The following is a 57671-nucleotide window of genomic DNA, read 5'->3' on the forward strand; positions in this document are numbered from 1 at the left end:
CAAAGTTAAGGCATTAATGATTACTGGAAATGGTAAAGCTTTTTGCGCTGGTGCGGATATTAACCGATTGGCAGAATGTACTGCACAAACAGGTTATGAGTTTGCTTGTCGCGGACAGGAGGTATTTCGACTTTTGGAAACTTTAGGCAAGCCATCATTAGCTGCTGTGAACGGGTTTGCATTTGGCGGGGGGTGCGAATTAGCTATTTCTGCAACATTAAGAATCGCTTCAACCAAAGCACAATTTGGTCAGCCTGAAGTGAAACTAGGTGTTATCCCTGGTTATGGTGGCACCCAACGGTTAGCTCGTTTAATTGGCAAAGGACGTGCTTTAGATCTCTGCTTGACTGGACGATTTATCAACGCAGAAACTGCGTTACATTGGGGTTTAGTGAGTGAAGTCGTTGAACCAGAAATGATGTTAGAGCAGGGGAAAAGTTTATTGCAGGGAATTTTAAGTATGGCTCCACTTGCTGTAGCGGGGGTTATGGAAGTTATTGATCATGGTTATGATTTGTCTTTGACTGATGCCCTGCATCTGGAAGCCATTCACTTCGCTAAGGTCTGTGCTTCTGAAGACAAACAAGAGGGTGTTAGAGCATTTCTAGATAAACGAATGGCTCAGTTCAAAGGAAAATAATTATGACTGACGAAGTACTTTTTAACCAAGAAGGTTCATTGGGTGTCATCACATTGAATAGGCCCAAGGCTTTGAATGCACTGACTTTAAATATGATTCTGAATATGCAAAGACAATTAAGTCTTTGGAAAGAGGATGAGTCGATTCATGCGGTGATCGTGCGGGCAGCTCCTGGGAATGCTTTTTGTGCTGGAGGGGATATACGTTCGTTATATTTTTCTGGCCAAGTCAATGATGCAGAACAAATGCAATTTTTTTGGCACGAATATCGGTTAAATCATTTTATTCATCATTTTGGCAAACCCTATATTTCTCTAATCGATGGGATTGTTATGGGGGGCGGCGTGGGAATTTCCATGCATGGCAGTCACCCAATATCCAGTGAGCGTTTTGTATTTGCTATGCCTGAGACAGGCATCGGTTTCTTTCCTGATATTGGCGCCAGCTATTTATTAGCACGATGCCCAGGTTATTTAGGTATTTATTTGGGTTTGACAGGTAATCGTTTAGGTGCTCATGATGCTGTAAAAACCGGACTGGTTAAAAAAATAGTATCATCAGAACAAATGCCTGCTTTATTTGACGCATTGATGAATGAAGATTTATCGGCGGATGCATTTGAGCAGGTCAATCAATGTTTACAGCGTTTTTCTTTTGTGGCCTCTACAGAAGAGATCAGCCAAATTAAACCTTTGATTGATGTTTGTTTTGCGCATCCCACAATTGAAATGATTCGAGGATCGTTACAAAGTGCTAATACAGTATGGGCTGAGGCGGTTGATAATACTTTGGCTCAAAAATCTCCTTTGAGTCTTAAAGTGACTTTGGCTCAATTACAAAAGGCAAAAGGGTTATCTTTAGCGCAATGCTTACAAATGGACTATGACATGGTGAGTCATTTTATGCATGATCATGATTTTTATGAAGGGGTTAGGGCTTTATTGATTGATAAAGATAAAAATCCTCAATGGCATCCAGCACGTTTGGATTTGGTTTCAGACGCAATGGTTCAAAAATACTTTGAGCGTTCTCATCCTGGTCTGGAATGGGTATAAAGGTTGTTTGAGTTTTTCATTAAATTTTTTGGAGTGGTGTTGGTCAATTGAATTTGACTACACCATCCCTCAATTATATTTAAATTCCGATTTTCATCTCAGATTGATGTGAATTATCTCGGTGATCAGACTCAGGTTGATTCCTTGGCTGATTTCTAAGATTCTCCTGTTGCGGCTTAAATTGCTCATTAATATAATTTCCAGCACGATAAAAACCGGTACCTAATGCTGCTGCACCAACAGAATAAAGAGTCGTTTCAAAAACGGCTTTGGCAGGTTTAGCAAAAAATCCAAGAAAATTGCGTGACATCATATTTCATCCTTTAATAAGTAAATATTGCAATGTGTGATTCAAAATTGCACATTGCAATACTATCATACACTATTTTCTTGCAGAACAAACCATTTTATAAAAATAAAATGGTTTGTTCAGTGGATTTGTTACTTAATTTTTTGTTGAATTACCCGGACCAGACCCTGGAGTTTGTGTCTTTGTCTGCTCATCAGTATCCTCATGAAGCTCTTCAATTCGAGGAGTTGTTTCAGTCTTAGTAGCAAACAGGGCATGTCTGGATCTTCCTGGCGATGATGATGGTTGATATTCCTCTGGAACCACTTTCTTTAAGGGTTCTTGACCCATAGCCTCACCAACACCAGCAACTAGAGCAAATATGACGCCGGTTAAGCCCATTCGTATTGGAACTTGTTTTAGAGCCATTTCTCCGAAAGATTTCGCTGAAGCTCCGGGACTACTTATAAAGGCAAAAAATAAATCTTTTGTTAATTTAAGCGAGCTTGCACTTTTTAGATTTCCCTCTGCTGTCACCGTAGATCTTACCAAGGTGTAATCTTTAAATACGGTAAATGGATAAGCAAAAAATGCAGCAGACATACCGCTCAACATCCCAGCGGTAAAATGCTTCCCTTTATGGTCTGGTAAATTTTTCGCTATGACCTCTTCAAGAACACATAACGCACCAAAATTAACCATTCCTGAAACATACCTTGGGGCAAAGCCACCCATCATCAAGTTCCATGCATTGGGAACAGTCTTCCATTTAAAATTTTTAGGAAGAATTCCTGCTTTTTGCAACGTAGACAATGATTCAGATATTTGCGTTGCCCCAATATCACCTAGTGCCATTGCCATGACATACCCTAAACCCGCAGTAGCGTATTTTTTACCTTCTTCTTTACCGGCCTCATCTTTAAGAATCGCTTCTTCTACAGGTTTGCTGCCGCCTTTAGCACCAGTAACATAACCTGTTCTTATTAAAGAACCTGAAAGAGAAGCTGAAGTTCCAGCATACAGTGCTCTAATCATACCCAATTTCCCAGCTTGACATGCAGATGGGGGTAAAATGGTTTTGTCCTTAGTTAAATTAACTAATACAGTTTTTATCGGACTTTGAATGGATACAATAGCACCGCTTGTGAACAGTGCAACGGTTGAGAAATTTAATCCACTCCATAAACCTTGGTGTACTTGCTCTAAAGAAGGGATCCATGCAGGAAAGGAACCGCCCTTTTTCCCTGGTGGTGGCGTAACCGAAACTGGTTTTGGAGCTGGTGCTACTGGTTTTGTTACCGGTACTACTGGTGAATCGAATTTCGGTGTTTGTAATTTTTGTTTTACTACCTGCATTGGCGGAAACCAAGGAGTACTTGCGGTTTTACTTGCTACATCCCACATGCTTTGTATCATTGAGGTAAATACAGGACTTTGCATGATTGCTGGATTGTAAATTCCTTTCATCATTGATGTAAACATAGGATTCTGCCAAAAGGAGGGAGTATAAGTCCCATTTTTGGCCATCTTGGCTTTAACAAGATCCATTGGTGCTACCCATGGCATATTTTGCAAGTTTGGAAAAGCCAATAATTTTCTTGGTGTAACTACCGGTGCAGTTACAGTTGGTTGCCCACTTTTTACATTAGGAGTTTCTGTTTTAGTCTGCATAGCTATATCTTATCTTAGTTGTTAAATTTAATCTCCATTATACGGCTCAAAAATTAACTCAACCTTAACAAATATGAATAAATCGAACAAAATTAGATCTCTGGGTTTTTTTTATGGGCATATAAGTGTTTGAGGTGAGTAAAAAATACCCATAACCCAAGGGTTAATTTGAGGTTTAAATTAAAAAAATATTTTATTTATAATGACTTACAATGAAATTTTTCTGATAGGTAATGAACTATAATCAGGAGGTTGGAAGAGTATTTATTTTAAGTCCAATCATAAAAAAATGGTGTAGCAGGCAAACTATTTCAACCAATCATTGAGAATATCGATAATTTTTTGTGCTTGTTCCGCACTGGAAATGTTAAATTTAGATTTTTGCCAGTATTGATTATTACGTTTTTGATAACGGCGAATTGAAAATTTAACTGGACCAAAATCATTTTGCGCGTTATCCCAATCCTGGTATTTAAACATAATAGTAGTCCAGGCTCCTTTGCTTAATACTTTCTTATCCAGCTCTTTAACTGTTTCTGTCCCATTTTCATTATATGCAATAGTGATTTCATCTATGCTTGCAGTCATGTCGAGTCTTACCTCATAAATATCAAAGAAAAAAAGGTACATCGAGAATGATGTATCTCTACGCCAAAATCTTGAGAGTGTATCTTATTTTTTTAACTTACCATAGTATTGAACTGTGATTTGTTAAAAATAGAATTATTGAATGGATTGCAGTTTCCCATTAACAAAAGTCATGGTTACGGAAGGTTGATACTCCCCAGGTTGATAGATCCAGATTTGGGGTTTTTCTGCTGTGGGTACCACTTCATTGATAAATGAATTATTTACTATAGAAGGAGAACCGCACGCATAATATACTTTTTGGACAGGATCGCCGGCTTGAATGTTTGCTCCTTGACAGACCGAAACGGAATTACTATCTGAACCATTCATTTTAATGGAGCGTACTTTTTGGTTCACAATATCAACTTCAAGCTGAACCCCGCCGCTACCTGTGGGTATATTCCATACTCCATAAAAAGCAGTACTCGTTCCCATGTTATTGTAAATGAGTTGTTGCACGGGAATTTTTTGGAGTACCGGCTGATTTGATTCTTGTTGGCTCACTGGTTGACCACAGGCTGCAATGACTTCATCAGGTGTCATACCGATATTAATGTATCCGTGGTTCTGGGGACAATAATAGGATTGGGTATCAGCAAATAAACTAAAAGGTAAGATGATTAATGCAAAGCCAGTACTACTGAGGTACGTCAATTTCATAATTTAATCCTGATAATCCTCTGCATAAAAATAAGTATAGTTGCTTTTATAATAATCTCCAGGGTAGGTTTGCCCTAATAAACAGGGTGATAATTTTCAATAAGACTATAATGATGAAAGGAGAAAAATCAAAACCGGAAATGTCAGGAACAATCTTTCTACCAAGTTTTAACAAAGGTTCTGTTAACAAGCGTAAGAGGTCTGCAATTGGACCTTGCCAATTGGGATTGACAAAACTCATGATGACGCGAATGAGTATGGCAAAAAATAAAATGTCGCAAGGCTGAAGGATCAAGTCAGCAATGATATAAAGCAGTATAAATCCAATCGGGATTAACCCCTGTAAGGCAAGAAGGCTAATGCAGATGATTTTTAATAATTCAACCAAAAATAAGGTAATAAACGCTGGGACATCATATTTTTGGCCTGGCTTATAGGGTTGTTTTGATAGAAGTTGTATTGGATTGACTATGGGATTTGTCATTTTAAAAATGAGTTGGTTTACTGGATGAAGTGCGCTAACACGCAAATACCGCAAGGCAATACGAATCCATAAACTGAAGATAACCAGTGAAAAAAATAAAGAAACAACAAAAAGTGTCACTGCGATAAGACCCGACATATTTTTCCCCTGAAGCAACTGATTTTGCAAGATTATATCGTGTTGCCTTATTTTTGTCGCTCACCAAATAATGCTTGGCCAACTCGGACTATGGTGGCACCTGCTTTAATTGCAGGGACAAAATCATGACTCATTCCCATGGATAAAGTATCCATGTCCAGACCAAGTTCTTGATTGAGGGAATGCATGAGTTGATTGAGCTGAATAAATAAATCATATTGTGCTTGCATCTCTTTGTGCGGTGGAGGAATAGTCATCAAGCCTCTTAGCTTGAGATGCGGAAGTTGACTTACTGCCAAAGCGAGTTCAGCAGCATGTTCCGGAGGAATTCCAGATTTAGTTTCTTCATCTACCAGATTAATTTGTAAACAAATATTGAGTGGGTCTAAATTGCTAGGGCGATATTCATTGAGATAGTTCGCAATTTTAAGTCGGCTGATACTGTGGACCCAGTCAAACAAAGTGGCGATGCCTTTGGTTTTATTACTTTGAATAGGGCCAATAAAATGCCAGCATATGGGTAAATTTTTTAAAGCATTGATTTTTGATTGGGCTTCTTGAAAATAACTTTCTCCAAAATGAGTGATCCCAAGCTGAAATAATTCGCGAATCGCCTCGATACTTTGTTGTTTACTCACAGCGAGCACTAAAACACTTCCTGGTTTTCTTCCACATTCCAGTTCGGTTTGTGTGATTAATTGTTTTATTTGATTTAGACTGTGTTGAAGACTCATGATCATTTAAATACATTTGGAAAACCTCAACAATAGCAAAAGAAACAATGTTTGCCGAGTGTTACTTGGTTTGCTGGGAGATTCATCCCAAGCAAAGCGGGTAATCTCTAAACATGGCTCTTATTAAAAATTTAGAAATTGACTTGTTGAATTATTTAATTAAGATCAATGAGTGATTTGACGATCAATGCACTATGCCCCAATCTGTTATTGTTAAATAATCAGGATGAACCAAACAATGGATATAGCAGAATTATTAGCGTTTTCAGTAAAAAATAAATCTTCGGACTTACATATCTCTGCGGGATTGCCTCCCTTAATTCGTGTGGATGGGGATTTACGTAAAATTAATTTGCCGGCCATGGAACACAAGGAAGTAATAAAAATCATCTATGATGTGATGAATGATAGGCAAAGGAAAGAGTTTGAAGAGAGTTTGGAAACCGATTTTTCCTTTGAAATAACCAATTTGGCTCGCTTTAGGGTGAACGTATTTCATCAATTACGTGGTGCAGCCGCTGTTTTTCGTACTATTCCTTCTGAAATTTTAAGTATGAGCGATTTGGGATTACCCTCTATTTTCGAGGAAATGTCCAGTTACCCTAAAGGATTAGTGCTTATTACTGGTCCAACAGGGTCAGGAAAAAGTACTACTTTGGCCGCCATGATCGATTACATTAATTCCAGTCGCTACGATCATATTTTAACTGTTGAGGATCCAATAGAATTTGTACATCAAAGTAAAAAGTGCTTACTCAATCAGCGCGAGGTTCATCGAGATACACTGAGTTTTAATGCTGCTTTGCGTTCTGCACTGCGTGAAGATCCTGATGTGATTCTGGTGGGGGAATTGCGTGATTTGGAAACGATCCGTTTAGCCATGACTGCTGCTGAGACAGGACACTTGGTGTTTGGGACCTTGCATACTAATTCGGCAACTAAAACCATTAACCGGATTATCGATGTGTTTCCCGCCGAAGAAAAATCCATGGTACGTTCCATGTTGTCTGAGTCATTGCAAGCTGTAGTTGCACAAACGCTATTGAAAAAAAATGGAGGTGGGCGAGTTGCTGCTTTGGAAATCATGATTTGCACTGGCGCAATACGAAACTTAATTCGCGAAGATAAAGTGGCTCAAATGTATTCTTCCATTCAAACAGGCCAGGGTAAAGGAATGCAAACTTTGGATCAGCATTTAACAGAGCTGGTGAAAAAAAATATTATTTCCACTCATACGGCACGTGAGGTGGCTATTGATAAAAACATATTTTAAAGGTTTTCTTGAAAGGTCATGATTTACGACCGTCATCCTGAGGAGTTATGGCGAAGGATCTCCTGGTTGCAGCATCGCACTTAATCATCATGCTCTGCGACACACTGGAGATCACTACGTTCAGGATGACGTATTCCTAGAGAGTGGCTAAGTAACTAAGCATTTTTCTGTAATTCAATTAATTGCGGTATACCCTGCTCAGCAAGTGCAAGCATCGTGTTTAATTCATCGCGGTTAAAATGTCTGTCTTCCGCAGTTCCTTGAACTTCAATGAAATGTCCAGCTTCGTTCATCACAATATTCATATCGGTTTCAGCCAGGACATCTTCTGCATAATCCAAGTCGAGTACAGCTTGGCCTCGATAAAGTCCCACAGAAACCGCAGCAATATAATGAAATGCAGGCATTTTACGTATTTTTTCTCGCTCAACCATCCAATTGATTGCATCTCTCATTGCTACACAAGCGCCAGTAATGGCTGCTGTCCTTGTACCTCCATCTGCTTGAATCACATCGCAATCTAGGGTTATTGTATTTTCACCTAAAAATTTTAAATCAACACAAGCTCTCAAAGAGCGACCAATAAGGCGCTGGATTTCCATAGTTCTACCACCTTGTTTTCCTTTGCTTGCTTCGCGTTCTGTACGACTGTGTGTCGCACGCGGAAGCATGCCATATTCAGCGGTAACCCAACCTTGGTTTTTTCCTTTAATAAAACGGGGAACTCCATCAATTACAGAGGCATTACACAATACTTTGGTTTGCCCAAATTCAACAAGGACAGAGCCCTCAGCGTGATTGGTATAATTTCTGGTTAATTTAACAGGGCGTAGTTGATTGGCTTCACGGTTACTTGGGCGCATTGGATAATCCTCGCAAAATTGAGAATTATAGCGCTTAACTTCCTGAGTTGCATCCTAAAGTAGCGTGATATAAATAAAGAAGTGATTATTGATTTATTATCAAGATGTTTCATTTTTTCTGAAAATAAACAATAAAAGCTAAAACGGAGGGTAAATTTATAAACACATAGTGGTGCTTTACTACAAAAAAATTCTTTAAATACATCTTGAATAACAATGATTCATCGTGCTATGTTCAAGATCCAATTTTAAAATAAAAATTCATTATGAACTATCGTAGTCATGAAATCAGTGTTGCACGTTTTGCAGATTTATCTGCGAGCACGCTGTTTGTCTGCGATTTAGTTGCCTCTCAAAATATTATTTCTTCTTTAGTGATTTTCTTGCCTTCCTTTCCCTAGGGCGGTCTTTCATTATCCGCGCCTCTCTAGGGAGGTGGGACAAGCGGGTAATGAATTTATTTGAATCAACTATTGGAGAATATTATGACCCAAGCTAAATTTGAGTCCTATAAAGAAGACATGCCCCCTAAAGAAAAGAAAAAAAATCTCAGTGTGTTCCAAAGCATCTTCTCAGGAAGCGTTACAGGTGCTTTTGAAGTGTTGGTCGATCACCCGTTGTGGTCGATAAAAACGCGAATGCAAAGAGGAGAGCCTTTCACGCTAAATCCACAAGTCTTGTATCGAGGTATTTTGCCAAATGCGGCCAGCATGATCCCTATAACCAGTGTGCAAGTAAGTTTGAATCGTTTTTTTCAGAATTGGTTTTTCGGCAATAAATATGAGTTGTCTGATCGTCAAAGATTGGTTAGCGCTTTTGCTGCCGGGGTAGGTTCTGCGCTGATCAGTTGTCCTACAGAAATGGTGATGACGCATCAAAAAAATAGTTTCTTCTCGGCAGGAACTGATTTGGTGAGGCAAGGTGGCTGGTCTCGTCTTTATACAGGAATGATGGCAACGATGCTGAGAGAAGGAATGTTTTCTACATTTTTTCTGGCGGTGACCCCTGCATTGAAAAACAAAATAAAAGAGCATTATCCAAATGATTACTTTGCATCGCTGCTCGCAGGGATAGTGGCAGGAGTGGGTGCAACATTGGCCTCACAACAATTTGATGTGGTGAAAACAGCCCAACAGTCCTCCGTCGCTACAAACCCAGCTGGATTTTTCAAGACCACCCAAAGACTCTATGAAACACATGGTGCTTCTATATTTTTCAAAGGGGGGGTGCCGCGAGGTCTGCGCGTGATGTCTGCGGTGACGCTTATGAGTTGGATGAATGAAAAAATGAGTGAGTTGTTGTCTCAAAATCAGCCATCTGAAGCAGTCACATCACCATCATCAAGTAAATAATTTTTAGTCCCGAGTTCAATTCGTTAACTCGGGTACTTACTTTGGGTTATTTGTTGATATTCACAGGTTATTGCAAGGGAGTCATAAGTATTATTACTGCTAATAATTGAATGAAAAGCACAAGCACATATCGCTAAGATATTGTTTCAATTCATCTCACTCTCCTAAAAATTCTCTTTATGGCCGACATGGTGAATGCCACAAGGCGGGGAGCATTAACACATTTTGAGGTTCAGAGTGAAGCAAAGTGGCACGAACAACTTAAAACAGCTCAGGAATTGAACTTATATTTTTGAATTAGGTAGAAATTTTATTCGATTTTGTTAAATTGCTATCCTTTAAGGAGTATGTTTTATTTTCCAATTGCTTGAAATTGGGGTATATTCGCGCAAGGTTTATTCATTGGTATTTACAATGCTTCAAAGTATGACGGCTTTCTCACGAGTGCAAAAGCAGATTGAAGAGGGTCATTTTTGTTGGGAAATCAAGTCAGTTAATCATCGTTATCTTGATGTTTCATTTCGTTTGCCTGAATCGTTCCGATTTATAGAACCACAATTACGCTCTTTATTGCGAGATAAGATAAATCGAGGGAAATTGGAGTGCCAGCTGAAATATCAAGATACAAGTTCCAATAATCAGTCTATGCTTATAAATATAGGCATGGTAAATGCATTAGTGAATTTAGGGGAGAAACTTTCCATATCACACCATTTGCCGAACGATTTAGGGGTTAGTCGTGTTCTTTCTTGGCCTGGTGTAGTCCAAGCCAGTGTACCTGATGTGGAGGCTTTAGCAGAAAGCGCGCTGTCCTTATTTAACGAAGCGATTGAGCAATTAAGGCAGATGCGGTCTACTGAGGGTGCTGCATTAAAAGCGCACGTGGAGACACGGTTAAGTGAATTGGGTCGAGAAATTAAGCATGCTCGCTCTATAGTATCAACACAAGCAGAGCAAGTTAAAGATAAGTTATTGACCCGGCTGCACTCAGTGAAGATGGAGGTTCAGGATTCACGAGTAGAACAGGAAATTGCTTTAATTTTGACTCGTATTGATGTGAGTGAGGAACTCGATAGATTAACGACTCATCTTGATGAAGTGAGTCGGACGTTAAATTGCGATAAAATAGCAGGCAGACGTCTTGATTTTTTGATGCAAGAATTAAATAGGGAGGCGAATACGCTAAGTTCAAAGTCTGACTCTGTGGATTTAACTCAGAGTGCGGTGCAAATGAAAGTTTTAATTGAACAAATGCGTGAGCAAATTCAAAACATTGAGTGAGTATTATTGTGGGTGATTATTCGGGTAATTTATTTATTGTTGCAGCACCTTCTGGGGGAGGCAAAACAAGTTTAGTAAAAAAGTTAGTGGAGTCCCTTGAGGATATCGAGGTATCCATTTCGCATACGACGCGAGCCATGCGACCTGGTGAACAGCATGGGGTGAATTACTTTTTTATTGATGAAAATGAATTTATACGTATGATTGATGAGAGTGCTTTTTTAGAGCACGCCTGTGTCTTTAATCATTTGTATGGCACATCGATGAAGCAAATTACCGAGCGTTTGCAAAAAGGTATCGATGTGGTGTTGGATATAGACTGGCAAGGAGCGGAACAGATTAGACGTTCCTTTCCAAATGCGGTGAGTATTTTTATTGTACCGCCATCTTTAGATGTTTTAAAACAACGATTATTAGATCGTCGGCAAGATAAGGATGAAGTGATTAGTGATCGGATGAGAAAAGCGCAAGATGAATTGAGCCATTATCCCGAGTTTGATTACTTAATCGTTAATGATAATTTTGAAAAGGCGGCGATGGAATTGGAGGCGATTGTTATTGCAAACCGCTTACGTATTGAGCGGCAGATAAATAAACAATCAAAATTGCTTTCTTTCCTGATGTCATCGCAGTAAAATGCGATGTTTTGCTACTGGAGAATGAATTATGGCGCGAGTTACCGTTGAAGATTGTTTAAAAAATGTTGCGAATCGATTTGAACTGGTTATGGTGGCTACTAAGCGTGCGCGCCAAATTGCAGTTCGAGGCGATCAACCTATGGTTGAATGGGAAAATGATAAACCTACCGTTGTGGCTTTGCGTGAAATAGCTGAAGGTTTGATTACCCCTGAAATTTTGGATAAAGAATAATTTTTAGATAACAAAATCATTTGGCTTGGGTGAAGTGAAACGGAACCCAGGCTTTTAGTTGACTAAAATGTTCCGGGTTCCGTTTCACTTCTCCTATGTAATGAATCATGAAGGATCATGATTTATTCGAGGCGTCTTAAATGGTGTGAATTTAGGGGTAAAGGGGTACGGTCATGTTAGATACTAGGGAGTACTGCGTGAGCTACTTTAAGGAGCTCGATGAAGAGCTGAAATGCTATCTTGAGCAGTCGCAAATAGAAAAATGTTATCAAGCCTACTTGGTCGCTGAAAAAGCACACCATGGTCAGATGCGTCGTTCCGGCGAGCCCTATATTACTCATCCTGTCGCAGCAGCCCTAATTCTTGCCCGAATGCGCCTGGATTATCAAACAATCATGGCGACTTTACTCCACGATGTTGTTGAAGATACTTCCGTGAGTAAAGAAGATTTAACACGCCAGTTCGGCGAAGAGATTACCTCTCTTGTTGATGGTGTTACCAAGCTGACCAAAATAAAATTCGAATCAAAAGCTGAGGCTCAGGCCGAAAATTTTCGTAAGATGGTCTTGGCTATGGTCAAAGACATCCGCGTAATTATTGTTAAACTGGCTGATCGTTTGCATAATATGAAAACTCTTGGTGCAATGCCTTATGCAAAACGTCGGCGAATTGCCATTGAAACACTCGAAATTTACGCGCCCATCGCGAACCGTTTGGGAATGCACTCGATTTATGTTGGTCTTGAGGATTTGGGATTTCAAGCTTTATATCCTATGCGTTATCGAGCGATTAAATCTGCAGTGGAAAAATCTCGTGGTAATCGGCGTGAATTAACCCAGACGATTGAACGTGATTTGCAATTGGCTTTAGCGCAATTAAATATTCCTTATGAACAAGTATTCGGTAGACAAAAGCATTTATACAGCATTTATAAAAAAATGCGCCAGAAGAAAGCCTCATTTACTGAGATTACCGATGTTTTTGCTTTCCGTGTAATTACTGAAGATATTGATTCCTGTTACCGCATTTTAGGTGCTTTACATTGTACCTATAAACCTGTTCCACAACGGTTCAAAGACTATATCGGTATTCCTAAAGCAAATGGGTACCAATCCTTGCATACCACTCTATTTGGGCCTTTTGGAGTTCCTCTGGAAGTGCAAATTCGCACGCGTGATATGGATAAAGTTGCTGATAATGGGGTGGCTGCGCATTGGATTTACAAATCATCTGGCCTTGAAGTCAATGAAGCGCAACTGCGAGCAAGAGAATGGGTACAAAGCCTCTTGGAAATGCAACGCAGCACAGGTAGTTCATTGGAGTTTATTGAAAACGTCAAAATTGATTTATTCCCGGATGAGGTATACGTTTTTACCCCGAAAGGCCATATTATGGAATTACCTAAAGGGGCGACACCTGTTGATTTTGCTTATTCAGTTCACTCTGGGGTAGGTAATAGTTGCGTGGCAGCGAAAGTCAACAGAAAATTAGTTCCCCTTAGCATTCCTTTATCCAATGGTCAGACCGTTGAGATTGTGACTGCCGCCGGTGCACATCCTAACCCGGCATGGTTAAATTTTGTAGTTACCGGTAAAGCGCGCTCTAATATCCGCCATTTTCTGAAAAGCCAACAAAACACCGAATCAATTAGTTTAGGAAAACGTTTACTTGAGCAATCCTTAAATGAACTATCCAGCGATTACGCCAAAATACCACCAGAATCATTGCAAGCGCTATTGAGTGACTTGCATTATAAAACAATCGATGATTTGCTCTATGCGATTGGTATAGGCAACCAAATGGCGATGGTAATTGCCAAAAGATTGGTAGTCAGCCAAGACTCTAATGAGTTAGACAAAGGGATTAAAACACGACCCTTGGCAATTAAAGGCACTGAGGGAATGGTGGTTCATTTTGGCGAATGCTGTCAACCTATTCCTGGTGATAACATTGTTGGAAAATTCCAACAAGGCCGAGGAATTATTGTTCATAGCAGTGATTGCACCACTTTAAAAAATTCTCGAACCAGTCCGGAGCAATTTGTTGCCTTACGTTGGGATGAACAAGTTGAAGGAGAATATTGGGTTGATATTACTGTTGATGTGATCAATGAGCGTGGGGTTTTAGCTGCGCTGGCAACTGCTATTGCTGAGTCAGGATCGAATATAGGTAATATCAATGTAGATCCACGTGATGGTCGGCATAATGCAGTTACCTTCTCAATTAGTGTTGTTGATAGAACGCATCTGGCCCGGGTAATGCGAAGGTTGCGAGCAAATAAAGTGGTGATGCGTCTTTATAGAAAAAAACAAGGGGATAATTAATGCGACCTATAAATACAAAATTGGCTCCCGAAGCGATTGGAACCTATTCACAAGCCATTCAATGTGGTGATACAGTTTATCTATCAGGACAAATACCACTTGATCCTGTAACCATGCAACTTTGCAGTGAAGACATTAAACTGCAAATTACTCAAGTTTTAGAAAATTTGTCGGCGGTTTGTGAAGCTGCTGGTGGTAGTTTGGCACATATAGCGAAATTGAATGTTTACCTTACCGATTTACGCCATTTTCCTTTAATTAATGAAGCAATGAGCCGTTACTTTGCAGCACCTTATCCCGCTAGAGCGGCAATAGGCGTCTCTGCATTACCCCGTGGTGCTCAGGTCGAGATGGACGGTATAATGGTTTTATCTTCAAAGTAAATTCATTTAAAAAGTAGTCTAATATTAGTATTGTAGTCTGGGTGAAGCGAAAGCAAAAACCTCGTCATCCAATGACAGCAAAAGGCTCGGTTTTCGCTTTGCTTTATTCAGGTTGTAACTTTATAGTCAGAGTTCGAGTATGAGTATTATTTCCCTTCATGGAGTGTCCCTCAATATTGCGGGAAATCAGTTATTAGATAATGCCGATTGGCAGATCCAACCCCACGATTGCATCGCATTAGTTGGGCGAAACGGAGCGGGTAAATCCACGCTTCTAAAACTTTTGCAAGGTGAATTGACTCCAGATAGTGGTCAAATTAATCAACTTTCTGGTTTGCGCGTTGCTGGTTTGACCCAGGAAGTTCCAATTACCGGAGAAGAGTCTGTCTATCATTTTCTAGTGAAAAGTCTTGGTGAAGTAGGCGAGGTTTTATCACGATTTAATGAACTTTCCCAATTGGGTGACATGGAAAAATTGGCCGCATGTCAGCAACAGATGGATAATTTACATGCTTGGGACAAGTTGCCCCAAATCGAAACTATGGCCAGTCGTTTAGGCATTGCCACCCACGAACGGATGAATAATCTATCAGGTGGTATGAAACGTCGTGTCTTATTGGGGGCTGCATTAATCGCAACGCCAGATTTATTACTTTTAGATGAACCGACAAACCATTTGGATATTGAAGCAATCGAATGGTTAGAGTCTTACTTGAAAAATTTCAAGGGTGCTGTGTTGTTGGTCACCCATGATAGAGAGTTTTTAAGCCAAGTATCCAATCGAATTGTGGAAATCGATAGAGGAAAGCTCTATCAGCATGATTGTGATTATGAAACCTATCTCGATAGAAGAGAATCGATTCGTCTGAGTGAACAAAAGCAAAATGATTTATTTGATAAAAAATTGGCTGAGGAAGAGGCCTGGATTCGTACAGGTATTAAAGCGCGACGAACACGTAATGAAGGTCGTGTTCGCGCATTAAAGGCTTTACGAGAAGAATATAAGGCGCGACGTAATCAATTAGGTAAGGTTAAGTCATTTTCACTTGATGTAACTCGCTCCGGCTCGGTAGTGATCGAAGCCAATCAGGTGAATTATACACTAGGCGATAAAACAATATTACGTGATTTCTCCTTATTACTGACTCGTGGGGATAAGTTTGGAATAATTGGCCCTAATGGATGTGGTAAAACGACTTTAGTACGCCTATTGCTTGGAGAATTACAGCCTGATTCCGGGCAGATAAAGTTGGGTACTTCTTTAAGTGTTGCCTACTTTGATCAACTGCGTCGGCACTTGCGTGAAGATCAAACCGTCATGTTTAATGTGGGGGATGGTGCAGATTATGTAACCATAAATGGCAAACAAAAACATGTTGCCAGCTATTTGCGCGAATTTTTATTTTCACCCGAACGATTTAATCAGCCGGTTTCTGTGCTTTCAGGTGGAGAAAGAAACAGATTATTGTTAGCCAAGCTGTTTGCTAAACCCGTCAATTTGTTGGTGATGGATGAACCTACAAATGATTTGGATATTGAAACTTTGGAGCTTCTTGAGGATATGTTAGTTGATTATCCGGGAACTTTAATATTGATTAGTCATGATAGGGCATTTATCAATGAGGTGGTGACCAGTGTCTTAGTGTATGAAGAAGCAGGGCAGTTCAATGAATTTGTTGGTGGTTACGATGAATATAAAATGCATAAGAAACAGGAACAGCGCGAACAAGGAGTCAAAGCACCCATTGTGAAACGCAATGTAGCAACCAATAAATTAAGTTTTAATGAGCAACGTGAGCTAGCTCAGTTGCCACAGAAAATTGAGCAATTGGAAGAAAAAATAGCTGAATTGCAGTTGCAAATGGCTGATCCCAAATTTTACCAACAAGAAGCTCAGGTCATAGCAAAGATAAATCAGGGCTTGGCTGAAGATGAAGCTTTATTAACCCAATTTTATGCACGTTGGGAAGCACTGGAAGATGTTGAGAAAAGGAGCTAATAAATGTTATTGACGCTCACTCTACTTGTTCTTTTTGGTTCGATTTTGGTGTTTTTTTCAGAAGAATTCATCAAAACGATTAAGAAAATTTTTGCCATAAAAGGGGCTAAGTTAATAATACCTCTCTTTGTTGCTTCCTGGTTAATCTTTTCTTTTGATTTATGGGTTTTATGGGCGATCTATTATCTGCGGGAAATGCTGCATGATATTCTGAATTATTTAGTACAAATTATGCCTTTTCAGAATTGGGCACTGCAAGTGGTACTTGTGTTCATGTTGACTTTTCTTTCCGTAGTTCCAGTACTTATTCTTGATTTTCTTTCGCGAAGAAAAACCTTTAAGAGCTACCAGCATCCTTATGTAGCATCCAGCATCATTTGGGTGTTGTCTGTCTTTTTGTTAATCATTCTCTGATCTTTTGTAAAGAAATGTAAATAATTTGTAAAGAAAGCTGCATTTTCTTAATAAAACCTTAAGTTTTCTTTTTTATACTTGCCACCGGTAGTTCGGATTTTAATAATAATAAAGGAGACTAAAGTGCACAGTAAACATCATGGTCATGATCAATATACTGGTTATCGCGGTGTAGGTTCTCAAGTTACTGTAGATTCGCATCATCATCATCAACATAATCCCTCTCCCTCTAATCCCACAGTTCACGTTCATACACCTGTTTATCCACCTATTTCTCCGGTTCGAGTAATTCCCCAAACAACAGTTGAAATATTTCCCCGCAGAAGAGGTTACAGCTATCCTCAGAGTTATTCCACAGGTCCAGGCTGGGGATCGGGAGCATTTCTCATCCTTGCTTTTGTCGTTGCGCCAATTTTCGTCCTTGCTTTAATTCTCAAACTTACTCTAGGTGCGGTTGGATTAGCTGCCACATCACTGACAGCTGCTGGAGTTACTGGAGCAAGTGCTGCAGGTGCAATGGCCTTGAGTGTCGGCACTCTTGGGACTCTTGGCATTGGTGCACTGGCTTTTTATGCAATTTTGGGATTTGCTTATTTAAGTTCCAGCGCTAAAGAATGCTATAACAGCGATAAAAACGTATTCGAGATGATTAAATCGCGTGTTGTGAATGAAGATGGACTGAGTTTTATGGGAGTCATAAAATCTATAGGTGCTGTGCTTTGGTCTCCATTTTTACTCATTGGCGGTTTGGCTGGTCAGGGTAGTAAATTTGCTGCAAAGCTGTTCCCTTCAAAATCTTCGACTGCAACAGAAAGTGAACCATGGGAACTCAAAGCATCTCCCTATTCAATGTTAACCAGCGACGAGCCTGCTAATCAATCCAGACCTCGTTCGGAGAATCAGAGAGAACCAGGTAACTTTGGTCAGGTGTTTTCCGGGGCATCAACTTTTACTGATGAAGAATCTCTGTTTAAATCTGCTACATCTTTCCCTTCATCTACATATCCTTGAAATTTATATCCTCCTGGTCGCTAGGAACTATTTAATTCAAAGTGGGGGGGCGGTTTTTGGGTTCGATGTTGCTGAACCCAAAAACCAAATTAAGAGATAGGCCATTTAATTCGTATCCTGTGAATTAAATTATACGTACCTTCAAACGTGATTGCAGTGTGTCAGCAGTCTTTTTCCCCATAAATAGCCTATAATTTAAACAAAGGTGCTTTATTGGAGTATCAAAGTGATTTCTAAGAATTCGGTCCTTTCTGCAACAGAAGCCGCCACTCCAATATGGCAAAATTTAAGCCTTACAGATCAAAAAAATATTTCAGACCGAATGGAGCAATGGTTTGCAGAGATAGAAAAACAAAATCAACCTAATAATACTGAAACAAATTCTTATTTAGCAACTCAATTTTTGTCACATTTTGGATTAAAAAATGCCTCAGAGGTATTTGATTTTCTGAAAACGACTGGCGGTAATGTGACATTAACCATGATAGCTCGAGAAATAATGAAAGAAGAGGCACGAATTGATTCGATCAGGGAACGTAATACAGAAGAAATGCTCAGCCAACAGCGACACTTGATTTTTCTTCTTATGGGAATTATTGCAGAGCGAGAAGAACTGGCTAAAAATGTAGATCAGCTTATTCGACTTGAAATCGACAAACATCTTCTAAAGGATAAACAGGAACAGAGTAAAGAAACAACCTCAGATCGCTCTCCAATTCAAATTATAGAAGATATGATTGCTCATTACGTTGAGACCATTAAAGTTTTAGATGAAAAACTGGATGAATTGGAACACCAATTAGAGCAGGTTGAAGAAGAATTACTGGCTCTCGAAGAGGAAGGGCAACGTATGGAAGCTTACCATGAGGCACTTCATACCCATATCGATATACTGGATGCGTATTTGCAACTGCCTATTTTCAAGCATCCGCAAGGAAATCCGGCCGCTTTTTCTGCACAAAGAATATCGGTTTTGGTGGACGATCTAAAACGGTATAAAGCGCAGGAAGAACTCTATAAAAGCACAGCTTCTGATGATCCCCAGGTTCATGAAGTTGAAAAAAGACGTCTCAGTAGACACATTACAACGATTGAACATGAACTGAGTGTTCATAAAGTTCATCTGAGCCAAACAACAACGAACTATGAAGAATTATTTCGCTTCGCTTTGGAACAAACCCGAGCCAAAATAAGAGAGCATCAGAGTATTCCTGGACAATTGGACCCTGAAATCGAAGGCTTAAAATTACGTGAACGAGGATTGGTTTCCGCGTTGAAAGTAATGAACAACAAAAAAATACTTCTTAATGATAAATTAGAACAAGTGTTTGATTATTCCCAAGCCCGTTTTAGTATCAAACATGAGGATGCAAAATTTCTTGTGCAAACAGATGATGGTTCTTATGCTCTGCTTCCTAAAGATAAGGATCCTAATCAATTGACTGAGGAGGACTGGTTACAAGCTAAGCGTGATTTTGAGCAAGCGAAAGAACGAATTCAAACCCCTCGCTATAATTGTCTTGAAAAAATACAAGAAAATTTGCAGAAGCATGTGCATCGCTACGAACAACATCTAAATTTAAGAGAAGTATTAAAAAACCAAAAATCAGAAATGCAACGAGCCAGAAATGAAATGGGAGAAACATTAAGGGAAACTCGTGCCCAAAAAGTATTATTAAGTAGAAATCCCGGTTTGTCACTTACTCCAAAAACAGATCCTCAGGCAAGTTATTCACAAATGATCGAGAAATTTGAATCTTTGGTATTAAAAGCACCTAAAAAAGACGATATAGAAAAAGCACGGAATATTGTCGAGAGTTCAACCATATCCCCTAAAAGCAAAGGAGAGCTTAATAAATTAATCGAACAAGTTTCGCCAGAGAAAATTATGGAATCACAGCAAAGGCTTCAATGGCTCTATAGTGCCAGACGATTAATAAAAGATACATCACCCACCCCTAATGTCGATCCGACATTGCAAAAAAAAGATTAGGCAAAACAAAACTTTTGGATTCACATGGAATTTTGTTAGGAATTGCATTCAGCAGGGATGATGAATGAGGGTATTTCGTGTATAATGCCGGCAATTTATTTTTCAGGTTGCTTTATGAATAAACAGGATTTTTACTTCGATTTACCTCCAGAATTAATAGCTCAGTATCCTTTACCAAATCGTAGTGATTCGCGTCTTTTAATATATGATCGTCAAAAAGGTGACTACGGTCATTACCAATTTCGTGAAATCGCTGATTTTTTAAACCCTGGTGATTTATTGGTAATGAATGACTCCAAAGTTATCCCAGCCCGACTTCATGGCCAAAAAACTACTGGAGGGAAGGTTGAGTTATTAGTCGAGCGAATTACGGGTGAGTTCACTTTTCTAGCTCATATTAAAGCCAGCAAGTCATTAAAATCGGGTTCAATTATTAAGCTGGAGCAAAATAAAGAAATTGAAGTTCTTGATAGGCAGGATGATTTATTCACTTGCAAAGCGGATATGGATGTCTTGACATTATTAAATGGGATAGGACACATTCCCTTACCTCCTTACATTACCCGAAATGATGAACATCTGGATCAAGACCGTTATCAAACAGTGTATGCAAAACATGAAGGATCTGTAGCGGCACCAACCGCGGGTTTGCATTTTGATGAATCGGTATTATCCAGCTTACATTCACGAGGTGTTGCAGTAGCTTATCTTACTTTGCATGTTGGGGCTGGGACATTTAGACCTGTTCGTTGCGATAACATCAAAGATCATAAAATGCATAGCGAGCGATTTACAATAAGTCCTGAACTATGTGCTGCGGTACATGCTACAAAGGCTGCAGGAAATAGGGTAATCGCAGTCGGTACAACTGCTATGCGAAGTCTTGAGAGTGCGGTCCAAAATGGAACACTTACTCCATGCAGTAGGGATACAGACATCTTTATTTACCCAGGATATGAGTTTAAGATTTGTGATGGATTAATGACCAATTTTCACTTACCTGAATCGACTTTATTAATGCTGGTTTCCGCTTTTATTGGTCATAAACAGGCAATGATGCTTTATCAAGAAGCAATTGAAAAAAAATACAGATTTTTTAGTTATGGTGACACCAGTTTATTGCTATAAATCAGGTGACTGTCTACCAAAAAGCCTCAGTGCAGCTGCTCGTCATCCCGAAGAAAGCGAGGGATTTCCATGCCGTAGCGCAGTGTCACAATGGGGGAGAGCCCGCGCTGCACTCAGGATGACGATAGTTAGCTAAATCAGGAGATTAGGAATGTTGGCTGCAGTACAGAATTTTTTACCCGTTTTAACTTCGGAAGCAGGTTTGTGCCTTACAACGGCAAATTGGCAAGAAGCAAAAGTAACCGCAGCATCTTTTTCTCTAGAACGTTTGTTGTATAAACCTGGTCAAGATGTGCTTAAAAAAATATCTGATTTGTCAGATTATCTCGTTTGGCCTGATTTTATCGTGCTGAATGCAGCATCACTCGTGGCAAATAAAGAAGGAATCTATACGCTAAAATCTCCTTATGATGGTTCTAGAATAAAATTTAATTTGGGAGATTTGATCTCTCTGATTCAGCACTTAAAACCCAATGCAGTCATTTTACCCCAACACATCACCCAAGATTTTCCACAAATTTGGGATAATTGGAATGATGCGATAGTTCCATTTATACATGTAGATGATCTCAAGAAACATACGTTGGTTAAGACGCATGGCGTTTATTTTAATGTGATGACCGAGTTGGATTGGGAACAATTAAATCGTTGGGCGCATGTACCACGTTATATCATGGGCAGTTTTGACTCCGAATTAATATGGTGCTTGCACAATAAGGGTATAGAGTTTATTGAGACCGATGAACCAGCCCAAGCAGCATTGCAAGGAAAAGTTTACAGTCGAGTAGGGGATGTCGATTTAACGGATCCAAAAACACAAATGAAATTTGAACTCATTGATGCCGATTGCGTTTGCCCTACTTGTTCCCAACAATTTACCTGCGCCTATCTGCATCACTTATTGCAACATACCCCTTTATTATGTCAGCGATTATTGATTCAACATAATGTGTTTTATGTGCAGAATCATAAATAAATTTTGCCCTTCTCCCCACAAGGGGTGAAGGTGTCCGCAGGGCAGATGAGGGCGTTATTACATCTTAATTTTTTATAATGTTTGACAGTTTTTTCCATAACAGCTAGCATTACCAACAATTGATGGCGCGGGGTGTCGTGATAAACGTCTGAGAAATACCCGTTGAACTTGATCTGGTTCATACCAGCGTAAGAACGCCTTAAAACTGAATTTCATTTTAGAACAGTTGAGCTTTTGAATGTCCTGTCATGGTGTATTAGCTCCCTTTTAGCGAGTGATTACCAACAGTGCTAATGAAGGTTAACTTCTTCAATTTAGTCTTTACGCGATATCTTTAGCCATCCTTTATTTTATCAATTAATACAAGGAGCTATGGCATGAGCGCATTATCTACAAGAACAACTTTATTACTCAATTGGTATGCAAACCCATACCATACCCCAATTTTTGTTGCTCATTCTTTAGGTTATTACCAACAGGAAGGCATAAAACTTGCAATTTTGGAGCCTAGTGATCCCAGTGATGTGACTGAAATTGTAGGTATGGGGCATGTTGATTTTGGTGTTAAAGCCATGATTCATACTTTGGCCGCTCGTGCAAAAGGTTATCCTGTGACATCAATTGGAACGCTATTGGATGAACCTCCGACCGGGCTCATCGCACTGAAGTCCAGTGGCATTAATTCATTCCAAGATATTGTCGGTAAAAGGGTAGGGTATATTGGTGAGTTCGGCAAAATCATTATTGATAATTTGGCACAATTAGCTGGTATTGATTCGGCCAGTTATGAAACAGTGCGTATTGGCATGAATGTGACTGATGCAATTTGTCGTGACCTAATTGATACCGGCATTGGTTTTATTAATTTTCAAAAAGTTGAATTGGAGCATCTGCGGGGTGAAACAGTATTTTTACGCCTGGATCAGCTAGCCGGTCTAGGTTGCTGCTGTTTTTGCTCCATTCAGTTTATTGTGCCTGAAAGGATGCTGAAAAATCCTGAAACTATTAAAGGTTTTCTCAAAGCCACACAACGCGGAGCAGCGTTTACTACCGAAAATCCAGATGAAGCTTATGAACTCTTATGTAAAACAAAGCCTCAGTTACGAACTCCCATGTATCATACGATTTTCATTCGAAGCTTGCCCTTTTTCTCGCGCACGCTTTTGAATGTAGAACGTGATTGGAATAAGGTAGGGCGTTTTGGCAAGCATTTAGGAGTAATTGATGACTCTTTCTCAGTGCATTCGTGTTATACCAATGAGCTACTGCCTAAGATGCCTCATTCTGATTTAGAGCCTATTGCATGTTGTGTGGGGGAATAATTGTGGGTTGGGCCATGGCCCAACTTTAGAGAATTTAAGCAGTATTTGCTATTCATCTTATAGTTACTTGTTGGGGCAAGGCTTAACCGACGGGATTTTATTTTTGAGTGATTTTGATTAAATGAAAAATGTTGCTGTTGTTGGTGCTGGCATCATGGGGTGTTTGCTGGCTTTGCGGTTACACAATGAGGGATGGCAGGTAACCCTATTTGAGGCAGAGAGCGCGTTCAATAATTGCAGCTACGCCGCTGCAGGTTTATTGGCACCCTGGTCTGAGCTTGATAAAGCGGAGCATGTAATTTTCAAGTTGGGCATGGAGTCAGTTGATACATTATGGAAGTCTATTTTGCATCAATTAACGGAACCGGTATATTTTCGTCAAAAAGGTTCTCTTGTGGTGCACCACCCTCAAGATAAAGCAGAATGGCAGCAGTTCAGTACACGGATTGTGAATAAATTAAGTGACTCATGTTATCAAGTGCTCACTCAAGACTCTCTGGAGCAGCTTGAACCGGAGCTGAATCATTTCCATGCAGGGTATTATTTCCCCAAAGAAGCGCAACTTGATAATCAGAGTTTATTGCTGGCACTCAAAAAACATCTTTGCCAACAAGGAGTCATTTGGCGGGACCAAACTTATGTTTCTTACATCCATTCAGGTAAAGTAGAAACAGGAAATACATCTTATTTATTTGATTTTGTTTTTGATTGCAGAGGCATTGGAGCAAAAAGCACTTTTGCAAATTTACGCGGGCTTCGTGGAGAACTGATTTGGCTTCATGCACCAGACGTGCAATTACAAAGGCCAATACGCTTCTTGCATCCAAGATATACCATTTATATTGCTCCTCGCCCGAACTCTTATTACCTTATCGGTGCCAGCGAATTGGAGACAGAAGACTCCAGTCCAATTTCGGTACGAACGACGCTTGAACTATTAACAGCTGCTTACTATGTACACCGAGGTTTTGCTGAAGCACGAATCATTAAAACGGTGACGCACTGTCGTCCCACCTTAGTGCATCATCAGCCGCGCATAAAATATGCAAAGCAACTGATTGCGGTAAATGGACTTTATCGTCATGGATTTTTAATCGCGCCTGCATTGGTAGAGGAAATTCTACGTGGACTAAAGAGCAATCAAAAAGACATTTATTATCCTGAGCTCTGGGAGGCTTATTGATGATTATTTACATAAATGATAAACCACTAACTGTAGATGCATCCAGTACGCTGCAGGCAATACTTGAACGGAAGAACGGTATTGCCGCACACGCGGCAATCGCAATTAATAATCAGTTTATCCCCAAATCAATGTTGGCGGAGACGACCTTGTGCGAGGGAGACCGTATTGATCTCATCGTGCCAATGCAAGGAGGGTAATCATGTGGCATTTAGCAGATAAGCTTTTAACAAGTCGGTTGCTTTTGGGGACTGCGGGTTATCCATCACTTGAGGTAATGACCGATGCGGTAAGGGCCTCCAAAACAGAGGTAATTACCGTTTCTCTGAAAAGACAAATGGCCAGTGGTACAGGTAGCGATTTATTTTGGCAAACCATTCAGTCTTTGAATTGTTGTTTACTGCCCAATACTGCGGGTTGTCGTGATGCACAGACTGCGATTACTACTGCTGAAATGGCGCGTGAACTTTTTAATACCTCATGGATTAAATTGGAAGTGATTGGTGATGACTTGAGTCTGCAGCCGGATCCCTTTGAGTTATTGCGTGCAGCGAATGAATTAGTAAAACGAGGATTTGAGGTCTTTCCATATTGTACTGATGACTTAGTTTTATGCCAACGTCTCATGGATTGTGGTTGTAGGATTTTGATGCCGTGGGCGGCACCTATTGGTTCAGGAAAAGGATTACTCAATCCTTTTGCGTTGGAGACATTACGTCATCGATTAACGGATGTAACCTTGATTGTCGATGCGGGGATTGGTAAGCCATCGCATGCGACACGGATTTTGGAGTTAGGTTTTGATGGGGTGTTACTGAATAGTGCGGTTGCTTCTGCGATTCATCCGGTAGCCATGGCGGAAGCTTTTTCACATGCAGTTATTGCTGGACGAAGTGCTTTCGAGGCAGGTCTTATGCCGGAGCGGATTACCGCTCAATCATGTACCCCTTTAATCGATACACCTTTTTGGCATCAGGAGGTTCTATGATGAACACGGTGTGGTGCAATACTGGTAGTGAAATCGATCGGCAAACAGTGCGTGGATTGGGTCTTGAAATGCAACAACAGCTATTCAATGGATCCAATCATCCCAAGGCAATTAAAATAAGCGAATCCATTTCTCGCAAAGACTTACAAATCCTAAACAATTATTCTGGGCCTGTAGTTTTAGATTTTACTTTACCTTTTCAACATATTGATAATAATGCGGATGATTTAACTGCAGGGTTTTCTTTTGCGGATGTTTTGGTCTTGAATACACTTGAGGCCGAATTGATTTTAAACCGCAAGATCATGACCCATCAAGCCATGCAGGAAGCGGCTCATGAATTATTAACCCTGGGGGCTAAAAGTATTTTTCTATTGGGGCGGCATCTGCAAGAAACTTCATGGGAACATGATTATTGGACAAATGGGCTTACTTCATTTTGGCTGACGAAAAATCGCTTCTCTGATGCAAAATATCCGGAACTTCGATCAGTTTTATCCGCGGCAATTACTGGGGCATTAGCTTTGGAGTACTCACTCGAAGATGCACTAATCATCGCAAAAATGTATGCACACCAAGCAGTCCGTCTGGCAGGAACCAGTTTATGTTATGGTGGTTTCCCAGAGAATGAAATGGACCTGCCTTATCTTTCATCCAAACCCCTGAATGAGGCGCCCCAACCATTTAAACCATGTCATCGATTAGGTCTTTATCCTGTGGTTGATTGCTTCTCCTGGGTCGAAATGCTTTTGAAGCTTGGGGTAAAAACCATTCAATTGCGAATTAAAGAAAAAAGTAAGAGCCTGGAAGAGGAGATGAAGCAAAGTATTGCTTTGGCTAAAAAGTATGGTGCTACTTTATTTATTAATGACTACTGGGAAATGGCATTAAAGTTGAATGCAGAAGCAGTCCATTTAGGACAATCAGATTTAGATACTGCAGATCTTGACGCGATTAGAAATCAGGGAGTGTTTCTCGGAGTGAGTACTCATTGTTATTATGAGGTGGCACGAGCCCATGCGATTTGTCCTTCATACATTGCAATCGGTCCTATTTATCCAACGACCAGCAAGGAAATGCCTTTTTTAGCACAAGGTATTGAACGCTTACATCGCTGGCAACGCACTTTAAATTATCCTTTGGTTGCAATAGGGGGGATCAATATTGAGCGTATGCCAGATGTGGTTGCTACAGGAGTTCAAGGTATCGCCCTGATTTCTGCAATTACTCAAGCGGATGATCCCCAAAGAGCGACGGAGCAACTTTTGAGTTTTGTTGGCTGATAGCATTATGGCTAAGCATGTTGAGGCAAAAAACCAGGTTAAGGGACCCAATATGACTGTTTTATCTGAGTTAGAACGCTATTCTCAGCAAATTAAATTAGAAGAAATTGGCTTTCAGGGACAAAAAAAGCTGCAAGCGGCAAGGGTATTATGTCTTGGGGCAGGAGGCATTGGGGCTACACTTCTTCCTTATCTAGCTGGTGCAGGAGTGGGAACGATAGGGATAATCGATGGTGATTTCATCGACGAAAGTAATCTACATCGGCAAATTCTTTACCAAGAAAAAGATGTTGGCCAGGCAAAAGCTGTTGTAGCAAAGATGAGGTTAAATACGCTCAATTCAACGATCAAGGTTCAAGCGTATGATTTTCGTTTAACGGCTCATAATGTAGAAGAAATCATCGCTCAATATGATCTTGTGGCGGATTGTTCCGATAACTTTTATACGCGTTATCTTGTGCACGATATGTGTTATCGTTTAGAAAAGCCCTATGTGTATGCCAGTGCTTACCAATTCCAGGGACATTGTTCTTTATTTTATGGACAAAAAAATCCATGTTTGCATTGTTTGTTTCCAGTCATTCCTGATACCACCGCCAATTGTCAAAATGGTGGAGTTATCGGTACGTTGCCTGGATTGTTAGGGATCGTGCAAGCGACTGAAATAATTAAATGGATTACCGGTAGCGGTACTTCATTATTAAATCGATTGCTTTGCATCAACTTACTGACAATGGAAATAAAAAATATCCATCTGAGCAAAAATAAAGAATGTCCCTTTTGTGTCTACGGCCATACCCTAGACGAAAACGCTTTTGGATTGTGTCTGTCTTCAGAAGAGATACACGCGATCGCGATTTCTTGTAAAAATTTGCCCAAATTTTTACAAGAAAATCCGAAGGTATTTTTGTTGGATGTAAGAACTGCTGAGGAACACCATCTTAAAAATTTAGGTGGAAAATTAATTCCCTTGGCTGAGCTGTCTGTGCGCCTTGATGAGCTCGATCCCTTAGGTCCTATACTTATTTATTGCCAGTCAGGTCAAAGAAGCCAAAGGGCTGTACTGTTATTAGAGCAGGCAGGATTTCGCTCGATTTATTATCTTGATCAGGGCATCAATTCATTGAATGAGGCTTCTTGCGGAACAGCCCCAAAAGAATAGGAGTCTTGATTTATGTTATCGAGGATAAAACTCAGACGTCATAAAACCAAGGTCTAGATAATACTCATGCTACTATAAGGTTTATGTTTATTAGTTTAACTAGGGCAACATATATAAATTAAGCATATCAAATAACGGATTTAAGCCAAATCAATTCTCTGTTGATGAAAATTAAGGTAGATTTAAATAGTTACGAAAAAAGAATTTTATAAGGGCAGGGATGTATTATTTTTTAAGATTAATCACAGCAGTCTTAATTCCATTCGTTTTTAATGGAGTACAGGCTGCTACCCCACTTACTTTTAAGCAGGCACTGGCCATAGCTTATCGTAATAATCCCGAACTGCAGGCAGAAATAGATAAAGCGCAAGCCATGAGAGGTGCTTTCATACAAAGTGGATTGTACCCGAATCCCCAACTGACTTTAACGGGTGAAAACTTTGGTGGTTCTGGCAGTTATTCAGGTTATGAAGCTGCAGAAACCACTGCTTCAATAACGCAACCTATCCCTCTAGGTGGTCGTCTTAAGTATTTAAAAACCGCAACCTATGCCGACTATTTAGCCTCTTTAGCACAGATTAATGTTCAGAAAGCAATGCTTTACATGACAGTTGGAGTGACTTACGTTGATGCTCTTTATGCCGGGCAATGGTATCAGGTTACTAAAAAATTGACTCGCTTAAATCAAAATATTGTTTCAGCGATTCAGCGAAGAGTTAAAGCCGGCGCTGGCGCGGAACTGGATTTACGGCTAGCGCAAGTCCGATTAGGGGATGCAAAAATTCAGGAACGAAAAGCAGAGCGAGATGCTCTAGCTCAACGAGCAAAACTTGCTCGTTTATTAGGTGACGGTCTAAGAGTGGACCGCCCTTTGATTGATAAAGGTTTGCCAGGACTAACGTTGAGATGGTCTGATTTATTAAAAAAACTACCACAAAGCCCGCAGCTGATACAAATGCAACTCCAATTACAGGCCAAACGAGCAACAATCACCGCGACTAAAAAATCGGTGTGGCCCGATTTAAATATTCAATTGGGGGGACGTCATTTTTCTGATGATGGTAGTAATGCTATAGTGGCGTCTGCATTTGCAGAGGTTCCCGTTTATAACCGCAATCAAGGGAAAATCATGGCAGCAGAGGCGCAATACACGCAGACTGCTCACGAACTCCAAGGGGCTCGTCTTGATGTGCGTCAAAATATCTATACTGTTTTTTTACAAGCGAAACAAAGTAATTATGAGGCCAATTTAGTTACGGATTCTTTATTGCCTTTGGCGAAAAAATCCATCAAATTAGCCCAAGATGGTTATCAGATGGGGCGTTACAGCTATATTGAATTATCCACAGCACTCAATACGTTGTATGAAGAAGAGCGGCACTACCAACAGGCCCATGCCGATTATCATAAATCCTTAATTCAACTCACCGCGCTATTAGGATTACATCCTTCCAAGGAGAGCAAATGAGAGCACTAAAATCAGTTTTCTCTACAATATCACTGATTATTTTTCTATTAGGATTAAATTGCTTTTCTCTCTGGGCTTCAGAGGAATCCTCTGTTACAGAAAAAGAGGGGCATCTGGAAGAGATTGCTAAAGGCCCTCAGGGTGGTCGATTGTTTAAAGAAAGCAGCATTGCTCTAGAGCTTTTAATTTTTGAAAGAGCAATGCCACCCCATTTTCGAGCTTTTCTTTACAAGGATGGTGCGCTTATTACGCCTGAGGCGGCACAACTAACAGTTCAACTGACTCGATTTAATGGAAAAAAGGAAGAAATTACCTTTAAGCACATTGAGGATTTTTTGCAAAGCAATCAAATTGTTCAAGAACCTCATTCTTTTGATGTGAGCATTCAATTGGCGTTTGAAGGTAAGCAATATCAATGGCATTACGCAACTTATGAGGGTCGCATAAAAATTGTGCCAGATATTCTGAAGTCGGCTGATATTCAAGTGGCAACAGCACAAAGCCAGACCATAAAAACTCAATTAAAAGTGGTTGGGAAAATCGTCCCTAATCGTGATACTTTGGCACCCATCTATGCTCGGTATTCGGGCATTATCAAGTCATTAACTAAAAACCTTGGTGAAGAAGTCACGAAAGGAGAGGTATTAGCTATCATTGAAAGTAATGAAAGTCTGCAAAACTATACCATCACAGCCCCGATCACCGGAACCATTATACAAAAATATGCGACCAATGGAGAGCTTGCGCAAAATACCAAACCCATTTATGAGGTGGCTAACTTGGCTACTGTCTGGGCTGATTTCACCCTATATCGCAAAGAAGCGCCTCTGGTCAAACAGGGAATGGAAGTCATTGTGACTGGAGATGGGGGAACGCCTGAATCAACGGCTACTATTTCTTATATAGCGCCTTTAGGAATAGAGGACAGTCAAACTACTTTGGCTCGAGCCGTTTTATCGAATGACAATCATATCTGGCTGCCCGGTATGTATGTGAATGGTGCTGTAATTATCAAAGAAAAAAAAGCGCCGGTGGCGGTATTAATTTCTGCCCTACAAAGGCTTAATAATGTGGATGTAGTCTTTGTTCAAGAAGGGGATTATTTTGAAGCAACCCCGGTTATTTTAGGAGAAAAAGATGACCAATGGGTCGAGGTGATCTCAGGGCTTGATGCAGGACAGCGTTATGTGAGTAAAAACAGCTTTTTTATGAAAGCAGAGCTTGGTAAAGAAGGCGCAATCCATGAGGACTAAGGAATAGAAATGCTGGAACACATTATTCGCTTTTCTTTAAAACATCGCTGGTTTGTGCTTTTATTCACCCTGATTATTGCCATTTTAGGTATTTATAACTTTCAACGTCTTCCTATTGATGCAGTACCAGATATTACTAACGTTCAGGTACAGATTAATACCCAAGCCTCTGGATATTCTCCGTACGAGGTGGAACAACGCATTACCTTCCCAATTGAATTGGCCATGAGTGGTTTGCCCAATTTGGATTATACCCGCTCTTTGTCGCGCTATGGATTATCACAAGTTACGGTGGTGTTTAAAGATGGAACTAATATTTATTTTGCCCGCCAGTTGATTAATGAGCGCTTGCAAGAAGTAAAAGATAAATTGCCTCCAGAAGCCGAAACCACCTTAGGCCCCATCTCAACAGGTCTTGGTGAAATTTTTATGTACGTTGTCACCAATAAGCCTAATGTGCCAAAAACTCAGCAGTATAATCCAACTGAGCTTCGTTCCATACAAGATTGGATTATTAAACCTCAATTACGAAATGTGGAGGGAGTTGCCGAAGTCAATACCATTGGGGGCTATGAAAAACAATTTCATATTACACCGGACCCGATGAAGTTGGTGCGTTACCGTTTAAGTCTGGATAATGTGGTTGAAGCATTAAAACGTAATAATGCGAACGTCGGTGCGGGTTATATTGAAACGAATGGCGAGCAATATTTAATCAGGGTGCCGGGGCAGGTACAAAATATTTCCGATATTGAAAATATTGTTATTGCTAGTTTTGAAGGCACCCCAGTTCGAATTCGTGACGTAGCTGATGTTGCTTTAGGCAAGGAGTTACGAACCGGTGCTGCTACTGAGAACAGTAAAGAAGTAGTACTAGGTACGGTCTTTATGTTGATGGGGGAAAATAGTCGAACGGTTTCTCAGCGCGTTGCTGCCAAAATGAAGGAAATTAATAAATCCCTTCCCGAGGGGGTTGAGGCGGTTACCGTATATAACCGCACTCTATTGGTTAATGCCACCATTCATACGGTGACAAAAAATCTTTTGGAAGGTGCGCTCTTGGTTTGCATCATCTTATTTCTATTTTTGGGAAACATACGAGCAGCGCTTATTACTGCTATGGTGATTCCCTTGTCGATGTTATTGACTATTACTGGCATGGTGAGCAATCAAATCAGCGCGAATTTAATGAGTTTGGGAGCCTTGGATTTTGGTTTAATTGTGGATGGCGCGGTCATTATTGTTGAAAATTGTATTAAGCATCTGGGTGAGCAACAGCATGCACTGCATCGTATCTTAAATTTGGAAGAGCGGTTAAAAGTCATTTCGTATGCCACGACGGAAGTAATTAGACCCAGTATTTTTGGTGTTTTTATTATTACGGTGGTTTATTTACCGATACTCACCCTGACTGGTGTTGAAGGAAAAATGTTTTTACCTATGGCAGAAACCGTCATTATTGCGCTATTAGCCTCGATGCTGTTTGCATTAACTTTTGTGCCTGCTGCTATAGCTATTTTTTTACGCGGACACCTGCAAGAAAAGGAAAATGCTTTAGTGCATCATCTCTCTATAGGCTATGGCAAAGTATTGCGCCGTTGTTTTCATGCGCGAAAAACGATCATTGGTGTGGCTCTAGGTTTAGTGGTGATCAGTTTATTAATTGCCTTTCGTTTAGGTGGTGAGTTTATTCCAAGCCTTGATGAAGGAGATATTGCCATGCATGCGATGCGAATTCCTGGCACCAGTTTGACCCAGGCAATTACGATGCAGGATTTGGTCGAAAAACGAGTCAGGGAGTTCCCTGAGGTAAAAACTGTTTTTTCCAAGTTAGGGACAGCAGAGGTGGCTACTGATCCTATGCCTCCGAATGTGGCTGATACGTTCATTATTTTAAAGCCGCGTAAGGACTGGCCTAATCCTAAAAAAACGAAGCAGGAATTAGTACAAGAAATGGAAAACGCTGTAAAACAAATTCCGGGGAATAATTATGAATTTACCCAACCTATTCAAATGCGCTTTAATGAACTTATTTCAGGAGTTCGTAGTGATGTGGCAGTAAAAGTCTTCGGTGATGATATGGATACCTTGTTAAAAACAGCGGAAGCGATTAGTGCTCAATTAAAACAAATACCAGGAGCGGCTGATGTGAAGGTCGAGCAAGTCAGTGGATTGCCTCTATTAACCATTGAAATTAATCGTGACTCCTTGGCGCGCTATGGGTTACAAATAAGTACGGTTCAAGATGCAATAGTGATTGCCACGGGGGGCAAGAAGGGTGGGGAGCTTTTTGAGGGGGATAAGCGTTTTGATATAGTGGTACGTCTGCCTGAATCGTTGCGAACTGATCCGAACGTGTTGCGCCAAATATTTATACCGCTACCTCTTGCCAAGGATGGAGAGCAGCACTTTATTCCTATAAGTGAGGTCGCCTCATTGGTGCGTAGTGAAAGCCCAAACCAAATCAGTCGCGAGATCGGAAAACGACGCGTGGTGGTTACTTCAAACGTTAGAAATCGGGATTTAAGTTCATTCGTGAACGACGCTAAACGGCGCATCGATGAAAACGTTAAAATACCTTCCGGCTATTGGGTAACCTGGGGTGGTCAGTTTGAACAGCTTCAATCTGCCTCACAGCGATTACAAATCGTAGTCCCCATCACGTTATTAGGTATTTTCTTATTGCTCTTTATGAGTTTTGGGCGAGTAATGGATGCACTGTTGGTTTTTACAGGAATACCTCTCGCACTAACTGGTGGTATTTTTGCTTTGTGGTTACGCGGGATCCCCTTATCTATCTCTGCAGGTGTTGGGTTCATTGCCTTATCCGGCGTTGCTGTACTCAATGGTTTAGTCATGATTACCTTTATCAATAAACTTCATGAAGAGAAGAAATTCTATTTAAAAGATGCAGTGTTGCAAGGATCGTTGGCGCGTCTAAGACCTGTGTTAATGACGGCTTTGGTCGCCTCACTAGGTTTTGTGCCCATGGCGCTTGCGACGGGAACTGGGGCTGAGGTCCAAAGGCCTCTTGCTACGGTGGTCATTGGCGGAATTATCTCTTCTACCTTTTTGACCTTATTGGTTTTACCGGGCTTATACTATGTTTTTCATGAACGACGTAAAAAGGGTAAGCAAGCAAAGAGATAAAAGAAAAAATATCTAACTATCTTCGTTTAAAAAAATAGGAACACTAAGGTTCGTGCACAGTTTAAGGGTGTTTCTTAATATTGGGTATTCATGAACTATATTAATATCACAATTAGTTAAAAATCCCATTATGATGATTACTAAAATTAGTAATATAATCCAACGCATCTGAGTTGAATAAAGTGATATAAAAAATGCAATTCACGGACAGAGACTGGTGTCTGCAAGAGTTACCTGAACAAGTTGATTATAGTTGGTTGTTAAGATTAATGAAGGTTTGGGTTGAGACAGAAGATCTACCATTTAATATGGGTGTTTTAGCGACAGTAGATGAAAATGGGTTTCCAAGAAGCCGTACAGTAGCTATTCGTGAAATAAACGAACATGGATTGCTTTTTTTTACCCAGCTGGGTAGTGCGAAAGTAGCACATATCTCAGTCAATCCCTATGTTTCTTTCACTTTTATGTTACCGAAGACGCAAAGACAAGTTACTGTTTTTGGAAAAGTAAGGCCAGTTAGCGAAGAAGAAAATCTAAAAAACTGGGAGACTTATGATCAAGAGCGAAGGTTGCGTTTTTTAGTTTATGGTACAAAGTCTGGACAATTGATAAATAAACAACAGGACTTAGATGAAGAGTTGGTTGCTTTAAAAGAGCAATATAAAAAAAATCTCCCAGAAAGGCCTCATGAATATGTTGGTTATATGATTATTCCTGAACAGATAAAATTTTATCAATTAAATGAACATCGGTTGTCGGATTCAATAAATGCAAAACGCATCCATGAAACCTGGACTTTACAGCGGTTTGTTCCTTAAGGTGAGCATTGATCGCCAGGGGTGAGACAATTTTTAATGCTGAAATCCAGAAAAATTATAATAGCTGTTGCTTCAAATAGGATAAACTAAATAATGAATTTATTTGTAGTATATATTGGTGGTTCCCACCCTAATTCTTTAATCGAACTGCATGATCTCCGCTTTATAGTGGCTCAATCCATTGAAGATACCTATGATGTGCTTAAAAAAAGCTGGTGGGGTATCCCCAAAAGTTTGCATATAGACGCTTGGGGTATCTTAAAGTATGCAGATGGACATAGTATTCAAATTTCACAGGAGCCGTCAGAAAATAGTGATAATAAATTATTTTTCGTAAACTTGGGCGGCTACGATAACAAGCAATTTACCGAATTACATAAAAATATTTTTGTAGTTGCTGCTAATGAATTTGAGGCGAAACAAAAAGCATTAATACAAATTGCTGACTGGGAGTCTCCGCATCGCGATTATTTATATGAAGTTGATAATTTACTTAATATTAATTCATTACTTAAACAGGAAGGCTATTATTTACATTTAAATGGGCAAGTCGAGCCTAAGCCGTTTGAATTTACCTGTTGCTACAACCCCATTGGTAGAAATTAACTCATTTAAACGAGTGATTGCCGATATTGGCAAGGGCGGAAGCTCCTGGCATTTCATTATCTATTTTTGAAGTGCGAGCTGATTATGACCGGCATCTCTTAATTCAGTCTGCGTGTAACGTTTAGGATGCCGCTAATATTATTTGCACAGCATGGGCATTTTTAATATATTTGCTGAATATCTATAACAAGGATCCGTATGTGCATTAGATCTCACGGCTGTATATGCCACCACTTGGAAAAAGTCATTAAGCAAGATAATAAAAAAGAGTTAAAAGCAATTTTTGATACGACTTATATTGATGAGCTTTATGATTTTTTACTAGACTCTTATCGATTACTCCAAATCGAGGAAAATTATAAATTTGCCGCAAGCATGAATAAATTAGTAAAAACCTATCTTTTGGAGAAATCTCCAAAATCAATTAATGTGCAGAATGAACAGGTAAAAAAAGACTTCATGGATTTATATGATGAAAAGCTTGATGATCTTCAAGCAGCAAAACGATTGCTTCATGAGAAATTAACTTTGCTAATACAAGATGTTCAGCACCTTGCCTATCAAAACCTTTCCCATATCGATTCCTTTAGGGATTGCCTCGAAAAAGTTGATAAATCCAATGCTGTTGCCCTGGAGGATAAAAAAGCTCACAACAGGAGAGGATGCACTATTCTTTAAAAATATCATGGATTACCAAGGTCATGGTCTAACGATCGTTTCGAGTCACAATTCTTTCCAAATGAAGCGCCGTGAATTAGAATAGTCCTCTTTTATATTAAGAACATCTATGCAAAGGAATAGTATTTTATCCTGTTTTTTAATAGGAATGTTTATTCTATCATGGTCTACAAAGGGGAATTGTGCTCTAGAGCGTGATGTTCAAACCTGGTTCAATATTACAGCAATTGGTAAGACTCACAGTAATAACAAATTTATAGGCCGTCTAAGATATTGGTTGGAAGATCAAGAGCGCTTAGGGGATGATAGCAGTCGTTTTTCACAGATTTTATTACGTCCAGGATTAGGCTATGCATTAACTGATAATCTTAGTATCTGGATTGGATATGCCTGGATTTATACAGGGAAACCAAACACCCCTAACCCATTTGAGGAAGATCGTATTTGGCAACAATTGTTATGGACTAAAACGAATAAATATTTAACGTTTACCAGTAGAACCCGTACAGAACAGCGCTTTTTAGAAAACAATCCCAAGACAGCCTATCGTTTAAGACAACTGATTAAAATTTCAGTTCCTTTCAAGCATTTTAATAAAATGAGTTTTGTTACAAGCGATGAAGTTTTTTTTCACAAGAATAATTTTGTGGGTAGAAACAGCAGTGGTTTTGATCAAAACCGGTATTTTGTTGGAGTAGGTTATAAAATAAACCCATCGTTAAACACTGAAATTGGCTATATGAATCAGTATATTCGACGGTTTGGAGTTCCAGATTTTTTAGCCAATATAGTATCCTTAAATTTTTTCCTAAATTTTTAGTCGGCTTGCCAAAGGAACCAATTCGAAACCAACTTAATCTTATGTTCCCAAGAGGAGCATTAAAATCCATCCCATCAAAATCAATTCATTTAATTCTTCAGTGGATTACTTCAGTTGGGAAGTTCAGTTTATTAGAATGCCTAATTCCCTTTAATGAACTTCCCTAATTTTTTATAAAAGAATTTTCTTTTCTTAAAAGTTGGACATCTCAATACGTTACTAAATCTACGCATTAGGTAGACACAGCAACCCAACTTATTGGCTACCAAAAATAATTCCATTAGGCCCTGCAGTTTCACCTCCACTCGATCCAAACATGGTTGTCTCTGTTACACCGAGAATGGAAGGGAGAAATAATAAAGCAGCGGATATAAAGACCAGAGCAATTGGCGTTCCAATTGGAATTTGAGTTGGATTATCTTTGTGCTGTTTAAACTTCATAATAGCCCCAATAGAGAATCCCAAGCCCGCCAAATAAGCACCCGCAGTAATTAATTTAGCCAGATTGGCAAATGATCCAGTAATGTTTGAGGCCATTTGTCCTAAAGACACGACAGTGTTTGCAGCTGCATGATTACTTACTAATGTTAGAAATGTAAGAAAAGCAATAGTGCTGAACCCACATTTAAAATCAGATTTATCTGGAATCTTACTTTTCACTCCCTATCCTCCTAAAACTAAACTTAACTAAAACTCGGGGCAAATACTTAGTTGCCCTTAATATCTAAATTTAATCATGACACTTGAACTTTACCGCAATTTGTTCCTTAACGAGTACTTTGATTAGAAGAAGCTTAGAGATGTTGTTTTAGTATCCAAAATTTCTTGAGCTTTTTCCATGTCTGCCTTGTACTTATCGACTAATATGCGGATATCTTTTTGATTTTCTTGCTCCATGGCTCTTGCTAGGGCGATATCCTTTGTAGGAAATTCAGACTCATCACCGGTTACATATTTTTCAAGAAGAGGCCTAAGTGTTGATTGATCTGCCCCAAGCCAGCATAATGTATTAAAAACACCTAGTGGCTCCATCTGATTATTATAAAAAGCCCAGTCCAAAGCCGTAAAACCATTACTACTTTTGTTGTTAATATCGGCCCCAAAGTGATTAATTAGCAACTCGACATGCGCAACACTGCCTTGGTGAGCTGCTCTTCTGAGGGCTACATTTTTATCTTTTGTTTTGTATCTCTTTAGAATGCTATCCAGGGTAACTGAAGTGCTATTCGTTGTTTGACTCATTCCAGTATTATAGATACTGCTTGACGATACCTTGCGATTAGAATCAGATTGCACAAAGAATGAAAAAAATTGTCCAACTAGAGAAGAGTTTTCAGATGAACGAAATTTTTTAAACTCATTGTCTATAGAATCAGCCAAAGCTAAAGTCTTTCGGCTTAATAGATCAAGTTCAGAATCATTTTCATCAAAAAAAACCTTGAGCTCAGATGGAATATCACTATGATCCAGTTTATAGCGTTCTCTAGTTTGAAATAGAGAATAAATTTCACTGAAAGTTCCCACAAATTCGGTTAATTCTTTAAATGAAGACTTATCAACTTGCTCATAGATTAGTTCTGAGAGTTCCACCATTGCTTTTAAATCACTTAGTTTCATACCATTATTGTCTAGAAAAAAATAGGATGCAATAATACTTAATTATGATGTTAATGGGAACATTGGTCGATTGTCGGAGCAGAGATTAGCCATTATGATGGTTTTATTGAGGCGGATTTATTACTGACTGTGGTGCCCTTAAAAATTAATTTATTCAAACTCGACGGATTAGCAACTGTTTATCTGTATCAATCAAGTCTCATCCCACTGATGTACATTGATGCTCAATATGTTAGTTCACAATCAATTTTTTGGTAAAGCTTAAGATTTGACGCTGGCTTTTCAGCCCAGCCAACGCTTGATGCACGTGTTATTCTTTTAATTTGGACTTGAAGTTGCGACTCCATTTTTCTGTTTAAAAAATCAGAATTTTTTCTTCAAGTATCTTATTGTTTACAAGAAAATATTTAGCCTATTTTACCTTGACGAGTTATTTTTAACATTGGATACTGCCCCCATTCTTTATCTAACATAAGAGTTTTGTTATGCCTCGTCACAAACTTGTTCTTGGCTTTGCCCATTGGGGAAGTGCTGAAGTTCCAATTTTTAAAATGATAGAAACAGTGACTTTTGCAGTACAAAATGGCATTGAGGAAATTGATTGCGCCCCTCATTATGGGAATGGTGCTCAAGAAAATGTCTTAGGTGTTGCTTTACTCTGTTTATCCGAAGATGATCGCGCTCGAGTAAAGATTTCTACTAAAGTAGGTCGCATAATCGATCCGAATAAAAAATCAGAAAGCAGTAATGGTTTTACTAATTCCAGTGGTTTTTCGCAGATTTTTGACTACAGCAAGGAGGGGATCGAAAAATCATTTGGTCAAAGCCAATTGCGGATGCGGGTATCGAATGTTCACGCATTGTATTTACATGATCTTGATAAAGGGACTCATGGCGAAAAACACACTACCCATTATGAAACATTTATTCAAGAGGGTTACCTTGCGTTTGGTACACTGAAAGATCAGAAGAAAATTGAAATTGCTGGTATCGGTTCAAACGATGTTGAAATTTGCATGAAGCTTATTAAAGATGGTCGCTTTCAAATCGATCGCATTATGCTGGCTGGTTGTTATAATTTACTTAATTTCTCTGCACTTGATGAACTATTCCCACTTTGTAAAGAAAAAAATATCAAACTTTATATCGCAGCCCCGTATGGTGGGGGACTTTTAAGCGGTCAAAAGGATAATCATTTTTTTCGCTATGAAAAAGCAAATCAGCAACAGATGGAAAGACTAGAAAAAATAAAATCGATATGTAACCAATTTCAAGTTGATCTGCCGCATGCTGCAATGCAATTTGTACACATGCATCCGCAAGTTGAAAAAGTCGTTGTTGGTGCAAGAACCTCAGAAGAACTGAAAGCTACTTTGAAATATGCTCTTGAACCAATAAATCCTAAATTTTGGGAAGCCTTAAAACAAGAGGGATTGATTCCCAGCAGTACAGTAATTCCCTCGTATGACTGCGCCCCTGTACTGTCAATATTTTCCAAGCTTGATGAAAAAGGAAAAGTCTCTTCGTCAAAGGAAGTGGAACATACTGAACTGAAATTATAGCGTGAAAGCCAGCTTACCCTGGCTGTTGCTTTTCACTGAAAAGAAGTACCTCAACTCGATACGATAAATACAAAAAAGCACCAATGAATATTTAAAATAACAACAAGGGAATAAATGTTTGGACTATTTTCTAAAGGAAAGAATAAAGCTAACGATGAATTTGATCTAGAAGATCAACCCCTAATCGCCAGCGAAAAGGAAGAGAATGATGAGATTCAAACCCTAATCGGAGATAAGCCTAATTATCCTGAAATAGAGCCTATTGGAAAATATGAAACTTTATTAACTGAACTGGACTTCCGTCAAAGAGATCTGAATCGTTGTATTGAGCTTATTAATGCGGAGCCTAAATTAACGAGTGCTCAAAAATCCAGTATTAAAAAGGTAGCAACTACAACTCTTTTAAGTGGGGCTTGGGGAGGAGGTAGTAGCTATTTGATACATGATTTTGTTACTCGATGTGCAAAAAGATCACAGCTTGAAGATCTTTGGAAAAATTTAATTGTGAGTACCTATAATGGTAGAGGTTCTACCTGTTATGAACTCAATGGAAGCCTCATGGATCCCAACTATTCGATTGCTGATGAATGCAGTCTTCACGATGATATACGTCCCGGTGAGTGCATCCAATTGCATAATGAATATTGTTCAGAAGCAATGATCTACTACATTCTTCCAGAAGGTATAGGTGTGGCATTTGCCGGAATTATTTTTCTTTTCTTGTTATATCTTGTATTGTGTTCCCTGTATCAGTTAATGAAATCCTGCCAACAAGACAGCCACAGTCCGCAAATTGATCAATGTTTAAGTCATGAAAATCTTTATCTTCTTAAATATTATGCTGAAGATCATCTTCCTATTAGAAATAGTATGACAAAGAAAGAACTAATTACTAGGCTAGAGCATTCTATAGCTGAGGATGTCACATTTATAAAATACTGTTTGGAATTAAAAAAACATGCTCATTATCTTTTCTATATAAGCAATAGGTTAATTGAAATAAATGGGATCGAAATACCCTATGAAGTAGCAGAGTCGATTTTTCTTGATGCGACTAAACATATAAACATCGCAGAGATAGAGAAAACAAAGAAAAATAATGAAGAATGTGAAGGAGAAAAAGAAACAGGCTCGGAAAAAATTCAAAATAATTCCTGTGAAACGGGTCAATATTTATTGAAGAAGGATACAAAACTGAAAACAGAGCTTTTTGCAAGATTTTTTAGTAGAGCAGCAGTAGTTCCTGAAGTTGATTCAAAAAATCACAGCATCATTGAATCTAATATTTTACAAGTATTTAGATAAAAACCGCTAGGTTGGGTTATTTGGGGTTGAGCTTAAGATGAGGACAGCCTAGCTGCCCTTGTTCTTTTGTATCACAACAAATCACCTCCATAATAATCTGGGGCATGAAGCAGCGCCCATTTAAATAATGAAAAACTGTTTTAATTTCCACATAGATTCATTTACCTTAAGGTCAATTCACTATATGATGTCACGCGGTTATCAATAGTAGATTAAAGGAGACAGTATGAGTTTTTTTATTAGCGATGCTATGGCTGCAGCGGGGACTACAGCAGCGCCTCAAGCAGATGGAACTTTTTCGCTCGTTATGATCGCTGCTATTTTTGTGTTGTTCTACTTTATGCTGATAAGACCTCAAAATAAAAGAGCAAAAGAACATCGTGAATTAATAAGCCGTTTAAAGAAGGGCGATGAAATCGTTACCTCAGGTGGTATCTTAGCTAAAGTAGTTAGTCTGGATGACCAGTACATCAAGATCAGTCTTGCAGAAGGTGTTGAGATTAATATACAAAGAGGCGCAGTAAGCACTGTATTGCCCAAAGGTACTTTAAAATCGCTTTAAATAAAGTCATAGGGACACACGGAAATGCAAAATAAATATCCTCTATGGAAAAACCTAATGCTGGTAATTATTGCAGTTGTTGGGTTTATTTACGCTATACCCAATTTGTATACAGAAAATCCTGTAGTACAAATTTCGTCTGAAACGCCTGTAGATTATGATGAATTAAAGAATCAGGTAGAAGCGCTCTTACAAAAAGATAAACTACCTTTTAAATCAATCATCGTTCAAAGCGAAGCGGTTGAAGTCGTTTTTTCGTCTACTGATTCCCAGTTATTAGCTCGCGACGCCATTAAAAATGCTTTAGGCTCCCAATATACTGTAGCCTTGAATTTGGCTCCTTCTACACCCAGTTGGTTGGACTCTATTCGTGCTGCACCTATGAAGCAAGGGTTGGATTTACGCGGAGGAGTGCACTTTCTGTTAGAAGTTGATGTCGACAGTGTGATTAGCCGCCGTTATGAAGGGATCATGAAAAACATTAGCCAAGAATTGCGAGATCTTGGTATTCGTTATACAGGTATTCGTTATATTGCAGATAAAGGCGTTAGTTTACATTTCCGCGATAGTGAATCGATGAATAATGCCTATACCGGTTTAAAGGAAAAAATTCCTGATCTTGTTTTCGCAAAAAGTAAAACAGACAATGAATTTATAGCATCGATTACACCGGTCGAATTGAACAGCATGCGTCAAAATACAATTGAGCAAACAATGAGTATTTTACGCAACCGAGTTAATGAGTTAGGTGTTGGCGAAGCGGTTGTTCAGCAACAAGGAGCAACCCGTGTCGCTGTTGACTTACCTGGAATTCAAGATGCGGCTCGTGCAAAACAAATTCTTGGCGGAACAGCAACCTTACAATTTTACTTGGTGGATCAGGATAATGACCCACAAATCGCGAAGCAAACAGGTGCTATCCCTGTCAATGATAAATTACTCATGATGGATGGCCGTCCTATTTTGTTAAAGAGACAAGTGGTATTGAGTGGTGATTCAATTACTTCAGCAGTTTCTAGTTTTGATCAGCAAACAGCAACTCCAGCAGTACAAATACAACTTGGTGGGGGTGGTGAAAGTCTGTTTACCAAAGTGACTCGCGAAAACATTGGCAAACGGATGGCTATTGTTTATGTTGAAACAAAAAATAGCATACAAACTGTCAATGGAGAGGAGAAAAGGATTACCCATAGAGAGGAGCGTGTGATTAGTGCTCCAGTGATCCAAAATGCTTTAGGAAACAATTTCCAGATTACTGGACTCGCTGACAGTAAAGAAGCAAGTAACTTGGCTTTATTACTCAGAGCCGGAGCTTTACCTGCTGCCATCTATCCCATTGAAGAGCGCACTGTAGGTCCTACTTTAGGTAAAGAAAATATTCGTAGAGGTATTGTTTCTTTACAAGTGGGAATGGGCTTAATTCTGATCTTGATGCTGGTCTATTATCGACTTTTTGGTCTCATTGCAGATATTGCATTGTTACTTAATCTGATATTGCTTTGTGCTTTATTGTCTGTGATCGATGCCACATTAACTCTGCCGGGTATCGCGGGAATTGTATTGACAGTGGGGATGGCTGTCGATGCGAACGTATTGATTTATGAACGCATTCGAGAGGAACTGCGTCATGGATTATCGCCGCAAGCCGCAATTTATGCAGGATACGAGCGCGCATTTGCTACCATTCTTGATGCGAACGTAACTACATTAATCGTAGCCATCATTTTATTTGCTGTGGGGACAGGACCTGTACGCGGATTTGCTGTAACTCTTTCTTTAGGATTGCTCACCTCCATGTTAACAGGCATTACTTATACCCGGGCTATTGTAAATTGGTATTATGGTGGTAGAGCTGTTAAGAAATTATCTATTGGTATTTAAGGCGGGGCTCAGATGGAATTTTTTAATCCAAATTCAAATGTGGACTTTATGGGTGCTCGTCGTTGGACGGCGATATTCTCCATATTGATCTTTGTGGTTTCTATAGGTGCTTTAGCAATTCATGGCTTAAAGTGGGGTCTTGATTTTACAGGTGGAACCCAAATTGAAGTTTCTTATTCTTCTGCGGCAGACTTGCCCTCGATTAGAGAAAGTCTGAGTAAAGCAGGATTCAAAGAGGCTCAAGTTGTGAGCTATGGAACTTCTAAAGACGTACTAATCAGTATTGCCCCTCGGGAAGATAAAGAGCAGTCACGTCTCGTAGACCAAGTGATGAGCGCTCTTCCAGGTGCTGTAAAACAAAGAGTTGATTTTGTCGGCCCACAAGTAGGGCAAGAATTAGCAACTAAAGGAGCCCTGGCGGTTGTTGTTTCCTTACTGGCAACAATGATTTATATCGCCATGCGCTTTGAGTACCGGCTTGCAGTGAGCTCCGCAGTGGCACTAGTCCATGATCCAGTATTGATATTAGGTATCTTTGCTTTTTTTGGCATTGAATTTGATTTGAAAGCACTGGCAGGCTTATTGGCAGTAATAGGTTATTCTCTAAATGATACCATCGTGGTTTTCGATAGAGTGCGTGAGAATTTTGTTAAGGTACGTCGTGCCACATCAATCGAAATTATGAATATTTCGATAAACCAAACCCTATCTCGAACCATTATGACTTCAACATTGACGCTTTTTGTTGTGCTTGCACTGTTTATCTATGGCGGTGAAGCAATCCATGGATTTTCTCTGGCGTTGATCATTGGTATTGTTATCGGTACTTATTCTTCGATTTATGTCGCTGGAGCTTTAGCTGTAGCAATGGGGCTTGATAGAAAAGACTTCATGCCTAGCCAACGCAAAGAAATTGATAATCGTCCTTAAACTACTTCGCTGGGTGCAGATGCACCCAGTCTATGCCTATTTCTATTTTAAACTACTTATACCAAGCTAAAGCTATCCGATTCCACTTCCTCGCTTTTACTTACTTGTTCGGGTTCTTGTTTAATCTCTGATATTTCTTGTGTTTGTGTACGACTTGCTAATTGTTTCTTTAACTCCTCAATCACTTCGGGAGGAATTTGCATTGGCTTTTGTGATTCTTTTACTTCTTCACCTTCAATGCGAATTTCACCCTGTTCAGTGATCTCAACGATTTTTTTAGTACAGCCTTCGGGTAATGCATTTTCAGGGACTAATTGAACCGGTATACCAGCAATAATTGTTGCACCATCAGCAATACGTATCCCATCAATTGGCGCAAGCTCTGGTATTTTGCTGTAATAACTGCTTATTAGCGAGCAAACGGACCAAAGTAAATTGTATGCGGCATCAAAAGGAAACCCTATACCGATGCCTACTCCTTGCCCTAAATATCCGGCTGCTGTTCCCATTAGATGGGCCAAACTGATAGTACAAAACGAAGTGAGGAGCCTTGTGGCAATTACGGGGGCAAATAGAGCGACGCCAGTTGTTCCGGCAGGACTAAAAATTAATAGAGTACTCCCGACTAGAGCGGTTAATTGAACCCTAGGTGATATAGCTGTTGTAGAATTACTGACTCCCTCGGCCAAGACGACACCTACAGTAGCACCCACATAAGAAAAAGCTGCTCCAAATAAAGGTTGGGTAAATGAGATAACAGGAAAGTTTTTGACTTGGTCTGGAACTTCTTTTTTATGGCACATCACTTTTAAAAATTCAGCAAACTCATTCCATTCTTTTTCAGTAAATGGTTTATGTCCATCTTTTCCTAATGCTATATTGGCATGCTCAAAGGCACTTGGCGTTTTAAGGAGCCGCTCAGCGGTCAAATAACACGTCTCTTTATCTTCATCATCCATGAAGTTTTCAGTAGTTACTCCCAAATTGTCTTCGATGATTCGGTATAAAGCAGAATTTCGTTTTGAACTTCCAATTTGAGATTGCACAAACAAGCAGGCTGCAATCATAAAGCGTTCTGCAATGATGTATGCTTGTCGTTGCAGAGGTGTTTTGATGTCTTCCTCATGGAGTAAATGAACTTTAAGCACGGCTTTTACCTTTTCTAAAAAGGCAACTTGTTTGCTACGGCTGACAACATCAGTTCCACCAAAAAAAACGGGTGTGCCTATCATAGAAGGCTTTGCATTCAAATCAACATGTCGCTCTGCTTCATAGTCTTTACGTAAATGATTAAACTTAGCGATACATCCAGGTGCAAGAATAAAGTGCATGATATCCCCCGTCCATTGGCATTCTTTTTGCGTGATACGCCTAAATTCCTTTTTTGTATATTTTATCTTACTTCGTAATTGTATAATTGCAATGTTATTTGGCTATTTTTTACTAAATTGTTTCAATATGTTGAAAGTTTTTATTTTATTTACCAATTAACCTATTGAAATGATGCATTTTTTCAGGATTATGATACTTTTAAGCTTAATGACTATAGTTATTGTATGTGGTGTGAAGTACATTGGCTCGTCATCCCGCATAGCGAGGTTTTTCCACGCTGCAGTATCGTGTGACGATGGGAGATCCTTTGCTATGCTCAGGGTGAAGGGAGCTTATGCGTTACTTCGCCCTAGCTGCATTTTACAGGAATAGATAAGGTGAGTGAATCGATGAATGATGTGAAAAATGTGAGTTTCACGGAAAGGCTGAAACATTTGTTTCTGCTTCTTCGTGTGTCTCACTGGGCTAAAGCAGTCTTTGTGATGCTTGGGTTTTGTTATACACCTACTCCTGGATATTTTATTCCGGCGTTACTGGCCTCTCTAGCTTTTTGCCTAATTTCAAGTGCAGTTTATGTTTATAATGATATTGAAGACAGAACCGAAGACAGCTTGCATCCTCACAAACGGCATAGGCCTATAGCGAGTGAGAAAGTTTCTGTATCTGAAGCGATTTTCATGTTGTTTTTATTGCTACTGACCGGACTAACTTTGGGATGGCTGATTTCGAAGAAACTGGCTATTATTCTTTGCGTTTATTTAGTAATTAATGTCGCCTACAACCATCTATTCAAGCTCATTCCTATCATTGACGTGCTTTGTATTGCCGCAGGATTTATGCTGCGCGTATTAGCTGGAACTTTGGGTATAGGATTACCTATTTCTACTTGGTTAATTGGAGCAGCAACCTTACTTAGTCTCTTTATTGCTTTAAATAAACGGCGAATGGAGATGCAGTTAGGATTAAAGCATGCTACTCGCAAGGTGTTGAAGAAATATAATCCTTTAGTCCTTCATTGGCTGATTGTAGCAATAGGATTTAGTAGTTTTATTACATATGTTTTCTATATCATATATGCTCGTGATGAGTCATTTTATTTTATGTTAACAGTACCCTTTGCAGCAATTGCATTGTGGCGTTTTGCCTGGCTGGCAACGCAAGATATTGACAATGATGATCCTGTTATTGTTTTTTTAAGTGATCGATTGTCACGAATTAATCTTTGGTGTTTTGTCGTCTTGACCTTTATGGCTTTAGCTCAATGAAACCTGGGTTTCAATGGTATGACAGCATTCTTATTGTATTGTTTTTCTATCTATTGGTTTTGCAAATACAAGCAATCTGGCCCTTTACCATTGACGATATGTTTATCTCGTTACGTTATGCCAAGCATTGGGCAGCAGGAGAGGGGCTTTTATGGAATTTGCATGCTCCTCCAGTAGAAGGTTATTCCAATTTTAGCTTTGTTGCCCTAGGGGCTTTAACGCTTCTATTCAAAGGTAATCCTGTGGTTGTTTTAAAAATGGCAGGATTAATAGGTCTCTTTATGACCTGTTATTTCATTTATTTAATGAGTCGATTTTGGTTTTCACAACGTGAATCACTTTTGCCTTGTTTTGGGCTGTTACTCTATAAAGGGCAAATTATCTGGGCTACCAGTGGTTTGGAAACCACAGTATACCAAGCCCTCTTATGCGGAACCGTCTATTGTTGTTTCAAAGGTATGGGGTATCGATTTGCACCTAACCCACGTGGAGCTGCAATACATGCTTATTTCATAGGTGCTGGGATTTTGCTTGCACTTGCTGGAATGACACGGCCAGAAGCCCCCGCATTCATGGTTTTATTTTTTATTTTAATGTATTGGGATAGACCTCGGGAGGAAATAAAGCGCTATCAAGTTGGGGTTTTGCTTTTTTGTATTACGCTGGTTTTATTCTATGGCCCTTATTTTTTTTGGCGCCACATTTATTTTGGATTTTTATTCCCCAATTCAGTGTATTGTAAGGGATTATCTAAAGCATTTACTTTTGCTTTGGATCTTCACTACCTTAAATTGATTTGGCCTTTAGCTCTTTTAGCTTTGCCAGCTTGTATTAAAGCTAAAGATAAACGTCATTATTTTTTATGGTTACCTAGTCTTGTCTATCTCATTATGTTGGCCGATTCGGATCCTGTTGTAGCTTTTGAAAATCGGCTTTTTTTACCTGCTTTTGCCTTGCTCCTTCCTTTAGTAGTTCAAGGTATTAGCACCCTTGTATCTGTTTTCCGACGCAAAAGAGATTCTACTTTCAGATTACTTTTTTATTTAAGTTCTTTTGCCATTTTAGTCCTTTTAATTCCAAAAATGAGTTTGGCAGATTATCGCTATTTCAGTCAAAATCCGGTTCGAGGAGAACTGTTACGCAATAAGATAGTTGATTGGTTAAATAACCATGCTTCTTCTGGGGATTGGGTTGTTTTGGCGGACAGTGGATTGATTCCTTATGCCAGTCCGCTAAATTTCATTGATTCCTATTGCCTCAATAATTTAGAAATGACCCACCATTCTTCCCAGAATATGTATCAGCATTTTTGTGAATGCATTTGGCAAAAGAAGCCCAAAATTATCATTTTAACTTCGCTTACAAAACACGGAAAAATTATCTATACACCGAGTGACGCTTGTTTGAAAACACGGTTGGACAAATATCACTACAAACTCAGTGCAACCTATGAGAGTAGTAGTCCCGATTCGATTTATCGTTATGAAGTATATGAAATTATTCTTCCATCAAAAAAGAGATAGTTTTGACTAAGGTTTTCCAGTGATTTCTATTTTTTGACATGATATATGCGGAAATATAGTGTACTATTTCGCTAGTAATAAAAATGAGTGAAGGATTCTCGTATGATACAAAAGATGTCAGTATTTTTTCAAAAATTGTATAAAAAATTACCTGTTCTTTTGTGTGATTTATTCGCTATTCCGGTAGCATGGTATGCTGCATATTGGTTACGTTATAACATGCAGCCGTTTCCTAAAATATTGACTTCGACTCATTCAGTTATTGGTTTAGCTTTATTAACAGCAATCCAAGTTGCCTGTTTTTTCTATTTTAAAACATATCGTGGTTTATGGCGTTTTTTTTCTTTAAATGATGTGGTGAGAATTTTAAAGGCCACCTTGACAGCTACGATCTTGGGAATTCCTGTTTTGTATTTAGTTTCAATGCTTCACGAAGTTCCCCGTTCCGTATTTCCCTTATATTGCATGATCTTAACTACTATTTTGTGCAGCTGCAGGATGTTGCGGAGGATTTATTGGGACAAGCAAGCCAGCAGTAATAAAGCAGTTGAATTGAAACGCGTGCTTATTATTGGTGCAGGGATGGCTGGTGAAGGTCTTGCCCGCGATTTAAAGCGGTCCAAGCAATACATTCCTGTAGGTTTTATTGATGATAACCTGGCAAAACGGGGTTTGGAAGTTCATGGAGTACCTGTTTTAGGAACTACGAGTCAAATTACTCAGCGCGTCAATGAGCATGCAATTGATTTGATTTTTATTGCGATTCCCTCAGCAAGCTCTTCAGTGATGCGACGTATTGTAACCTGTTGTGAAGAAAGTAAAACACCTTTTAGCACACTTCCAAGCCTTAATGCTTTAGCTTCTGGAAGAGTGGAGGTTAATGCACTAAGGCCGGTTAACATAGAAGATCTGTTAGGCAGGGAGCAAGTTAACTTGCAATGGGATAAGTTAACTGCGGGCATTGCTGGAAAACGAGTATTAGTTACTGGCGGGGGAGGCTCCATAGGATCAGAGTTATGCCGACAAATTTTAGCCCTTAAGCCCCATAGCTTGGCAATTATTGAAAACTCTGAGTTCAATCTGTATCAAATTGAACTGGAATTAAAACAAAACTTTCCAGATATTTCTATAGAATTCATGTTGATGAGTGTTACTGATGAAGTAGCAGTAAATCATTTCTTTGTGAATTATCAACCCGAAATTGTATTTCATGCTGCGGCTTATAAGCATGTACCTCTTTTGCAAAATCAAATACGTGTTGCGGTGATGAATAACGTGCTTGGAACCCAGGTTGTTGCCAAGGCTAGTGTATCGGTAAATGTTGGAAAATTTATTTTGATTTCTACGGATAAAGCAGTAAATCCGACCAATATTATGGGTACTACCAAGCGTGTGGCTGAAATCTATTGTCAGAACTTAGACGGTAGATCAAAGACCCAATTCATTACGGTTCGTTTCGGAAACGTTTTGGGCTCGGCTGGAAGTGTGGTTCCATTATTTCAAAAACAATTACTAAGTGGGGGCCCGATCAAAGTAACTCATCCTGATATGCAACGATATTTTATGACAATACCCGAAGCATGCCAGTTAATTTTGCAAGCCATGGTTAACGGAAAAGGTGGAGAAATTTTTGTTTTGGATATGGGCGAACCCGTTAAAATCAGCTACTTAGCAGAACAAATGATTCGTTTGGCAGGGAAGGAGCCTGGAAAGGACATTATGATTGAATACACAGGGTTACGTCCAGGAGAGAAGTTATTTGAAGAGTTGTTCCACGAATCCGAACAATTGGCACCAACAGAACATGAAAAATTATTCAAGGCAAAATTCCGAGAGCTAAATTGGGACGAACTAATCCAAACAATGCGCCTGTTGCATTCAGCATGTGAAGAAAATCAGGATGACGAGTTATTTATTTTATTGAAAAGCTTGGTTCCTGAATTAAATACAACCAGCGCAGTGCCAATATCCTAATTGGTTGATGAGTATCGTTTGTTTTATTGTATTCATTGATTGAAGAAGAGGTGTTTATGATGATTGTTTCTTATGATGATTTTGCCAAAATAGATTTACGCTCTGGTACGGTGGTTAAGGTTGAAGAATTTCCTCGTGCAAAGAAACCTGCTTATAAGGTTTGGGTGGATTTTGGTAAGGATATCGGCATATTACAGACCTCTGCTCAAGTTACTGTACATTATACGCCAGAAACTTTATTAGGCCGTTCTGTGGTTGGATGCGTCAACTTAGGCGAAAAAAATATAGCGGGCTTTACTTCTCAATTTTTATTAGTTGGATTCTCTGATGCTAATGGAGCTATATGCCTCATAACAACTGACCCCAAAGTCCCTAATGGAGAAAAGTTGCATTAGTTACAAATTAGTGTGAAGCCTTGGTAAAACATGCGCAGTCTTGATTTTTGACCATAAGCTAACACGCTGACTTGACCTCTGACGTGCTTTATCTGAAGCCTCTATACATCTCTGAAAAGCTAATCCAGCACAGCCCTCCGAAGCCCCACAGCTTGTCCTCGATATTCAGGAGCGAACCCTCAAACAAGAATCCCGGGGCTAACCGGGAACAATTCGTTGGGGGGGGGCGTGGACAGGGGTGTGAGTAAGAGGCAGGTGCTTCACCACACCAAGCCACATTTTAAACTGGAGGAAATAGATCCTGAAACTTAACACGAGTTTTAACGTGAAGCGCTTTTTTCCTTTTCTTGGATAAATCAAAAATCTTATAGATTATGATGGGAACTATAAAGCTCACCATGCCTATATAGAAAGCAAGTTTATAGGTGGGATCTTTATTCAATACCAAGAAAAACAAAGCAATGAGCATGAGTACAATTGCCAAAATGCCGGTATAGGGTGAATAGGGCGTCACGTAGCGCAGATTTTCGGTAGTGTATCCCGCTTGGTATAGACGATTTCTAAAGCGAATTTGTGATGTGCATAAAGAAATCCATGCCAATGTGCCGGTAAATCCAGATACTAGAAGTAGGGCGATATAAAGTTTTGTTTGTCCAAAAAAGTAACCTACACCTAAAAGAATCCAGATGAAAATTAAGGTTGCGATGACCGCATTTTGAGGTACTGAATTATGATTGAATTTAGCAAAAGTGTGCGGTGCCATACCATCACGTGCCAAGGCATTTAATGCCCGCACGGTGCCATAAAATCCGGAATTAGCACAAGATAAAGTTGCACTTAGGGTCACAAAGCTGGTCACAGCACCAGCCCATTTTAGATTGTAAAAGTTGAGTGCATCAGCAAATACAGAGTTTGATAACCCTGCTTTTTGCCAAGGAAAAATTAAGACCAGACAAAATACGGGGATGATATAAATAAAAAGAATTCTTAACGTTACATTTCGAATGGCGTGAGGGATCATGCGCGCCGGATTTTCTGATTCCCCAGCAGCAAGGCCAATAATCTCGGAGCCTTGGTAGTTCACCAATAAAAGAACCATGGCGGTCAATAAGGACATGGTTCCATTGGGAAGCAGACCTCCATCACCAAAGATGTATTTGGAGCCAATAAACCCACCCGATTCTGGGCCATGGATGAGGCCAAGGAAAATTAGAATGGCTAAAATAACAAAGCCTAATAAAGCTAAGATTTTTATTAAAGCAAGCCAAAATTCGATTTCTCCGAATGTATCGACTTTAGCAAGATTGATGTAGGTTATAAGTAAACCAAAGCAAACAGCCCATACATAACCATTTACCCCCGTAAACATCTCCATGATTATGCCCCCTGCAACGCATTCCGCAGGGATATACGCCACCCAACTGATCCAATAAGACCATCCTACGCCACAAGCAACTGATGGGGAAATAAAATCAGCAGTATAGGTTACAAAGGAGCCTGAGATAGGAATTGCCACCGCAAGCTCACCCATGCACAGCATGGTTAGAAAAATAATCAATCCGCCCAGGATATAAGCTAAAAATACAGCAGGGCCAACCAGGTTAATTACTTCCCCCGTGCCTAAAAAATAACCCGAACCGATAATTCCCCCCAAGGCTATAAGTTGCACGTGGCGGTCTTTCAATCTTCGGCTGTAACCACTGTCTTTAATGGGTTTATCTATTGCTATCTTGCTCTTTTTCACGGACTGTTTGTTTCTCACAGGTTGTCATATTTTTGGGTGACGCTATGTTATATTCATCTTTAATAATTTAAAACTAAATTTTTTCTATTTACACTAAATTTTTTAGTAAATGGATAGAAAAAATTAATTAGGACGATATTATAAATCATTTTTTAACTGTTTGAATATTTTTTCGCTAAATTAATAAAAATTATTACAAGGCAAACCTTAGTTTGAAGATTCATAGAAGATCAGACCAATGAAACAGAATATAATCCATTGTTTTTTGATAAAAAATATTAGTCTTAAGCGATACGCACAGTTGCATCATCATTTAACTTAAGTATACTTTTCCTTGAGCCGCTGTAGCTCAGTCGGTAGAGCAGTTGATTCGTAATCAGAAGGTCTGCGGTTCGATTCCGCGCAGCGGCATAATAAAATCAATAGGTTAAGTTGAGTTTTATTTGTTAAATATAATCTTAATGGGTACTTTGATGGGTACTTTTTGCATGGTGAGCTTCGGATTTTTCCTAACTCAAACGCAGAGCAAGGACCCTATAATTTTCAAAGTTCCTAAATCATAAGCATGGCGTTAAACCATTGTTTGGGGTCTTCTGGTTATTTCTAACACTCCTGAAGATTATCAATAATTTCATTTTCATCAAACCATCCTTGGGATATTGCATGACTTTTTACTTTTATTGGATCCTTTGAGTAAGCAATAATTGCTAAACTTTCTTCAGCACGGCTACAGGTTACATAAAAAAGTCTGATAGTTCTATCAACAGTTGTTTCTTTACCTTCCTGTATATTTTTTTTATCAGCCTCTGTAAGTTCTTTAGCACAAAACAATTTTTCATAACTGAAGAGGAATCCACGTGATTCCTCATCGTCCAGAATGACCATTACACGAGGGAATTCTAGGCCCTTTATTCCTTGATGTGTGCCAAATCGAGAGTTATCGGATATATAATTGAAATAAGCCTCAAATTGAATGAACGAACTCTTTAGAGCGTTATCCCAAGCGTTAATGATTTTATCCTCGTCGGAATGATTTTCGAGGGAAATAGTCTGCATATTTTCCTGGGTTTTTAAACGTGCAGCAATTGGCATGTAAATATTAGGAATTTGAAATAAATCGCTCTGATATATTTCATTAAGAATTTGAATTAATGAGGGGCTATTACCTTCATTCCACAAGTCGTAAAGTTTTTGCACTGCTGCGTTAGCTGTAATTATTTTTTCACGGGGAGTTAAACTTTTTTTTATTACCTCCTTTGAAAGGAGAGGAGAGTATTTTTTAACGATTCTTGAAACTTGAAATTTATCATTAGCCCGTAATGCATTAATTAAAGGAAGAATTTGATTACTAAACAATGATATTCCTTGAAGGGTTCCATCAAGTACACCAGTTTTGAATTGATCAATCTCATAAAGGGGGTTGAAGAAATCGGAAAATCCACCACGTTTTGCTGCCATGTGATGTTCAATGGTCAGTATTTTTACTTCATTGCTCAACTCTTTCCAATTAGTGTCACCTGTTATTTCAGCCATCTTTTCTGAGACTCTAAATTCAAATGCTGTTTTATCAAGATCTTTTTTTGTATCTGCGATAAATAAACGTACAAATCCATATTCTGACTTAGCAGACTCTTGAACCTGAGCATCAACTGCTGATCTGATTTGGTTGATAAGTTTGATAATTCTCTTAGGACATCGGTAGTTGATTTTCTTTTCTGGTTTTGCCCAAGAGATTGGTATATTTTGACCCAAATTAGACTTTCCATCTGTATATATACGTTGCATCGTGTCACCAAATAGTCCAAGCGAGAAAATATCCGAGTGCATTTTCTGTATTTCAAAAAAAGCATCAATTAGCTCTTTTTTAGTGTCTTGGCTTTCATCAATTAAAAGGATTGGGAATGTTCGAACTAAAATTTTCCTCATAAGGGAATGAGTCATTAGGAAGTCTACTGTTATACTTATGACTTCTGTATGATTAAGCGAATCTTTGGAATTATTATCTCCATTAGGATTGTAAATAAATTTCTTGATGCTTTCTAAAGAATTAATTCTGTCTAACTTTGAATTTATTTTTCTTGACCTATCTTCTGAAGTTTTAGAACCCGGACGGCCTTTTCCTTGAGCTTCATTAAGTTCTGCAATCTCTGATTTTAGATTGTTTTTTAACCATTCTTTTATGTCACTCTGATATGGCTTAATTAATTCCCAAGCGAAACTGTGTATAGTTGATATTGAAAAAGATGGATCAAAATCAAGCCGACGTTTTATTTCATCACATGCGGCATTGGTATATGTGATAATGGCAATTTTCTGTCTTTGAAGCTGTAAGCGTTGAATATTTTTTTCACGGAATTTTTTTAGTACTTCGACCAACGATCTGGTTTTCCCGGAACCTGCGCCTGCAAATAAAAAGAAGCTTTTAGGATTATCCAAGTTAAGACAATTGTATATTTCTTCATCAACGCACATAGAATAATCTGGTTCATCCATTTACTCACCTATTTTTGTTTCACTCTGTACAATATAATCCTTATTCCTCAGACTTATCTTTTGCTCTAGCCACTTTAATCCTTCGTGGATATATTGTGGTGGTACTAGATGACTTGGATCAGTGGAATAGAGGAGCTCGAGTGCCATTTCAGCCTTCTTACCAGTTTTAAGATCCTCAAACATTTTCTCACATGCTTCTTTAAGAGTAGGTTTATTTATTGCTTCTACCATTCTCTTCATTAAACCTCGGGCATCTTTTTTACTTCTGAAAAACTCAAAATTGCTAAACACTAAAGCATCTTCAAAAGTGTAGGGGATTACATCTTGTTTCTTATTATTTTCCAATGTTACAGCTAGAGAATACTGATAAGCCACCCGGATTTTACCATCACCAGATTCTTTATTTTCATCACTGGTGTTTAATACTTTATCCAATTCATCATTTTTGGGAATCCACTTTTTAAGAGTTTCATTTCCTGTTAGTTGGTTTTTGCCTATTTCTGGAAGTGCTTTTTGGCGACCAATAAGCGAATCAAGATCAGTTATGACAAGTGTTAATAATCCTAATGCTTCGATTAAAGGTTTTAATCGATGTGCGTGACTCCCTCCAATTTCTAGCAAAGAGATATAGCTTTTTGCTAAAAGAGGAAACTTTGAGCAAATAAAATGTGGAATAAGCATTCTTTCTGCAGGTCCTTCTACCAAAATTGCAGCATCAGCAAAAAAAAGATCGCAGTGAGTTGTTTTAAGATATCGAGTTGCAAATTTTGATGTATCAGTATCACTACCAAAAGTTTTAGTGAGATTTACAACAGTTGCACTTGGGACAGGATTATCACCTTCCGCTGGATGTCTTTGGAAATAGCGTAGGCATGTGAAATCAATTTCATGTGCTATGTGACTGGAGTGGGTGCTTACAACCATTTGTGTGTGAAAATGTTTATTATCACCTAAACTGTCATGATTTCTTAATACTCTGTAACTATTTTTAATGAAAACCTGCTGTACCTGTGCATGTAAATGTGCTTCTGGTTCCTCAATGAGCACAAGATGTAAAGGTTCCATAAATTTATCAGAATCGTTCTTTTTTTTGCCGGCTTTTCCGACACGCATCCATTCATCTCTGAACCGGATTAAATGAAAAACCATTGATATAAGATTTTGGTAACCTAGTCCGTTGTATTGCTCTGGCAACCTTAATGGCATAACCCCTGATAAATCATCATTTGTAATAACAGAGAACTGTACTGCTGCATTATGATTAAGTCCTCCAAGAGGATCTACTTTACTTGATAATACAATCTGTGGATTGCCAAACCCTGGATAATTAAGTCCTTGAAGTTCACATAACGCGGAGTTAAAACTCACTTTTAATTTTTCATCGAAAGCAGCTCTAGCCATATCAATAGCAGAGAGTGCGTCTAGATCATTTTCATCAGGTAATTCAGTTGGATCTAGATGTTTACTATAATATTGTTTAAGTTGTGAGGAGAGTCGCCTATTTGAATTTGTGGAGCCTTCATCCGCATTTACATCTGAAAACCCACGTTGAGCATTGATAATATCAATTTTGATAAGGCCATCAAACGGCTCAAAATCAAGAGGTTCTATTCCTAAAGGAAGACTTTGAATATCAGATTGTTTTTCCGGATCGAGTAGGTATGCATTAATAATAAAATATTTATGCAATTCTCGGTTCAGGAAGTCGTGCATAGATTTTGGCCATAAGGAAATTGATAAGTGTTGGTCTTCACTTTTATCTACATTATGCTTTTCGGTTGTATCTCGTGCGGTTACATAAGCTTCCGTAAATCCATTATAAAGAACCTCAATATTTTTAGGTTCAAAAATAAGCCGAACTCCAAGTAAATCGCCAGTCCAATCAAGTGTTGGTAATAAGTGACTGACATAGTGGATTTCATCATCTTCGATCTTAATCCATACATCTATAGCGGGTAGAAATGGAACCCAAGATGAGGTTGAAAAAAGCATCTTATTCTCATCAGTGTTAACAATCCAACTCTCCGCAATTTTATTTATTTCTACCCAGTTTGATAGCGTGAAATCACTTGTGGAAATATCTCTCCTTTTAGAACACTTCAGGAATAGTATTAAGGCATCCATAGCTGAAGTTTTACCACTGTTATTGGCACCAACAAAAATAGTTTCTTTTTCAGAAAGTTCCACAC

Annotated in this window: 51 protein-coding genes, 1 tRNA gene and 1 riboswitch (2 of these 53 running past the window's edge); of the genes, 39 read left to right on the forward strand and 13 right to left on the reverse strand. The window is 39.1% G+C overall.

All coding sequences use genetic code 11. The features are described 5' to 3' along the window. Both EL022_RS08140 and EL022_RS08145 read left to right on the forward strand, forming a co-directional pair. Positions 1-640 carry the 3' portion of an enoyl-CoA hydratase/isomerase family protein gene (locus tag EL022_RS08140; RefSeq protein WP_028382161.1) on the forward strand. It extends 137 nt beyond the left edge of the window, so 640 of the gene's 777 nt are visible here — the last part of the coding sequence; its start codon lies off the left edge, out of view; the stop codon is at positions 638-640. Positions 641-642: 2 nt separating this feature from the next. Beyond that, positions 643-1695, forward strand: coding sequence for an enoyl-CoA hydratase/isomerase family protein (locus EL022_RS08145; protein WP_028382160.1), 1053 nt, complete (start codon positions 643-645; stop codon positions 1693-1695). 79 nt (positions 1696-1774) lie between these two features. On the opposite strand, the gene EL022_RS08150 is transcribed toward EL022_RS08145, so the two are convergent. The 6 genes from EL022_RS08150 to EL022_RS08175 all read right to left on the reverse strand — a co-directional run bounded on the left by EL022_RS08150 (position 1775) and on the right by EL022_RS08175 (position 6301). Next, a complete protein-coding gene (locus tag EL022_RS08150; RefSeq protein WP_028382159.1) occupies positions 1775-2008 on the reverse strand; it encodes a hypothetical protein in 234 nt (77 codons plus the stop codon). Between the two features lie 132 nt (positions 2009-2140). Further along, the gene (locus EL022_RS08155; protein WP_028382158.1) at positions 2141-3655 is read right to left on the reverse strand and encodes a hypothetical protein; all 1515 of its coding nucleotides are present in this window, start codon (positions 3653-3655) and stop codon (positions 2141-2143) included. Between the two features lie 306 nt (positions 3656-3961). Beyond that, on the reverse strand, positions 3962-4243 hold the full coding sequence (locus tag EL022_RS08160; RefSeq protein WP_028382157.1) for a hypothetical protein: 282 nt from the start codon (positions 4241-4243) through the stop codon (positions 3962-3964). 135 nt (positions 4244-4378) lie between these two features. Further along, positions 4379-4945: a DUF2845 domain-containing protein gene (locus tag EL022_RS08165; protein WP_028382156.1), complete on the reverse strand. Its 567-nt coding sequence runs from the start codon at positions 4943-4945 to the stop codon at positions 4379-4381. Between the two features lie 46 nt (positions 4946-4991). Next, the gene (locus EL022_RS08170) at positions 4992-5567 is read right to left on the reverse strand and encodes a YggT family protein (protein WP_028382155.1); all 576 of its coding nucleotides are present in this window, start codon (positions 5565-5567) and stop codon (positions 4992-4994) included. Between the two features lie 47 nt (positions 5568-5614). Beyond that, on the reverse strand, positions 5615-6301 hold the full coding sequence (locus EL022_RS08175) for a YggS family pyridoxal phosphate-dependent enzyme (RefSeq protein ID WP_028382154.1): 687 nt from the start codon (positions 6299-6301) through the stop codon (positions 5615-5617). A gap of 238 nt (positions 6302-6539) precedes the next feature. On the opposite strand from EL022_RS08175, the gene EL022_RS08180 reads away from it, so the two are divergent. Beyond that, positions 6540-7574 (forward strand): type IV pilus twitching motility protein PilT, encoded by a 1035-nt coding sequence (locus EL022_RS08180; RefSeq protein ID WP_028382153.1) that lies wholly within the window; start codon positions 6540-6542, stop codon positions 7572-7574. A gap of 155 nt (positions 7575-7729) precedes the next feature. On the opposite strand, the gene rph is transcribed toward EL022_RS08180, so the two are convergent. Beyond that, the gene (gene rph, locus EL022_RS08185; protein WP_028382152.1) at positions 7730-8437 is read right to left on the reverse strand and encodes a ribonuclease PH; all 708 of its coding nucleotides are present in this window, start codon (positions 8435-8437) and stop codon (positions 7730-7732) included. Positions 8438-8703: 266 nt separating this feature from the next. On the opposite strand from rph, the gene EL022_RS16605 reads away from it, so the two are divergent. The 26 genes from EL022_RS16605 to EL022_RS08310 all read left to right on the forward strand — a co-directional run bounded on the left by EL022_RS16605 (position 8704) and on the right by EL022_RS08310 (position 36899). After that, complete coding sequence (locus tag EL022_RS16605) at positions 8704-8838, forward strand: hypothetical protein (RefSeq protein WP_272947064.1); 135 nt, start codon at positions 8704-8706, stop codon at positions 8836-8838. Positions 8839-8922: 84 nt separating this feature from the next. Beyond that, positions 8923-9789, forward strand: a complete 867-nt coding sequence (locus EL022_RS08190) for an MC/SLC25 family protein (RefSeq protein ID WP_028382151.1) — start codon at positions 8923-8925, stop codon at positions 9787-9789. A gap of 414 nt (positions 9790-10203) precedes the next feature. Continuing rightward, on the forward strand, positions 10204-11070 hold the full coding sequence (locus EL022_RS08195) for a YicC/YloC family endoribonuclease (protein WP_028382150.1): 867 nt from the start codon (positions 10204-10206) through the stop codon (positions 11068-11070). Between the two features lie 5 nt (positions 11071-11075). Continuing rightward, positions 11076-11705 (forward strand): guanylate kinase, encoded by a 630-nt coding sequence (gmk, locus tag EL022_RS08200; RefSeq protein WP_028382149.1) that lies wholly within the window; start codon positions 11076-11078, stop codon positions 11703-11705. A gap of 31 nt (positions 11706-11736) precedes the next feature. Next, positions 11737-11940 carry a DNA-directed RNA polymerase subunit omega gene (rpoZ, locus tag EL022_RS08205; RefSeq protein WP_010653170.1) on the forward strand — a complete coding sequence of 68 codons (204 nt, stop codon included), beginning with the start codon at positions 11737-11739 and terminating at the stop codon, positions 11938-11940. Between the two features lie 197 nt (positions 11941-12137). Beyond that, a complete protein-coding gene (gene spoT, locus EL022_RS08210) occupies positions 12138-14264 on the forward strand; it encodes a bifunctional GTP diphosphokinase/guanosine-3',5'-bis pyrophosphate 3'-pyrophosphohydrolase (RefSeq protein ID WP_028382148.1) in 2127 nt (708 codons plus the stop codon). Beyond that, entirely contained in the window at positions 14264-14647 is a 384-nt protein-coding gene (locus EL022_RS08215; RefSeq protein ID WP_028382147.1) for a RidA family protein, read from the forward strand. The genes spoT and EL022_RS08215 overlap by 1 nt, the downstream gene beginning before the upstream one ends. 139 nt (positions 14648-14786) lie before the next feature. Further along, positions 14787-16646, forward strand: coding sequence for an ATP-binding cassette domain-containing protein (locus EL022_RS08220; protein ID WP_028382146.1), 1860 nt, complete (start codon positions 14787-14789; stop codon positions 16644-16646). Between the two features lie 3 nt (positions 16647-16649). Then, positions 16650-17060, forward strand: a complete 411-nt coding sequence (locus EL022_RS08225; RefSeq protein WP_028382145.1) for a hypothetical protein — start codon at positions 16650-16652, stop codon at positions 17058-17060. 123 nt (positions 17061-17183) lie between these two features. Further along, entirely contained in the window at positions 17184-18071 is an 888-nt protein-coding gene (locus EL022_RS08230; protein ID WP_035901201.1) for a hypothetical protein, read from the forward strand. Positions 18072-18297: 226 nt separating this feature from the next. Next, positions 18298-20064 (forward strand): hypothetical protein, encoded by a 1767-nt coding sequence (locus EL022_RS08235; RefSeq protein WP_028382143.1) that lies wholly within the window; start codon positions 18298-18300, stop codon positions 20062-20064. 114 nt (positions 20065-20178) lie between these two features. Beyond that, positions 20179-21192 carry a tRNA preQ1(34) S-adenosylmethionine ribosyltransferase-isomerase QueA gene (gene queA, locus EL022_RS08240; RefSeq protein WP_028382142.1) on the forward strand — a complete coding sequence of 338 codons (1014 nt, stop codon included), beginning with the start codon at positions 20179-20181 and terminating at the stop codon, positions 21190-21192. A gap of 151 nt (positions 21193-21343) precedes the next feature. Beyond that, on the forward strand, positions 21344-22168 hold the full coding sequence (locus tag EL022_RS08245) for a queuine tRNA-ribosyltransferase (protein WP_028382141.1): 825 nt from the start codon (positions 21344-21346) through the stop codon (positions 22166-22168). A 118-nt stretch (positions 22169-22286) separates the two neighbouring features. Continuing rightward, positions 22287-22380: riboswitch (TPP riboswitch) on the forward strand. Between the two features lie 165 nt (positions 22381-22545). Further along, positions 22546-23490, forward strand: a complete 945-nt coding sequence (locus EL022_RS08250) for an ABC transporter substrate-binding protein (protein ID WP_028382139.1) — start codon at positions 22546-22548, stop codon at positions 23488-23490. A gap of 121 nt (positions 23491-23611) precedes the next feature. Further along, a complete protein-coding gene (locus tag EL022_RS08255; RefSeq protein WP_028382138.1) occupies positions 23612-24673 on the forward strand; it encodes an FAD-dependent oxidoreductase in 1062 nt (353 codons plus the stop codon). Further along, positions 24673-24873, forward strand: coding sequence for a sulfur carrier protein ThiS (gene thiS / locus EL022_RS08260; RefSeq protein ID WP_028382137.1), 201 nt, complete (start codon positions 24673-24675; stop codon positions 24871-24873). Before EL022_RS08255 ends, thiS begins: the two co-directional genes overlap by 1 nt. 2 nt (positions 24874-24875) lie before the next feature. Further along, complete coding sequence (locus EL022_RS08265) at positions 24876-25661, forward strand: thiazole synthase (protein ID WP_028382136.1); 786 nt, start codon at positions 24876-24878, stop codon at positions 25659-25661. Then, positions 25658-26944 carry a thiamine phosphate synthase gene (thiE, locus tag EL022_RS08270; RefSeq protein WP_035901197.1) on the forward strand — a complete coding sequence of 429 codons (1287 nt, stop codon included), beginning with the start codon at positions 25658-25660 and terminating at the stop codon, positions 26942-26944. Before EL022_RS08265 ends, thiE begins: the two co-directional genes overlap by 4 nt. 52 nt (positions 26945-26996) lie before the next feature. Continuing rightward, positions 26997-28106 carry a HesA/MoeB/ThiF family protein gene (locus tag EL022_RS08275; RefSeq protein ID WP_028382134.1) on the forward strand — a complete coding sequence of 370 codons (1110 nt, stop codon included), beginning with the start codon at positions 26997-26999 and terminating at the stop codon, positions 28104-28106. A 220-nt stretch (positions 28107-28326) separates the two neighbouring features. After that, complete coding sequence (locus tag EL022_RS08280) at positions 28327-29574, forward strand: TolC family protein (RefSeq protein WP_028382133.1); 1248 nt, start codon at positions 28327-28329, stop codon at positions 29572-29574. Further along, positions 29571-30827 carry an efflux RND transporter periplasmic adaptor subunit gene (locus EL022_RS08285; protein WP_028382132.1) on the forward strand — a complete coding sequence of 419 codons (1257 nt, stop codon included), beginning with the start codon at positions 29571-29573 and terminating at the stop codon, positions 30825-30827. Before EL022_RS08280 ends, EL022_RS08285 begins: the two co-directional genes overlap by 4 nt. Before the next feature lie 9 nt (positions 30828-30836). Further along, on the forward strand, positions 30837-33977 hold the full coding sequence (locus EL022_RS08290; protein WP_028382131.1) for an efflux RND transporter permease subunit: 3141 nt from the start codon (positions 30837-30839) through the stop codon (positions 33975-33977). A gap of 194 nt (positions 33978-34171) precedes the next feature. Next, positions 34172-34795, forward strand: coding sequence for a pyridoxamine 5'-phosphate oxidase family protein (locus EL022_RS08295; RefSeq protein WP_028382130.1), 624 nt, complete (start codon positions 34172-34174; stop codon positions 34793-34795). Positions 34796-34888: 93 nt separating this feature from the next. Next, positions 34889-35401, forward strand: a complete 513-nt coding sequence (locus EL022_RS08300; protein WP_028382129.1) for a DUF1543 domain-containing protein — start codon at positions 34889-34891, stop codon at positions 35399-35401. A gap of 234 nt (positions 35402-35635) precedes the next feature. Further along, positions 35636-36079: a hypothetical protein gene (locus EL022_RS08305; RefSeq protein WP_241972142.1), complete on the forward strand. Its 444-nt coding sequence runs from the start codon at positions 35636-35638 to the stop codon at positions 36077-36079. A 109-nt stretch (positions 36080-36188) separates the two neighbouring features. Further along, a complete protein-coding gene (locus tag EL022_RS08310) occupies positions 36189-36899 on the forward strand; it encodes a DUF2490 domain-containing protein (RefSeq protein WP_028382127.1) in 711 nt (236 codons plus the stop codon). Positions 36900-37154: 255 nt separating this feature from the next. Here the strand turns inward: EL022_RS08310 and EL022_RS08315 are convergent, their stop codons facing one another. Beyond that, positions 37155-37559, reverse strand: coding sequence for a hypothetical protein (locus tag EL022_RS08315; protein WP_028382126.1), 405 nt, complete (start codon positions 37557-37559; stop codon positions 37155-37157). Between the two features lie 123 nt (positions 37560-37682). Further along, positions 37683-38516, reverse strand: coding sequence for an ankyrin repeat domain-containing protein (locus EL022_RS08320; RefSeq protein WP_028382125.1), 834 nt, complete (start codon positions 38514-38516; stop codon positions 37683-37685). Positions 38517-39001: 485 nt separating this feature from the next. Here EL022_RS08320 and EL022_RS08325 point away from each other — a divergent pair, with 485 nt between their 5' ends. The 5 genes from EL022_RS08325 (at position 39002) to secF (ending at position 44756) form a co-directional block, all read left to right on the forward strand. Next, a complete protein-coding gene (locus EL022_RS08325) occupies positions 39002-40078 on the forward strand; it encodes an aldo/keto reductase (RefSeq protein ID WP_028382124.1) in 1077 nt (358 codons plus the stop codon). A gap of 114 nt (positions 40079-40192) precedes the next feature. Then, positions 40193-41383, forward strand: a complete 1191-nt coding sequence (locus tag EL022_RS08330; protein ID WP_028382123.1) for a hypothetical protein — start codon at positions 40193-40195, stop codon at positions 41381-41383. A 226-nt stretch (positions 41384-41609) separates the two neighbouring features. Beyond that, positions 41610-41945, forward strand: a complete 336-nt coding sequence (gene yajC, locus EL022_RS08335) for a preprotein translocase subunit YajC (protein WP_028382122.1) — start codon at positions 41610-41612, stop codon at positions 41943-41945. 24 nt (positions 41946-41969) lie between these two features. Continuing rightward, positions 41970-43826 (forward strand): protein translocase subunit SecD, encoded by a 1857-nt coding sequence (secD, locus tag EL022_RS08340; RefSeq protein WP_028382121.1) that lies wholly within the window; start codon positions 41970-41972, stop codon positions 43824-43826. Between the two features lie 12 nt (positions 43827-43838). Further along, positions 43839-44756 carry a protein translocase subunit SecF gene (secF, locus tag EL022_RS08345; protein ID WP_028382120.1) on the forward strand — a complete coding sequence of 306 codons (918 nt, stop codon included), beginning with the start codon at positions 43839-43841 and terminating at the stop codon, positions 44754-44756. Between the two features lie 56 nt (positions 44757-44812). Here the strand turns inward: secF and EL022_RS08350 are convergent, their stop codons facing one another. Continuing rightward, complete coding sequence (locus EL022_RS08350) at positions 44813-46087, reverse strand: hypothetical protein (RefSeq protein ID WP_028382119.1); 1275 nt, start codon at positions 46085-46087, stop codon at positions 44813-44815. A 390-nt stretch (positions 46088-46477) separates the two neighbouring features. Between EL022_RS08350 and EL022_RS08355 the strand changes: the two genes are divergently transcribed. The 4 genes from EL022_RS08355 to EL022_RS08370 all read left to right on the forward strand — a co-directional run bounded on the left by EL022_RS08355 (position 46478) and on the right by EL022_RS08370 (position 51245). Beyond that, on the forward strand, positions 46478-47353 hold the full coding sequence (locus EL022_RS08355) for a decaprenyl-phosphate phosphoribosyltransferase (RefSeq protein ID WP_164715637.1): 876 nt from the start codon (positions 46478-46480) through the stop codon (positions 47351-47353). Continuing rightward, the gene (locus tag EL022_RS08360) at positions 47350-48876 is read left to right on the forward strand and encodes a hypothetical protein (protein WP_028382117.1); all 1527 of its coding nucleotides are present in this window, start codon (positions 47350-47352) and stop codon (positions 48874-48876) included. Before EL022_RS08355 ends, EL022_RS08360 begins: the two co-directional genes overlap by 4 nt. 102 nt (positions 48877-48978) lie before the next feature. Next, on the forward strand, positions 48979-50850 hold the full coding sequence (locus EL022_RS08365; protein ID WP_028382116.1) for a polysaccharide biosynthesis protein: 1872 nt from the start codon (positions 48979-48981) through the stop codon (positions 50848-50850). Positions 50851-50909: 59 nt separating this feature from the next. Beyond that, a complete protein-coding gene (locus tag EL022_RS08370) occupies positions 50910-51245 on the forward strand; it encodes a tRNA-binding protein (protein ID WP_028382115.1) in 336 nt (111 codons plus the stop codon). Positions 51246-51525: 280 nt separating this feature from the next. On the opposite strand, the gene EL022_RS08375 is transcribed toward EL022_RS08370, so the two are convergent. Further along, on the reverse strand, positions 51526-52989 hold the full coding sequence (locus EL022_RS08375; protein WP_028382114.1) for an amino acid permease: 1464 nt from the start codon (positions 52987-52989) through the stop codon (positions 51526-51528). 338 nt (positions 52990-53327) lie between these two features. On the opposite strand from EL022_RS08375, the gene EL022_RS08380 reads away from it, so the two are divergent. Continuing rightward, positions 53328-53400: transfer RNA gene (locus EL022_RS08380), tRNA-Thr, on the forward strand. A gap of 192 nt (positions 53401-53592) precedes the next feature. On the opposite strand, the gene EL022_RS08385 is transcribed toward EL022_RS08380, so the two are convergent. Beyond that, positions 53593-55482, reverse strand: coding sequence for a UvrD-helicase domain-containing protein (locus EL022_RS08385; RefSeq protein ID WP_028382113.1), 1890 nt, complete (start codon positions 55480-55482; stop codon positions 53593-53595). Continuing rightward, positions 55483-57671, reverse strand: partial view of an ATP-dependent endonuclease gene (locus tag EL022_RS08390; protein ID WP_028382112.1) — the 3' portion only. It continues 52 nt past the right edge of the window; the window shows 2189 of its 2241 coding nt (coding positions 53-2241); the start codon falls outside the window, past its right edge; the stop codon is at positions 55483-55485. It abuts the gene before it with no gap.

This window comes from Legionella cherrii, assembly GCF_900635815.1.
In the GTDB taxonomy this organism is placed as follows: domain Bacteria; phylum Pseudomonadota; class Gammaproteobacteria; order Legionellales; family Legionellaceae; genus Legionella; species Legionella cherrii.

Coding starts and splice junctions, on each gene's coding strand:
- EL022_RS08360 (WP_028382117.1), top strand. CDS start 47,350: ATGAAACCTGGGTTTCAATGGTATGACAGCATTCTTATTGTATTGTTT.
- EL022_RS08175 (WP_028382154.1), bottom strand. CDS start 6,301: ATGAGTCTTCAACACAGTCTAAATCAAATAAAACAATTAATCACACAA.
- EL022_RS08370 (WP_028382115.1), top strand. CDS start 50,910: ATGATTGTTTCTTATGATGATTTTGCCAAAATAGATTTACGCTCTGGT.
- EL022_RS08320 (WP_028382125.1), bottom strand. CDS start 38,516: ATGAAACTAAGTGATTTAAAAGCAATGGTGGAACTCTCAGAACTAATC.
- EL022_RS16605 (WP_272947064.1), top strand. CDS start 8,704: ATGAACTATCGTAGTCATGAAATCAGTGTTGCACGTTTTGCAGATTTA.
- rph (WP_028382152.1), bottom strand. CDS start 8,437: ATGCGCCCAAGTAACCGTGAAGCCAATCAACTACGCCCTGTTAAATTA.
- EL022_RS08275 (WP_028382134.1), top strand. CDS start 26,997: ATGACTGTTTTATCTGAGTTAGAACGCTATTCTCAGCAAATTAAATTA.
- EL022_RS08160 (WP_028382157.1), bottom strand. CDS start 4,243: ATGACTGCAAGCATAGATGAAATCACTATTGCATATAATGAAAATGGG.
- EL022_RS08170 (WP_028382155.1), bottom strand. CDS start 5,567: ATGTCGGGTCTTATCGCAGTGACACTTTTTGTTGTTTCTTTATTTTTT.
- EL022_RS08330 (WP_028382123.1), top strand. CDS start 40,193: ATGTTTGGACTATTTTCTAAAGGAAAGAATAAAGCTAACGATGAATTT.
- yajC (WP_028382122.1), top strand. CDS start 41,610: ATGAGTTTTTTTATTAGCGATGCTATGGCTGCAGCGGGGACTACAGCA.
- EL022_RS08295 (WP_028382130.1), top strand. CDS start 34,172: ATGCAATTCACGGACAGAGACTGGTGTCTGCAAGAGTTACCTGAACAA.
- thiS (WP_028382137.1), top strand. CDS start 24,673: ATGATTATTTACATAAATGATAAACCACTAACTGTAGATGCATCCAGT.
- EL022_RS08220 (WP_028382146.1), top strand. CDS start 14,787: ATGAGTATTATTTCCCTTCATGGAGTGTCCCTCAATATTGCGGGAAAT.
- EL022_RS08350 (WP_028382119.1), bottom strand. CDS start 46,087: ATGCACTTTATTCTTGCACCTGGATGTATCGCTAAGTTTAATCATTTA.
- EL022_RS08165 (WP_028382156.1), bottom strand. CDS start 4,945: ATGAAATTGACGTACCTCAGTAGTACTGGCTTTGCATTAATCATCTTA.
- rpoZ (WP_010653170.1), top strand. CDS start 11,737: ATGGCGCGAGTTACCGTTGAAGATTGTTTAAAAAATGTTGCGAATCGA.
- EL022_RS08250 (WP_028382139.1), top strand. CDS start 22,546: ATGAGCGCATTATCTACAAGAACAACTTTATTACTCAATTGGTATGCA.
- EL022_RS08255 (WP_028382138.1), top strand. CDS start 23,612: ATGAAAAATGTTGCTGTTGTTGGTGCTGGCATCATGGGGTGTTTGCTG.
- EL022_RS08190 (WP_028382151.1), top strand. CDS start 8,923: ATGACCCAAGCTAAATTTGAGTCCTATAAAGAAGACATGCCCCCTAAA.
- EL022_RS08245 (WP_028382141.1), top strand. CDS start 21,344: ATGTTGGCTGCAGTACAGAATTTTTTACCCGTTTTAACTTCGGAAGCA.
- secF (WP_028382120.1), top strand. CDS start 43,839: ATGGAATTTTTTAATCCAAATTCAAATGTGGACTTTATGGGTGCTCGT.
- thiE (WP_035901197.1), top strand. CDS start 25,658: ATGATGAACACGGTGTGGTGCAATACTGGTAGTGAAATCGATCGGCAA.
- EL022_RS08365 (WP_028382116.1), top strand. CDS start 48,979: ATGATACAAAAGATGTCAGTATTTTTTCAAAAATTGTATAAAAAATTA.
- EL022_RS08355 (WP_164715637.1), top strand. CDS start 46,478: ATGAATGATGTGAAAAATGTGAGTTTCACGGAAAGGCTGAAACATTTG.
- EL022_RS08145 (WP_028382160.1), top strand. CDS start 643: ATGACTGACGAAGTACTTTTTAACCAAGAAGGTTCATTGGGTGTCATC.
- EL022_RS08150 (WP_028382159.1), bottom strand. CDS start 2,008: ATGATGTCACGCAATTTTCTTGGATTTTTTGCTAAACCTGCCAAAGCC.
- EL022_RS08215 (WP_028382147.1), top strand. CDS start 14,264: ATGCGACCTATAAATACAAAATTGGCTCCCGAAGCGATTGGAACCTAT.
- secD (WP_028382121.1), top strand. CDS start 41,970: ATGCAAAATAAATATCCTCTATGGAAAAACCTAATGCTGGTAATTATT.
- EL022_RS08265 (WP_028382136.1), top strand. CDS start 24,876: ATGTGGCATTTAGCAGATAAGCTTTTAACAAGTCGGTTGCTTTTGGGG.
- EL022_RS08285 (WP_028382132.1), top strand. CDS start 29,571: ATGAGAGCACTAAAATCAGTTTTCTCTACAATATCACTGATTATTTTT.
- EL022_RS08385 (WP_028382113.1), bottom strand. CDS start 55,482: ATGGATGAACCAGATTATTCTATGTGCGTTGATGAAGAAATATACAAT.
- queA (WP_028382142.1), top strand. CDS start 20,179: ATGAATAAACAGGATTTTTACTTCGATTTACCTCCAGAATTAATAGCT.
- EL022_RS08325 (WP_028382124.1), top strand. CDS start 39,002: ATGCCTCGTCACAAACTTGTTCTTGGCTTTGCCCATTGGGGAAGTGCT.
- EL022_RS08195 (WP_028382150.1), top strand. CDS start 10,204: ATGCTTCAAAGTATGACGGCTTTCTCACGAGTGCAAAAGCAGATTGAA.
- EL022_RS08225 (WP_028382145.1), top strand. CDS start 16,650: ATGTTATTGACGCTCACTCTACTTGTTCTTTTTGGTTCGATTTTGGTG.
- EL022_RS08300 (WP_028382129.1), top strand. CDS start 34,889: ATGAATTTATTTGTAGTATATATTGGTGGTTCCCACCCTAATTCTTTA.
- EL022_RS08280 (WP_028382133.1), top strand. CDS start 28,327: ATGTATTATTTTTTAAGATTAATCACAGCAGTCTTAATTCCATTCGTT.
- EL022_RS08155 (WP_028382158.1), bottom strand. CDS start 3,655: ATGCAGACTAAAACAGAAACTCCTAATGTAAAAAGTGGGCAACCAACT.
- EL022_RS08310 (WP_028382127.1), top strand. CDS start 36,189: ATGCAAAGGAATAGTATTTTATCCTGTTTTTTAATAGGAATGTTTATT.
- EL022_RS08180 (WP_028382153.1), top strand. CDS start 6,540: ATGGATATAGCAGAATTATTAGCGTTTTCAGTAAAAAATAAATCTTCG.
- EL022_RS08290 (WP_028382131.1), top strand. CDS start 30,837: ATGCTGGAACACATTATTCGCTTTTCTTTAAAACATCGCTGGTTTGTG.